Genomic DNA, 56,739 nt, shown 5'->3' with positions numbered 1-56,739 from the left:
CAGCGGCGCACCCTTGGCCAAGGCGCGCGCCAGCGCCACGCGCTGTTGCTGGCCGCCCGACAGCTCCGCCGGGTAGCGGTCGAGGAACATGCCGATGTGCAGCTTGTCGGCCAGCTCGCGCACGCGCGCATCGACGTTCTTTTCGCCGCGCAGCTTGAGTGGCGAGCCGATGTTCTCGGCGACTCTCAGCGACGGGTAGTTGATGAACTGCTGGTACACCATCGCCACGTTTCGCTCGCGCACCGGCACGCCCGTCACGTCCTTGCCGTCGACGAAGACCTTGCCTTCGGTCGGCGCATCGAGCCCGGCCATGAGCCGCATCAGACTGGTCTTGCCGGCCTGCGTGGCGCCCAGCAGCACGGTCACCGCGCCGCTCTTCGGCGCGATGCTCTGCGGGTAGAGCCAGGTCTGCGCGCCCACCTTCTTGGTGACGCGTTCGAGTGTCAGCTGCATGGAGCTTCCTCTTGCAGGCGTGCATGAGCCCGCATCCAGGCGTCGACTTCGTCGCGCTCCGCCTCCGTGAAGTGGAGGCCGAGCTTGGAGCGGCGCCATAGCACGTCGTCGCCGCTGCAGGCCCATTCCTCGTCGCGCAGATAGCGCAGCTCGCGCTCGTGGAGCCCGGGGGCAACGGCCTCGCCCATGTCGTCCATCGATAGCGCGTCGCCGATGACGTCCGCGACGCGGGCACCGTAGGCCCGTGCGAGCCGGCGCGCGAGGTTGAATTCGAGCCACGGGTATTTCGTGCGGACCGCTTCGACGAAGCGTTCGAAGTCGTCGTCGGGCCGCGAGGTGCGGCTGGTGCCGCCGATCCATGCAGAGAGATCGCCGCCGGCCATGAACGCGCCCTCGGTCCATGGAGTGCGGGTTTCGCCGAGCATTCGGCCGACCTCGTCGGCGGCGTCCTCGGCCAGCTTGCGGAAGGTGGTGATCTTGCCGCCCCACACCGACAGCAGCGGCGCGGCGGTGGTGTTGGATTCGAGCATGTAGTCGCGCGTCACGGCCGAGGGGTCGCCCGATGCGTCGTCGAGCAAGGGGCGCACGCCGGAATAGGTCCAGACCACGTCCGACGGCGTGATGGGCTTCCTGAAATAGCGGCTGGCCTGCGTGCAAAGGTAGTCGACCTCGTCATCGCCGATGCGCGCGGCGCCAGGGTCGTCGCCCTGCAGTTCGATGTCGGTGGTGCCGATCAGCGTGAAGTCATCCTGGTACGGAATCGCGAAGATGATCCGTTTATCGGGGTTCTGGAAGATGTAGGCATGGTCGTGGCCGAAGACGCGCGGCACGACGATGTGACTGCCCTTCACCAGCCGCAGATGACGCGTCGCCAGCGCCTCGCCCTGCGCCGAGTGCGCCACGCCGCGAAGGAAGGCTTCGGCCCACGGGCCCGCCGCGTTGACCACCGCGCGGGCGCGCACGGTGCGCTGGCCTTCGGGACCTTCGAGCACGGCGGTCCAGCCCTCGCCGTTGCGTTGCGCCCGGACGCATCGGGTGCGCGTGAGCACCTCCGCGCCGCGTGCGCGCGCATCGAGCGCGTTCAGCACCACGAGGCGCGCATCGTCGACCCAGCCGTCCGAGTACACGAAGCCGCGCTTGAATTCGGGCTTGAGCGCCGCACCGGCCTCGTGCCGTTTCAGGTCGACGGTGCGCGATCCCGGCAACACCTCGCGACGGGCCAGGTGGTCGTACATGAAGAGGCCGATGCGGATCATCCAGGCCGGCCGCATCGACGGGTCGTGCGGCATCACGAAGCGCAGCGGCCACATGATGTGCGGCGCGCTCTTGAGCAGCACCTCGCGCTCCTGCAGCGCCTTGCGGACCAGCGAGAACTCGTAGTACTCGAGGTAGCGAAGTCCGCCGTGGATCAGCTTGGTGGACGAGGACGAGGTGTGCGCCGCGAGGTCGTCCTTCTCGCACAGCACGACGCGCCATCCCCGGCCCGCCAGGTCCCGCGCGATGCCGCAGCCGTTGATGCCGCCGCCGACGATCAGCACGTCGCAGTCTGCGGCGGAGGCGGTCGATGACGGGGGCGATTCGCTCACGAGGGATGGGTCCGTTCGAATGTGACTTAATGCACGGTTTGAGGGCTCTTCGCTTTCGAATTTTTTCATTCTGGTTCCTTACGACGCGATTTTCTTCGGCGTTAACCCTTAAGTCCATTCGTTTCCTTTCGTTCTAAAGTCATTTGCCCCCTCGATCTGCCTGTCTCGTGAACTCCAATCCGCGCCAACTCAAGCTGCTCAACATCGTGCGTTCGCGCGGCTCCGTCACCGTCGAACAACTGGCCGAGATGCTCGGGGTCACCCTTCAAACGGTGCGCCGGGATGTGCAGCGCCTGGCCGATGAAGGGCATCTCACGCGCTTTCACGGCGGTGTGCGGGTGCCGAGTTCGACCACGGAGAACATCGGCTACCAGCAGCGCGAGACGCTGCACGCCGAAGGCAAGGCCCGCATTGCGCGCGCGGTGGCGGCGCGGGTGCCCAACGACTGTTCGCTGATCCTCAACATCGGAACCACGACCGAGGCCATTGCGAAGGCGTTGCTGCACCACACCGGCCTGCGCGTGATCACGAACAACCTGAACGTCGCCACCATCCTGAGCGACAACCCCAACTGCGAGGTGATCGTGGCGGGCGGCTCGGTGCGGCTGCGCGACCGTGCCATCGTCGGTGAGGCGACGGTCGATTTCATTCGCCAGTTCAAGGTCGACATCGCGTTGATCGGCGTGTCGAGCATCGAGGCCGACGGCACGCTGCGCGACTTCGACCTGCGGGAAGTGAAGGTAGCGCAAACCATCATCGCGCAGGCGCGCGAGGTGTGGCTGGCCGCCGACGCGAGCAAGTTCAACCGGCCTGCGATGATCGAGCTCGCGAAGCTCTCGCAGATCGATTGCCTCTTCACCGACGCGGAACCGCCGCCGCCCTTCCCCGAGCTGATCGAACGCGCCCAAGTCCGCTGCGAAATAGCGCGCGAACACTGAAGGACTCTTTGTCATGACCTACCTGCTCGCCCTCGACCAGGGCACGTCGAGCTCCCGCAGCATCGTCTTCGATCGCGAGGGCCGCATCGTCGCCATCGCCCAACAGGAACTCACGCAGATCTATCCGAGGCCCGGCTGGGTCGAGCACGACCCGATGGAGATCTGGACGGGCCAGCTCGCCACCGCGCGCGACGTGCTCGCCAAGGCCCAGCTGAAGGCAAGCGACATCCACGCGGTCGGCATTACCAATCAGCGTGAGACCACGGTGGTGTGGAACCGCAAGACCGGCCACCCGGTGCATCACGCCATCGTCTGGCAGGACCGCCGCGCCGAACCGCTGTGCGCCAGGCTGCGCGAAGACGGCATGACCGACACCATCCGCGAGAAGACCGGCCTCGTGATCGATGCCTATTTCTCCGGCACCAAGCTGCGCTGGCTGCTCGACAACGTGCCCGGTGTGCGCGCCCAGGCCGAGCGCGGAGAGCTGGCCTTCGGCACCATCGACAGCTGGCTCATCTGGCAGCTGACCGGCGGCAAGGTGCATGTCACGGACGTGAGCAATGCGTCGCGCACCATGCTCTTCAACGTGCACAGCAACCAGTGGGACGCGGACCTGCTGAAGGCCCTCGACATCCCCGCATCGCTGATGCCGGAGGTCAGGCCGTCGAGTGCGCACTTCGCCGATACCGACGCGGCCCTGCTGGAGCGCAGCCTGCCGATCGGCGGCGTCGCGGGCGACCAGCAGAGCGCCCTCTTCGGCCAGGCCTGCTTCGAGGGCGGCATGGCGAAGAACACGTACGGCACCGGCTGCTTCCTGCTGATGCACACGGGCAGCGCCTTCCAGCCCTCGCACAACGGCCTGCTCGTCACGAGCGCCGCGCAGACCAGCGCGCAGCCGCAGTACGCGATGGAAGGCAGCGTGTTCGTCGGCGGCGCGGTCGTGCAGTGGCTGCGCGATGGCCTCAAGGCCATTCCAGGCAGCGCGCAAGTGCAGGCATTGGCGGAGAGCGTGCCCGACGCGGGCGGCGTGATGATGGTGCCGGCCTTCACCGGGCTCGGCGCGCCCTATTGGGACGCCGATGCGCGAGGGATCATCACCGGGCTGACCAGGGGCACCACCGTCGCGCACATCGCGCGCGCTGCCCTGGAAAGCATCGCTTACCAGAGCGCCGCGCTGTTGCAGGCGATGAGCCGCGATGCGGTTGCGGCGGGCGGAACGCCGGTGGCGGAACTGCGGGTGGATGGCGGCGCGTGCGTGAACAACCTGCTGATGCAGTTCCAGGCAGATCTGCTCGGCATACCGGTTGTTCGACCGGAAGTGACGGAGACCACGGCGCTGGGCGCCGCCTATCTCGCGGGGCTGTCGACGGGCGTGTACAGCGACGTCGGGCAGTTGTCGAAGCTGTGGCGCATCGAAAGACGCTTCATGCCCACGATGGGCCGCGCTCAAGCCGAGGAATCGATGGCCCGCTGGGAGCGGGCCGTACGCCAAGCCACGACACGTTGAAGCAAAGTGCGCGAAGCCTGGGGGGTGGGCTCTAGTGCCCAGGCACCAGGAAGTCCTGGCTGATCCGCCACCCCAGCTCATTCACTCGATCCAGGAACTGCGTCAGATACGCATGCAGCCCGGTCGCGAGGATCTCGTCGACGCGCGCATATTGCAGGTCGGCAAGCAGCTTGCCCGCGCGCCGCTGCGTCTCCGCGCTCTGCTCGTTCTTCACCTTGTCGAGGTTGTTGACGACCTCCTGCAAGCTCGCGTGCAGCGAGCGCGGCATGTCGGCGCGCAGGATCAGCAGTTCGGCCACGCGCTCGGGCTTGATCACGTCGCGGTACACCTTGCGATAGACCTCGAAGGCCGAGACGCTGCGCAGGATCGCGCTCCAGTGATAGAAGTCGTACTCCTGGTCCTCCTCGGTGGCGGTGCCGAAGAACTCGCTGTTGAGTGCGTGGAACTTGACGTCGACCAGCCGCGCCGTGTTGTCGGCGCGTTCCAGGAAGGTGCCGAGGCGCGAAAAGTAGAAAGCCTCGTCCTGCAGCATGGTGCCCAGCGTCACGCCCCGCGAGAGGTGCGAGCGGAACTTGACCCACTCGAAGAACTGCGCCGGGTCGCGCTCGAAATCACCGGCACGCAGCATGCGGTTGACTTCGAGCCAGGTGGTGTTCTGCGTTTCCCAGGCTTCGGTGGTGAGCGCGCCGCGCACGGCGCGGGCGTTCTCTCGCGCGGCGCGCAGGCACGAGAGGATGGACGAGGGATTCGACTCGTCCTTGACCATGAACTCCATCACCTCGTCGGGCTTGAACCCGTCGTGCTTCTCGTTGTAGAGCGGCAGCAGCTCGCTGATGGAGAGCAGCCCCTGCCAGCCGTACTTGGCGACCTCGGCGGATTGCGGCAGCAGCGAGGTCTGGTAGTTGACGTCGAGCATGCGCGCGGTGTTCTCCGCGCGCTCGGTGTAGCGCGACATCCAGTAGAGGTGATCGGCGGTGCGTGACAACATATCTTGTGGCTCCCCTGATCAGGACGACGACTGGGTTTGCGATTGCGATTGCGGCGAGGCTTCGCGCGGCTTGGCGCCGCGGTCCGCCTCGAGAATCCAGGTGTCCTTGGTGCCGCCGCCCTGCGACGAGTTGACGACCAGCGAACCTTCCTTGAGCGCGACGCGCGTAAGGCCGCCCGGCACCATCTGCACCTCCTTGGCCGACAGCACGAAGGGCCGCAGGTCGATGTGGCGCGGCGCAATGCCCGCATCCACGAAGGTTGGCGAGGTCGAGAGGCTCAGCGTGGGCTGCGCGATGTAGCCGTCGGGCTTGGCGAGCACGGCCTTCTTGAAGTCCTCGATCTCGGCCTGGGTGGCCGCCGGGCCGATCAGCATGCCGTAGCCGCCGGCGCCGTGCACTTCCTTGACGACCAGGTCCTTCATGTTCGCGAGCGTGTAATCGAGCTCGTCCTTGTTGCGGCACATGTAAGTGGGCACGTTCTTGAGTATGGGCTTCTCGCCGAGATAGAACTCGATCATCTTCGGCACGTAGGGGTAGATCGACTTGTCGTCCGCGACGCCGGTGCCGACGGCATTGCAGATGACGACGTTGCCTTCGCGGTAGGCGCGCATCAGGCCGGCGGTGCCGAGCGTGGAGGTCGGGCGGAAGACTTCGGGGTCGAGGAAGTCGTCGTCGACGCGGCGGTAGATGACGTCCACGCGCTTCGGTCCGCGTGTGGTGCGCATGTAGACAAAGTCGTCCTTGACGAAGAGATCCTGCCCTTCGACCAGTTCCACCCCCATCTGCTGCGCGAGGAAGGCGTGCTCGAAGTAGGCGCTGTTGTACATGCCGGGAGTGAGCACCACCACGGTGGGCTCGGCGGTGGCCGGCGGCGCGGACGCGCGCAGGGTTTCGAGCAGCAGGTCGGGGTAGTGGGCAACGGGTGCGATGCGGTTCTGGCTGAACAGCTCGGGAAAGAGCCGCATCATCATCTTGCGGTTCTCCAGCATGTAGCTCACGCCGCTGGGCACGCGCAGGTTGTCTTCCAGGACGTAGTACTCGCCGTTGCCGCTGGCGTCCGGCGCCCGGACGATGTCGATGCCGGCGATGTGCGAGTAGATGTCGTTGGGCACCTTCACGCCGACCATTTCCGGCCGGTATTGGGCGTTTTTCAGGATCTGTTCGGCCGGAATGACGCCGGCCTTGATGATTTCCTGGCCGTGATAGACGTCATGGATGAAGCGGTTGAGCGCCGTCACGCGCTGCACCAGGCCTTTTTCCATCGAGGCCCACTCGTGCGCCGGGATGATCCGCGGCAGCAGGTCGAAGGGAATCAGGCGCTCGGTGCCGGAGCCGTCCTCGTCCTTCGCGCCATAGACGGCAAAGGTGATGCCGACCCGGCGGAAGATCATTTCCGCCTCCTCGCGCCGCGATCGCATCACCTCGCCGGGTTGCTTCGCAAGCCATTGGTCGTAGCGTTTGTAGTGGCTTCGGACCGCTGCGCCGTTGTAGGGCAGCTGCTCATACATCTCATCGAATTTGTGCATGGGACGACCAATCTCCTTGGGCATAGCTTAGCAAGTTCAAGGCCAAACACTGCCGGAAAGCTGCGGCATTTCATGGTGCCAGTAGCGGCGTGCCTGTTGCCGCAGGCACCCGACCGTGCCCGGGGCACTGCTGGACCAGGATGCCGCACCGCAATGCGGGGAGTCGGCCAGCGCGATGCCGCGCTCGACATAGCGCCCGACCACCTCCGGCGCCGGATGCCCGAATCGGTTGCGGTAGCCGGCCTGGACCAGCGCGACGCGCGGCCGGACGGCATCGAGCAGCAGATCACTCGACGAGGTCTTGCTCCCGTGATGAGGCACGAGAAGCAGGTCGGCGCGCAGATCGGACGTGCGAGCGACCAGCGCCGCCTCTTGCAGACGCTCGATGTCACCGGCCAGCATGGCCGTTGCCCGGCCATTGCCTATGCGAAGAACGCACGAGACCGCATTGGGTTTGGTGAAGGTCCGATAGTCGGACGCGGCCGGTTGAAGCACTTCGAAGACCACGCCGTCCCAGGTCCAGCGCTGGCCCGCCTCGCAGCGCCGGGCGGTTCGCAGCGCCTGAAGCGGATGCTCTGCCTCGATCGAACTCAGCAGTTCGGCCTTCGGCTGCATGGTAAGCACCGCGGGCGCCCCACCGGTGTGATCGCTGTCGCGATGACTCAGCACGAGCGTGTCGAGCCGGTCGCCGAGGGCGCGCAACAGGGGCACGAGCACGCGCTGGCCAGCATCGCTGTCCGGGCTGTAGCGCGGCCCGGCGTCGTAGAGCAGGCTGTGCGTAGCCGTACGCACCAGCACGGCATTGCCCTGCCCGATATCTGCCGCCAGAAGCTCGAACTCGCCCATGGCCGGGCGCGGCGCTTGCCAGAGCAACGCCGGCAGCACCAGAGGGAGACCCAGCAAACGCATCGACCAAGGCAGGCGCATGGCGAGCAGGATGCCGCCCGCCACGCCGGCAACTGCCATCCACAACGCAGGTGCTGGCATCGACAAGGTGGCGAATGGCAGGCGAGCGAGCCACTGCAGGAGCACTGACAGGATCTGCACGGCCCACGCGGCGATATCCCACAGCGGATGCAAGACGACGCCCAGCATGGCCAGCGGCGTCACAACCAGTGTGACCCATGGAATCGCGACCCCATTCGCCAACAAGCCCACGGCGGAGATCTGCTGGAACAGCAGCAGCGTCAGCGGCGTCAACGCCAGCGTGACGACCCATTGCTCGCGCCACACGCGCGCCAGACGGCTTGCGACGCCAGAGCGCTCGCCATGAGGTTCTCCGGCATCCGCGGCAAACAGGACCCCCACCGCCACGAAGCTCAGCCAGAAACCTGGCTGCATCAGGGCCCAAGGGTCGAAGGCCACCACGACCGCGCAGGTGCAGAGCCAGACATAGGGCCAAGGCCAACGCCGCCCCGTCATGCGCAGCAAGGCGACGGCAGCCAGCATCCACACCGTTCGCTGCGAGGGCACTCCCCAGCCGCTGAATGCGGCATAGAGCGTGGCGAGCAGCACGCCGCCGACCAGCCCCGCATGCTGCGCCGGCCAGCGCAGCATCCATCTGCCGCTGCGCCGCCACAGGACTTCGACCGCCAAGGCGGCAAGCCACGCGAACATGGTGATGTGAAGACCCGAGATGGCCATCAAGTGGGCGACGCCGGTCGCGCGGAAGACGTCCCAATCCGCACGGTCGATCGCGTTCTGGTCGCCGGTGACCAGCGCCGCGATCACCCCGGCCGACCGCGGATCCGCCACGCGCTCGAAGACGGCATCGCGCACGGTCTCCCGCAAGCGCTCGACCGGATGGCGCCAGGTGGCGGCGATGCGTTCGGGGCGCGGGTCCCGGGCGCCGGTTCGCACCTGGCCCGTGGCGTGCACGCCCTGCTCCCACAGGCGCAGTTCCTGGTCGAAGCCATGCGGGTTGAGATTGCCGTGGGGCGCCCTGAGCCGCACCGTCATGCGCCAGCGTTCGCCAGCGTGCACGCGGCCGGGCGGGTCGACCGCACCGGTTTGACCCCATGGCCCCGAGCCTTCCGCGTACCAGCCCAGCGAAATGCGCCGGGGCACATCCGGGGGCTCGGCCGATTCGACTTCGAGCTCGAAGCGCACCATCCCCTCGCCGCGCTGGGGCATCTGCGCGACCACCCCGATCACTTGCAGCTCCCGCCCTTCGAGCGTCGGCGGCAGCGCCCCGTCGGCATAGGACGTCGCCCGCCAGCCCGCCATCCCCACGCCGAACATCGCACCGAAGAGCAGCGCCATCGGCAAGACGCCTCGAACCGGGCGTCGCGACGAATGCAGCGCCAGCCAGCCACCCAGCGCACCGGCCAGCAGGCCTGCGTAGGCCGCCCAGTTCCACAGCGCCGGTTGCTGCAACTGAAGCGCAGCCCCAAGCACCGAGCCTGCCATCGAGGCGAAACCGACCAAGCCGCGCGCTTTCGCGCCCGGCATCACGAGACTACTCCCTGTCGCATGCGAATCACTCCCTGGAACCGCTCTGTGGCGCGCTAATTGCTTTCTGTGTCGGCTAGTATGCGTCTCACCCGAGGCACGCTCGACGCACTGAGAAACAATGTCAATCCACGCCGCCCTCCACCACGTCACTCACTACAAGTACGACCGTCCGGTGCAACTAGGGCCTCAGGTGATCCGCCTGCGTCCCGCACCGCATTGCCGAAGTAACGTGATCTCGTATTCGCTGCGCGTCGAACCCGAGCAGCACTTCATCAACTGGCAGCAGGATCCGTTCGCGAACTACCTGGCCCGGCTGGTGTTTCCCGAGAAGTCGCGCGAGTTCAAGGTCACGGTCGACCTCGTGGTCGAGATGGCGGTCTACAACCCCTTCGATTTCTTCCTGGAACCGCAGGCCGAGAACTTCCCCTTCAAGTACACCGAGGCGCAGGCGCAGGAACTCGCGCCCTACCTCGTGGCCGACGAAGCCACGCCGCTGGTGCAGGCCTATCTGGAGAAGGTCGATCGCAAGGAGCAGCGGACCATCGACTTCCTGGTCGGCATCAACCAGCAGGTGCAGAAGGACGTCAACTACCTGATCCGCATGGAACCCGGCGTGCAGACACCGGAAGAAACGCTCACCAACGGCTCCGGCTCCTGCCGCGATTCCGGCTGGCTGCTGGTGCAACTGCTGCGCCATTGCGGGCTGGCGGCGCGATTCGTGTCGGGCTACCTCATCCAACTCACGCCGGATGTGAAGGCGCTCGACGGCCCGAGCGGCACCACCGTGGACTTCACCGACCTGCACGCCTGGTGCGAGGTCTACCTCCCCGGCGCCGGCTGGATCGGGCTCGACGCCACCTCCGGCCTGCTGGCCGGCGAGGGCCACATCCCGCTGGCCTGTACGCCGACGCCGTCGAGCGCCGCACCGATCGAAGGCGTGGTGGACGATGCCGAAGTCGAGTTCGGCCATGAAATGAAGGTCACGCGCATTCATGAATCGCCGCGCGTCACCAAGCCCTACACCGAGGAGCAATGGGCCGAAGTGCTGGCGCTCGGCGATGCGGTCGACAAGCGCCTGAAGGCCGGCGACGTGCGCCTCACCATGGGTGGCGAGCCGACCTACGTGGCCACCAGCGACCGCGATGCGGCCGAATGGAACACCGATGCGCTCGGCCCGACCAAGCGCGGCTACGCGACCGAACTCGTGCACAAGCTGCGCGCCGAATACGGTGAGGGCGGCTTCCTGCACTTCGGGCAGGGCAAGTGGTATCCGGGCGAGCAGTTGCCGCGCTGGGCGCTGTCGATCTTCTGGCGCGCCGACGGCGAGACGCTCTGGCACAACCCCGCGCTTTTCGCGGACGAACGCCATCCGACCCACTACACCAGCGAAGACGCGCGCCGCTTCACCACCGTGCTCGCGCACCGCCTCGGACTGACCGAGCGCTACATCCAGCCCGGCTACGAGGACGTCTACTACTACCTTTGGCGCGAACGCCGGCTGCCGGTGAACGTCGACCCCTTCGAATCGAAGCTCGACGACGAAATGGAGCGGGTTCGCCTGCGCCGCGTGTTCACGCAGAAGCTCGACGCCGTGATCGGCTACATGCTGCCGATCGAGGCCTCGAACGCCGACACCGATGCGCCCGCACTCGCAGGGCCCGGCTGGAAGACCGGCCCCTGGTTCTTGCGCGACGACCGCATGTACCTGATCCCCGGCGATTCCCCGATGGGCTATCGCCTGCCGCTCGACTCGCAGCCATGGGCCAGCAAGGGAGACTATCCCTACCTCGTCGAGCGCGATCCGACCGCGCCGCGCGGTGCCTTGCCGACCGGTGCCGACTACCGTGCACGCTACGCCGGCCCGCCGACCGGACCGCATGCCGATCGAAGCGCAGTGCCCTATGCCTTCGGCACGCCGCCCGCGACGGCTGCGTCGGTGCGCCTGCAGACGCCAGGCGGCAATGCCGGTGACGCAACGGAGGCCAACCTCGATCCCACCACGCCCCGGATGCCACGTCGCGGCGAGTCGGCCCACTGGGTCACGCGCACCGCGCTGTGCGTCGAAGTGCGCGATCCGCGTCGCGCCAACGGCCCGGCCGCGGAAAAGGTCGGCAGCGCCTCGGGTGTGCTCTATGTCTTCATGCCGCCACTCGCCCGGCTGGAGGACTACCTGGATCTCGTCGCCGCGGTCGAAGCGACCGCTGAACAGCTCGGCGTGCAGATCGTCATGGAGGGCTACCCGCCCCCTCGCGATCCGCGCCTCAAGATGCTGCAGGTCACGCCCGATCCGGGCGTGATCGAAGTCAACATCCACCCGGCACACAACTGGCGCGAACTGGTCGATCACACCGAGTTCCTCTACAACGCCGCGTTCGAGACGCGCCTGTCGGCCGAGAAGTTCATGACCGACGGCCGCCACACCGGCACCGGGGGCGGCAACCACTTCGTGATGGGCGGCGCCGTGCCGACCGACAGCCCCTTCCTGCGCCGGCCGGAACTGCTCGCGAGCCTGCTGCTCTACTGGCACAACCATCCGTCGCTGAGCTACCTGTTCTCGGGCATGTTCATCGGCCCCACCAGCCAGGCGCCAAGAGTCGATGAAGCACGCAACGACCAGGTCTACGAACTGGAAATCGCGCTCAAGGAAATCGCCCGCAACCGCGAGATCTACGGCCAGAACATGCCCGCATGGCTCGTGGACCGCACGCTGCGAAACATCCTGGTCGACGTCACCGGCAACACGCATCGCAGCGAGTTCTGCATCGACAAGCTCTATTCGCCCGACTCCAGCACCGGCCGCCTCGGCCTGCTCGAACTGCGGGCCTTCGAGATGCCGCCGCATGCCCGCATGAGCATCGCCCAGCAACTGCTGCTGCGCGCCTTCATCGCCCGCTTCTGGGACGATCCGTACAAGGCGCCCGCCACGCGCTGGGGCACCGAGCTGCACGACCGCTTTCTGCTGCCGACCTTCGTGAAGATGGACTTCGACGACGTCATCAGCGAAATGCGGCAGGCCGGATTCGCCTTCGACCCGAACTGGTTCGCGCCGCATTTCGAATTCCGCTTCCCGCTGGTCGGGCAGGTGCAGGCGATGGGCATCGAGCTGTCGCTGCGCAACGCGCTGGAACCCTGGCACGTGATGGGCGAGGAAGGCTCGGCCGGCGGCACCGTGCGCTATGTCGACTCCTCCCTTGAACGGATCGAGGTGCGCGTCACCGGCCTGAACGAAAGCCGGCACGTCATCACGGTCAACGGCAAGGTGCTGCCACTGCAGCCCACCGGCACGGTCGGCGAGTTCGTGGCTGGTGTGCGCTACAAGGCCTGGAATCCGCCGTCGGCGCTGCATCCGAGCATCGGCGCGCATGCGCCGCTGACCTTCGATATCGTCGACACCTGGATGAAACGCTCGCTGGGCGGCTGCCAGTATTTCGTCGCGCACCCGGGCGGACGCAACTACGACACGTTCCCGGTGAATGCCTACGAGGCCGAGAGCCGGCGACACTCGCGCTTCTCGCGCATGGGGCACACGCCAGGGCTGATGAGCACGCCGCCGGCCACCATCGAGCTGGCCGGAAGCCGCGAGTTCCCCTTCACGCTCGACCTGCGCCGCTAGAGCCGGGAATACCGCGGAACCGGCTTCGCCGGGCCGCTGGTGTTGCCCCCGGTCGGGGGTTGGCCCAGCGACACGAAGTGCGCGAAGCCTGGGGGGTGAGTTTCCCCTGACAATCACCGCACCGTGGACCCAATGAACGAATCCCTCTTCGACGCGCAGGCGCTGGAAGCACCCGCAGCGCTCGCGTCGGCGCTCGCTCCCCCGGCTGCACCTGGCCATTTCGACGAATTGCGAGGCGCCGCCACGCCGGAGACCGCATCGCGCCTCGGAGTGCCGTCGCAACCCGCCCCGCTCTACGATGCAGCGTCCGTGCCGCCGGCGGCACCCTCCCCGGAACGAGACCTCGGCGGGCAGCGCGAGCATGCGCCGCTCTCGCCCTCGTGGGCGGGCTTCTTCGAACAGTTGGGCCCAGGCGGCTTCGACGACCTGCCGCGGCGCGCGATCAGCCTCGAACGCCAGATCCGCGACAACGGCGTCACCTACAACGTCTACGCCGATGCCGACGGCCCCCAGCGGCCGTGGTCGCTCGACCTGTTCCCGCTGATCGTCTCGCCCGCAAGCTGGGCGCAGGTCGAGGCCGGCGTGCAGCAGCGCGTGCGCGTGCTCGACCGCGTGATGGCCGACGTCTACGGCCCGCAGCAACTGCTGGCCGAAGGCCTGCTGCCGCCGGCGCTGGTGCAGGGTCACGCGGGTTACCTGCGCGCGATGCACGGCGTCCAACCGCCAGGCGACACCTGGCTGCACATCGCGGCCTTCGATCTGGCTCGCGGGCCCGATGGCAACTGGTGGGTGATCTCGCAACGCACGCAGGCGCCTTCGGGGCTGGGCTATCTGCTCGAAAACCGGCTCGCCATCGCACGGCAGTTTCCCCAAGCCTTCGAGAACCTGCACGTGCAGCGCCTCGCCGCGACCTACAACGCAATGATGGAAGGGCTGCAGAACATGTGCCCGGCCGGCCAGCCGCCCCACATCGCCCTGCTCACGCCCGGCCCCTACAACGAAACCTACTTCGAGCACGCGTACCTCGCGCGCTATCTCGGCGTCACGCTGGTCGAGGGCAACGACCTGACGGTACGCGACCAGCGCCTCTACCTCAAGACGTTGCAGGGCCTGCGACCGGTGCACGGCCTCATCAAGCGGCTGGACGACCAGTACCTCGACCCACTAGAACTGCGTCCCGATTCCACGCTCGGCGTGCCGGGCCTGCTGCAGGCCATTCGCGCGGGCAACGTGCTGGTGGCCAACATGCCCGGCTCGGCCTTCCTCGAATCGCCTGCCCTGCTCGGCTTTCTGCCCGCACTGGCGCGACGCCTGATCGGAGAGAAGCTGCGACTGCCGGCGCTGCCCACCTGGTGGTGCGGCGAACGTGCCGCCATGGAAGCGGTGCTGCCGCAATTGGCGGACTGCGCGATCAAGTCCACCTACCCCGGCGACGATTCGCACACCAGCTTCGACGCCGTGCTCGGCCGCCACATGGGCCGGCGCGAACTCGACGAGTGGGCCGGCCGCATCGTGCGCCAGGGCGACGAGCACACCGTGCAGAGCTACCTGCCGCTGTCGCAGATGCCGACCTGGACGCAGGACCTCGGACGTGGCCACATCGCGCCCCGGTCGGTGCTCTTGCGCGTGTTCGCGGTGAGCGACGGGCCGCGCTCGTGGCGCGTTCTCCCCGGCGGCCTCGCACGCCTGGTCGGACCCGATGCGCAGATCGCCTCGATGCAGCGCGGCGGTAGCAGCGCCGATGTCTGGGTACAGACGCTGGACGAGATCGATCGCACCTCGCTGCTGCACCCGCATGCGACGCCAGCGTCGCTGGCACGCCATCGCGCCCCCGTCACCAGTCGCGCCGCGGAGAACATGTTCTGGCTGGGCCGCTACACCGAGCGCGCCGAGAACGCCGTGCGCCTGGCTCGCCTCACCATCGACCTGCTGGGCGGCGAAGACCAATCCTCGCGTGCCCTGCTGGTCTGGCTGCATCAACTCGCGCTGCGCAACGCGCTGGTCTCGCCCGAAGTGCCGAGCCTGCCGAAGTCCCGTCGCGTGTTCGAGCGCGCGCTGATCGCGGAACTGGGCGACGTCGAGAAGGGCGGCAGCGTGGGCTACAGCCTGCGCTGCATCCGCCAGTCCGCCGCCGCGGTGCGCGAGCGGCTGTCGCAGGATCACTGGAACCAGATCGTGCGCGCCGAGACCGACTTCCTGCGCCGCAGCGCCGAACAGGCGAGCGAGAAAGGCGAAGGCGGCTACGCGACCGGCGCCGCGCTGCGCCTGCTCGAATCCGCGAGCACCGCGCTGGCGGCGATGACCGGCGCCCAGACCGACCGCATGACGCGCGACGACGCGTGGCGGCTGCTGTCCATCGGCCGGCACATCGAGCGCTTGGGATTTCTCTCCAGCGCCCTGGCCGCCGGCTTCGAGCACGGCTCGGTGCACGAGGTGAGTGGCTTCGAAGCGATGGTGGCGCTGTTCGACAGCACGATCACCTTCCATGCGCGCTACCAGCAGCGTCGCGACGTCGCGACGCTGGTCGACCTGCTGGTGCTCGACGGCGACAACCCGCGATCGCTGGCCTGGGTCACGCAGACGCTGCGCAAGCGCATCGCCCGGCTCGCGGGCAGCGCGCCTGGCAAGCTCACCGCCCTTTCCCACGAGTTGCCCGATCCGGACACCTGGACGCTGGAGCATTTGTGCGAAGCCGGTCCCGACGCGCAGTATCCTGCGCTGGTTCACCTGTTCACTGCCTGCGAGACAGCCGCATACCATGTGTCGGACGCGATCGGGACGCGCTATTTCACGCTCACGTCCGAATCCGTCCGGTCCGTTGGAGCCTGATCATGCTGCTTCACGTCACCCATTCCACGCGCTACGACTACACGCCGCCGGTCGAGACGGCGCAGCACCTGGCGCACCTGAAGCCGATGGATACGCTGTCTCAGCGTCTGGTGAGCCATGCGCTGAAGATCAGCCCCACACCCGCGCAGTGCAGCGAGGCGCCGGACGTCTACGGCAACGCGCGCGCCTTCTTCGCGCTCGAATCGACGCATGAGGAACTCGTCGTCACTGCAGAGAGCGTGGTCGACACCTCCCCGCCGGTGCTCTCGCCGGACGTGGCTCGCGAACTGCCGTGGGAAGAGGTGCGCGAGCGCTTCCGCTACGTCAAGGATTCGGCGTACGACCCGGCGTCGGACTTCGTCTTTCCCTCGCGCTACGTGCCGCGGCATGACGACTTCGCCGCGTACGCGCGCCCGAGCTTCGCGCCCGGCAGGCCGGCTTTCGACGTCGCGATGGATCTCACGCTGCGCATGTACCGCGACTTCGAGTACGACTCCGAGAGCACCGAGATCAGCACGCCGGCCATCGAGGCCCTGGCCCAGCGCAGGGGCGTCTGCCAGGACTTCGCGCACATCATGATCGCCTGTCTGCGCACGATGGGCCTGCCGGCACGCTACGTGAGCGGCTACCTGCTGACGCAACCGCCGCCCGGACGGCCTCGCCTGATCGGCGCCGACGCCTCGCACGCCTGGGTATCGGTGTACCTGCCCGGCGACGACGGTCCAGGCGCATGGGCCGACTTCGACCCGACCAACGGCCGTCAGCCGGGCGAGGACTACGTGACACTCGCCATCGGGCGGGACTATTCCGACGTGTCACCCATGCGCGGCGTGCTGCACGGCGGCGCCCGCCATACGCTGGATGTGAGCGTGACGGTGCGGCCGCTCGAAGAACTGCGCGAGGAAGCGGCGCGCATCGCGCAATCGCAATCGCAATCGCAAACCCAGAACGAGGAGCCCTCATGAGCGTCTACGACAAGCTTTCCAGCCTCGGCATCACCCTGCCGCCTGTCTCCGTACCGGTCGCGGCCTATGTGCCTTTCGTAAGGACTGGCAATCTGGTCTTTCTTTCGGGCCACATCGCCAAGAAGGACGGCAAGCCCTGGGTCGGCCAGTTCGGCGCCACGATGACAACGGACGAAGGCAAGCAGGCCGCACGCGCGATTGCCATCGATCTGCTGGGCACCCTGCATGCGGCGGTCGGTGACCTGAACAAGGTCAGGCGCATCGTCAAGCTCATGAGCCTGGTCAACTCGGTCGGCACCTTCACCGAGCAGCACCTCGTGACCAACGGCGCAAGCGAACTGTTCGCCGAGGTGTTCGGGAGCGAAAAAGGCGCCCACGCGCGCAGTGCCTTCGGCGTTGCGCAGAACCCGATGGGCGCCTGCGTCGAGATCGACCTCATCGCCGAAGTGGACTGAGGCCCGCCCTCGTTGGACGACACCGATCGCCACCTGCTGAGCCTGCTCCAGGCGAACGCCCGGGAGCCCGCCGCGCTGCTCGCGCGCAAGCTGGGGGTGGCGCGCACCACAGTCGTCGCCCGCATTGCCCGACTGGAACGCGATGGCGTGATTTCCGGCTATGGCGTGCGCCTCGGCCAGCGCCTCGAACAGGCCGCGGTGCGCGCCTATTGCGGCTTGAGCGTCGCGCCCAAGATGGGCAGTGCCGTCGTCCGGGCGCTGGAACGCCTGCCCGAAGTCGAGGAGTTGTCTGCCGTCAGCGGCCAGTACGACTACATGGTGTTCCTGCGCTGCGAGACCAACGAGCAACTCGACGCCCTGCTCGACCGGATCGGCCTGATCGAGGGCATCCAGCACACGCACACGTCGGTGGTGCTCAGCCGGAAGGTGGACCGACGCACCGCCGTCGCACCGCCGCCTGCCGCCTGAATCGGCGGGTCCCGACCGGCAGCCTTGCCGGCTCAGTCGAGGCGGATCTCTCCATCGAACTTGACCTTCAGATTCAGGGACGGAATCTCCAGCGTCATCGTCGCCGGCAGGTTCGCGTCGCCCTGGAGGGAGCCCGCCGCGATCGCCTTCGCCACGGCCTGCTCGATGTCGCGCTGCGAGCTGACACCCACCGTCTTGAGAAACTTCCTGATGCTGAGATTGAAGCTTTCTTCATTCATGGCGATCTCCGAAGACACGGGCTGCGGCGCAACCGGACAGGATTGATTTTCGACCCCGAAAGGTTCAAATTCAATGGCAGGAGTTCTGCCCCATGCCTGCCGTGCGCCACGCCGCTGTCGATGGCCTGTTCTACCCCGCCGCACCTGATGCGCTGCGGGAAGAGGTCGCAAATTGCCTGGACGGCGTCGTCGTCGAGGACCCGGCGCGACGCCGTCCGAAGCTGATCATCTCCCCTCATGCCGGCTACGAATACTGCGGCGCAGTGGCGGCGCACGCCTATGCCTTGCTCGCACGCAGGCGCGAGCCGGTCGTCCGCCGCGTCGTGCTGTTCGGGCCGGCCCACCGCGAATGGGTGTCCGGCCTTGCCGCGCCCGACGCGCAGAGCTTCGAGACGCCGCTGGGCCGGGTCCCGGTGGACCTCGCGGCGCTGGCAAGCCTGGGCGACCTGCCGCAAGTGGTTCGCAGCGACCGCGCGCACGAAAGGGAGCATTCGCTCGAAGTCCAGCTGCCCTTTCTGCAAAGCGTGCTCGGTCACTTCACGCTCGTGCCGCTGGTCGTCGGCAATGCCAGCGTGGAGGCAGTGGCACAGGTGTTGGAGCGGCTCTGGGGCGGCCCGGAGACGCTGATCGTGATCAGCTCCGACCTGTCGCACTACCTGCCTTACGAAAAGGCGCGGGCCATCGATCGCGCCACCGTGCAGCGCATCCTGGGATTCGATGCCGGACTCTCCCCGCACGAGGCTTGCGGATCGGCTGCCATCAATGGCGCGCTCCGGGCCGCGCGCCACCACGGCCTGGCGCCGCGCCTGCTCGACCTGCGCAACTCCGGAGACACCGCGGGCGACCGTGATCGCGTCGTCGGTTACGGGGCCATCGCATTCGAGGAGACCCCGTGACGCCCGGCCGCTGGTGGCACCAGCTCGACGACGGGCGCATCCAATGCGACCTGTGCCCGCGCGACTGCCGCCTGCACGAGGGCCAGCGCGGCATGTGCTTCGTGCGCCGGCGCGTCGGTGATGCGATGGCGCTGACGACTTACGGACGCAGCTCGGGCTTCTGCATCGACCCGATCGAGAAGAAGCCGCTCAACCACTTCTTCCCCGGCAGCAGTGTCCTGAGCTTCGGCACGGCGGGCTGCAACCTCGCCTGCAAGTTCTGCCAGAACTGGGACATCTCGAAGAGCCGCGAGCTGGACCGGCTGATGGACACGGCCTCGCCCGAACACATTGCCGAAGCAGCGCGCGAGAGCGGCGCTTCGAGCGTGGCCTTCACCTACAACGACCCCGTGATCTTTGCCGAATACGCCATGGATGCCGCCGACGCCTGCCACGCACTCGGGCTGTACAGCGTCGCCGTGACGGCGGGCTACATGCACGCCGCGCCCCGGCGAGAGTTCTACGCGCGGATGGACGCAGCCAACGTCGACCTCAAGGGATTCACGGAAGGGTTCTACTTCCAGCAGGCCGGCGCACACCTCGCGCCCGTGCTCGACACGCTGCAATACCTTCGCCACGAAACCGATTGCTGGTTCGAGATCACGACGCTGCTCATCCCCGGCCACAACGACAGCGATACCGAGATCGACGCGATGACGCGCTGGATCGCCGACCGCCTGGGGCCCCATGTGCCGCTGCACTTCAGCGCCTTCCATCCGGACTACCGGATGCTGGACGTGGCGCCGACGCCGCCGGCCACGCTGACGCGGGCGCGCGCCATCGCGCTAGGCAACGGCCTGCACCACGTCTACACGGGCAATGTGCATGACGTCGAAGGCGGGACCACCTTCTGCCCCGGCTGTCGCGCAGCGCTGGTGCGGCGCGACTGGTACGTCGTGCTCGATTGCGAACTCGATGCAAGCGCTACCTGCCCGCACTGCGGCACACCGATCGCGGGACGTTTCGGCGCCTTCACGCGCGGCTTCGGCCGGCGGCGGATTCCGGTGCGGCTCGCTGCGTAGTCCTCGGTTCAGCCGAACCGGATGCCCTGTGCCAATGGCAGCTCGGTCGAGAAGTTGATGGTGTTCGTCGTTCGCCGCATGTACTGCTTCCATGCATCGGACCCGCTCTCGCGGTCGCCGCCGGTTTCCTTCTCCCCGCCGAACGCACCGCCGATCTCCGCGCCGCTCGGACCGATATTGACGTTGGCCATGCCGCAATCCGAGCCGGCCGCCGAGATGAACCGCTCGACCTCGCGCAAGTCGTTCGAGAAGATGCACGACGACAAGCCTTGCGGAACGTCGTTGTGCATTGCAATCGCCTGATCGAGGTCGTCGTAGCCCAGCACATGGAGCAACGGGCCGAAGGTCTCGCGCCGCACCAGTTCCGTCTGCGCCGGCATGTCGGCGATGGCGGGGCGCACGTAGAAGGCTTCCGGGAAACGCTCGGCGAGCACGCGATCGCCGCCGGTCAGGATGCGGCCGCCCTGCGCCTCGACTTCGGCGATGGCGTGCCGCAAGGTGTCGAAGGCGGCCTCGTCGATCAGCGGGCCCACCAGGGTGCCCTCCTCCAGGGGATGGCCGATGCGCAGGCTCTCATAGGCCGCCAGCAGCTTCGCCAACAAGGCGTCCTTGACCGTGCGATGGACGATGAGCCGGCGCAGCGAAGTGCAACGCTGGCCCGCCGTGCCGACTGCGCTGAACAGGATCGCCCGCAAGGCCATGTCGAGATCGGCCGCCGGCGTGACGATCATCGCGTTGTTGCCGCCGAGTTCGAGAATGCGACGGCCGAATCGCGCGGCCACACGCGGGCCGACCTCTCGGCCCATGCGCGTCGAGCCAGTCGCGGACACCAGCGGAATGTCGGTGCTGTCGACCAGCGCCTGCGACTGGGCCGCGCCACCGATCACGATCTGCGCGAGCCCGTCCGGCGCGCGATCGCCGAAGCGCGCGATCGCGCGTTCCAGCGCCCTGAAGGTCGCGAGGCCGGACAGCGGCGCCTTCTCGGACGGCTTGAAGATGACGGGGTCGCCGCACACCAGCGCGATGGCCGCGTTCCACGCGAACACCGCGCTCGGAAAATTGAATGCCGTGATGACCGCCACCGGCCCCAGCGGGTGGTACTGCTCCATGATCCGGTGACCCGGACGCTCGGACACGATGGTCTTGCCGTAGAGCTGCCGCGACAGGCCGAGCGCGAACTCGCAGATGTCCACGCCCTCCTGCACCTCGCCCAGGCCCTCCTGGGCGATCTTGCCGACCTCCAGCGAGATGACCCTGCCGATATCGGCCTTGGATGTGCGCAGTTCCTCACCCCAGAGTCGCACCAGCTCGCCACGCGCTGGCGCCGGCACGTCGCGCCAGCGGCGGAAAGCGGCCTGCGAACGGGCGATCACGTCGGGCATAGACGCCACCGGCGTCTCGTGCAGACGGGCGAGTTCGGCGCCGTCGATGGCCGAGCGCACGCGCAAGGCGCCGCCCGAGCGTTCCGCCGCGGTGATGCTGCAGCGTTCGAAAACAGCTTGTACTTCGCTCATGCTTGTGGCTCCTTCCGGGTCCGGCGTCGTGCCTGAGGCGGCCAAGTATGTGCGAAGGTCTGGCTGCGAGACGGACTTGCGTGCCCGGAAGCTGCGCCCCCCTCACCCAGGTCCGCATAGCAACTGCCGACCCGTGTCGCGAGGAATGCCTCGAGCGCAACCTGTTCCTGCCCGACGAAGCCGCACGCGGGCAGCAGCCCATTGCGCAGCAGTTCGAACACACCCACCACGCCGGCGGCCGTCGCGAGTTCGATGGCAGTACGGTCCACGCCGCGCAGCCGCCCGCCATGGATGCGGGCCATGCGCGTCTCCTGCTCGAAACGGCCATGGCGCAGCCCCGATGCCGACGCGAAGACGATCACGACATCCTCCCGGCTGTGCGGCACCCCATGGTCGAGAACCTCCCTCAGCAGATCGCGACGCTCGATCAGCCGGAGGTCGTGCAGCAGCAGCGCCATGGCATCGCGGTGGCCGGGATAGCGCAGGGTCTTGTAGTCGAGGTTCTGCACACGGCCCGCGAGCGTCTCGCACAGCGTGCCGAGCCCGCCCGAGGTGTTGAAGGCTTCATAGCTTTCGCCGTCGAGCACCAGCGTCTCGAGGCCTTCGAGCGGTTGCACCGATACCGGATGGCCCTGCACGATGGCCGCGCACGGATGGCAGTACTCGTTGATGACGCCATCGATGCTCCACGTGAAGTTGTAGCGCAGACCGTTGGTCGCGTGGCGCGGCAGCGCGCCGACGCGCAGGTGCAGGTCGTACAGTTCGTCGAAGCGATCCGCCAGGTGGCCGCCCAGCATCCCGATCACGCCGGGCGCGAGCCCGCTCTGCGGCATCAGCACCGTGCGGGCGCCTTCTGCCATGGCGCGGATCGCGGTGGTGGCGGCGACATCCTCCGTCAGGTCGAGGTAGTGCACGCCGAGGGATCTGGCTGCCGCCGCGACGCCCGATGCGAGATAGAAAGGCAGCGCATTGATGACCACGTCATGGCCGACCAGTGCGGCGGCAAGCGCGGTGTCGTCCTCGACGTTGACGATGGTGCGCTGCACCAGGCGATCACCGGGCTCGTGCCGACGGTGCTCGCGGTCAGCGAGCGTGACGGGCAGCCGGTGGTACTCGGCCACCATGTCGGCGACCGTGCCGCCGACCTTGCCCGCGCCCAGAACGAGGACCTTGCGAATGTCGATCGGATTCATGGGGCACCTCCTTCGTACGCGACCATCGAGTTGAGGTCACTTTAGGAGGGCCTGCTGGCAGGGAGAAGCCGGCATTGCGTCGAAGGCACGCGCCGTTCGGGCGAAACGACGAGACAGACGCTCGAATGGTCAGCGTGCAAGCCGCACGAGAAAATCTTCAGCGTTGCAAAGCCGTTGCCATACGGCGCGTGCAGGCGTGAGACGCGAGTTCATCCAGAGCGGATCGCGCTGCGACGAGCTGGCCGGCTACTCGCGCGCCGCGAGCGATATCAGGCCGCGGCCGACGACCCGCGCACCACCAACTCGCCCGGGAGCAGCAATTGCCGCGCCGGGCCTTCGAGGCCGCGCAGGCGTTCGATGAGGCAGGTGGCCGCGGCGCGTCCGATGGCATCCGTCGGCTGCGCGACGGCAGTCAGGCCGGGGCCGATCAGCGGCGCCCACTCGGCGTCGTCGAAGCCGACGAAGCCGACGTCCGTCCCGAAGCTCAGGTCCAGGCGCGCCATGGCTGCGGCCACGCGCAGCGTGACCACCGCATTGCCCGCCAGCACGGCCACCCGGCGACCGCGCCTCGCGCGCTTGCGCAAGGCGCTCAATGCGGCGTCGAGGGCATCGCCATCGTCCCCCGTGCATTCGAAAACCTCGCCCGCCACCCGCGGCTCGTGCGCGGCCACGCAGGCGCCGAAAGCGGCCGTGCGCTCGCGCCGAGAGCTCACGCCCTTCAGCGGCTCGGTGATGTAGAGCAGCTCGCGATAACCGCCTTCGACGAGATGCCCGCAAGCCGTCTTCATCGCGGCGGTGTTGTCCAGCGAGACGAAGTCTGAGTGCATGCCGGCATGCATGCGGTCGACCAGCACGGCCGGCTTGCCGTGCAAGGCATCGGCATCGACAAGGCCACCGCGACCGAGCGTGTTGAGGATGAAGCCGTCGACCTGGTAGCCGGCGAGCGCATCGATGGCCTCGCGCTCACGGTCGACGTCGTTGCCGAGGTTGAACAACATGACCAGGTAGCCGGCCTCCTGGCAGGCCTTCTCGGCACCGCGTAGCACGGCAACCGAATAGGGGTTGGTGATGTCGGCCACGATCAGGCCGATCAGGCGCGAACGGCCATGGCTCAGTGCCTGCGCCATGGGGCTCGGCGTGTAGGCCAGTTGGGCCACCGCGGCTTCGACGCGCGCAGCGATGTCGGGGCTCAGCAGACGCTCGCGGTGATTGAGAAATCGCGAGACCGTGGCCTTCGACACGCCAGCAGCCTTGGCCACATCCGCAATGGTTGCGCGACCCGGGCGCTGCATGGGGCCTCTGGCGTTCAAGCGGAAGCCGTGTCGAAGACGGCCAACGGCTTCTCCCCGGCCAATGCGCGCAGCAGATTGGTGGTCGCCAGTTCGGCCATCGCATGGCGCGTCTCGTGCGTGGCCGAGCCGATGTGCGGCAGCGGCGTCACACGCGGATGCGTACGCAGCGGCGATGCCGCGGGAAGCGGCTCGGTCGCAAAGACGTCGAGGCCCGCCGCACGCAGCGTGCCCTGGTCGAGCGCTGCGAGCAGCGCGTCTTCCTGCACCGTGGCGCCGCGGCCGCCGTTGATGAAAATCGCGCCCGGCTTCATCGCGCCGAACACCTTCGCGTCGATCATCCCGCGCGTGCTGTCCGACAGCGGCAGCATCGCGACGACGATGTCGGAACGTGCGAGCAGTTCATCGAGCGGCGTGTGCGTTGCGCGCCCCTGCAGTTCCGGCGCCTGCGTCGCGAAATCGACCGGCCGCCGCGCGTGGTAGAGCACCGGCATGCCGAAGCCGAGCGCGGCGCGGCGAGCAATCGCCTGGCCAATGCGTCCGAAGCCCAGCAAGCCCACCGTCTTGCCATGGACGTCGAAGCCGAACAGCTCCTCGCCGACGTTCTGGGTCCACCGGCCCTCGCGAACGAGGGTCGCCAGTTCGACCACGCGGCGGCTGGTCGCCATGAGCAGTGCGAAGACGGTGTCCGCCACCGTCTCGTCGAGCACACCGGGCGTGTGGCACAGCGTGATGCCGCGCGCATGCAGCGCTGACAGCGCGTAGTTGTCGACGCCGACCGACACGCTGGAAACCACTTCGAGCTGCGGTGCGCGCGCGAGCAGCGCGTCGTCGATGGGGAAGCTCGAGCCGATCAGGCCATGGGCCGTGGTCAAGGCCGCATCGAAAGCGGGGCGCTGCGCGGCCACACGCGGATTCGCGACGATGACCTCATGCGCCGCCTGCAAGCGCGCCAGTTGGTCGTCCGGGAGTTCGCGGAATACGAGGATGTTCTTGCGCGTCATAGCCGGGCCTCCTCGAGCTGCGCCCGCGTCGGCAGGCCTTCCGTGTCGCCGAGCACCTGCACGGCGCGCGCGCCGATCCAGGCGCCGCGCCGCACGGCATCGGGCACCGACCTGCCTTCGAGCAACGCGCTCACCACGCCCGCCGCGAAGCCATCGCCGGCGCCCACGGTATCGACGATCTCCTTGACCGGGAAGCCTTCGACGCGCCCCGTGCCGGCGACATCACTGTCGTAGTAGGCGCCCTCGGCGCCGAGCTTCACGACCACCAGCTTCGCGCCGCGTTGCCGATAGAAATGCGCGATGCCTTCCGGTGTGCTCTCGCCAGTGAGGAGCAGGCCTTCTTCCATGCCCGGCAGCACCCAGTCAGCGCGGGCCGCGAGGTCGTTGATCGCATTGCGCATGACCTCGGTCGAAGCCCACAGCGTCGGCCGCAGGTTAGGGTCGAAGGAGATCGTGCGGCCGGCCTGGCGCATCACCTCCATGCTCTTGATCGCGGCTTGCAGGCTGGTGCTGGAGATGGCCGCGAACACGCCGGTCGCGTGCAGATGCCGTGCGGAGCGCAGCCAGGCTTCGTCGATATCGGCCGGGCCCATCTGGCTCGCAGCCGATCCCTTGCGGTGGTATTCGACCGGCGGATCGCTGCCATCCGTCACGCGGCCCTTGAACTGGAAGCCGGTGCGCTGCGTCGCATCGGTGGTCACATGGGAACAGTCGATGCCCTCGCCCTGCATGGTGGCGAGCAGCGCGCGGCCCATCGAGTCGGTGCCGAGCCGGCTGGCCCAGCCGACCTTCAGGCCCAGGCGCGACAGGCCGATCGCCACGTTCGTCTCGGCGCCGGCCGTTCGCTTGTGGAAGGCGGTTGCGTTCTCGATCGGGCCCGGCTGGTCGGCCACCAGCAACAGCATGGCTTCGCCGAACAGCGCGACATCGAAGGAAGTGTTTGTCATGATGTGCCTCGCAAAGAGCGGATGCGCGCGATCTGCTCGCGTGTGACGGCCAACAGGTCGTCGCCGATCAGGGGATATTCGATGGCATGCGGCACATCGGCCGGCAACGCGCGCAACACGGCGCGCCAGGGCGCCACCGAGTCGGCGAGCGGCACCGCCACCCACTTGGCCGGCAATCGCTGCGCGCCCTTGCAATGCACGTAGCGCACGCGGCGGCCCAGCGCCTGCGCGGCCTGCAACGGGCATTCGCCGACCCAGTGCCAGTTGCCCATGTCGAAGGTCATGCCCAGGTCGAGCCCCGCATGGTCGGCAGCGTCGAAGAAAGCCTGCAACGCGGGCAGCGTGCCGGCGGATACGGTCTGGTCGTTCTCGATCACCAGTTCGACGCGGGTTTCAGCGAGCTGCACCTTGAGGCCCCACAGCGAGCCGTGCGACGACGGACCGAAGTCGCCGATCGACATCTTCAGCCGCTTGGCGCCGAGCGTGCTCGCCGCCGCGATGCCGCGGCCGAGCGCAGCACTGTCGAGCCAGCCGCCTTCGGCCCAGAGACCTTCCGGGCTGGAATAGACGGAAGCGAGCCCGGCCAATGCAGGGAGCTCGGTCGCCGGATCGCGCAACAACTCGCCGCGCACTTCGACACTGTCGGCGCCGGCAGCCTTGGCAAGCTGCGAACACCACAACTGGCCGTGGCGCCCCGTTTCTGCGGCCCCGAACGATGAGAGAGAAATCAATACCTGCGTCATGTCGTTGGGGATAGATTCGTCAATGCGCTTGATGCGAGCTCAAGATTTGACCGAGGAACTGGCGCGTCTTCTCGTGCTTCGGGCTGCCGAAGAAGTCCGCAGGCGGACCCTGCTCCACGATCTTGCCGTCGGCCATGAAGATCACGCGGTCGGCCACGCTGCGCGCGAAGCCCATCTCGTGCGTGACGCACAGCATGGTCATGCCGTCCTCGGCGAGGCCGATCATGGTGTCCAGCACCTCCTTGACCATCTCCGGGTCGAGCGCCGAAGTCGGCTCGTCGAACAGCATGATCTTCGGCGACATGCACAACGCCCGCGCGATCGCCACGCGCTGCTGCTGGCCGCCTGAGAGCTGGCTCGGATACTTGTGCGCCTGCTCGGGAATGCGCACGCGCGTGAGGTACTTCATCGCCACCTCTTCCGCCTGCGCCTTGTTCATGCCGCGCGAGCGCATCGGCGCCAGCGTGCAGTTCTGCAGGATGGTGAGGTGCGGGAACAGGTTGAACTGCTGGAACACCATGCCAACCTCGGCGCGCACGGCATCGACGTTCTTGCCGCCGGCCGTGAGCTCGATGCCGTCGACCACGATGCGGCCCTTCTGCACCGTCTCGAGACGGTTGATGCAGCGGATCAGCGTCGACTTGCCCGAGCCCGACGGCCCACAGATCACGATGCGCTCGCCGGTGCGCACCGAGAGGTCGATGTCGGTCAGCACCTGGAAGGTGCCGTACCACTTGTTCACCGCCTCCATCTGGATGATGGATTCGGTGCCCGCGTGCGTCGTGACTGCGTCGGTCATGGGTGTTCCCTGAAGGCTCTTGCGCTTACTGCAGCTTCGGCAGGTCCGTCTGCAGCCACTTCTGGTAGAGCTTGTTCAGTTCGCCATTCGCGGTGTTCTTGACGATGAACTCATTCACGTTCTTGAGCAGGTCGTCCTGGCCCGGGCGCATCGCGATGCCCATGTTCTGCTGGACCAGCGTGAACTTGTTTTCGAAGGTGTTGGCCGGCACGCGCTTGGCGATCTGCGCGGCGACGGTGGTCGAGGCACCGATCGCATCGACCTGCCCCGACATCAGCGCCTGCATGGCAGATGCGTCGTCGTCGAAGCGGCGAATCTCGGTGCCTTCGGGTGCGGCCTTGGTCACGGCCACGTCCTGCGTGCTGGCGCGGGCCACGCCCACGCGCACGCCCTTCAGATCGGCAGCGCTCTTGATCGGCGCGCTGGTCTTGCCGTACAGCACGATGGTCGCGGCCGCATAGGGCTGCGAGAACTGCACCTGCTTCGCGCGCTCCGGCGTCACCGCCAGCGAAGCCACCAGCAGGTCGACCTTGTTGGTCAGCAGGAAGGGAATGCGGTTCGGGCCCGTGACCGGCACGATGTTGGCCTTCACGCCCCAGTCCTTGGCCAGCAGCTTGGCGACGTCGGCGTCGTAGCCGTCGGGCTGGTTTTTCGCATCGGTGGTGCCGTAGGGCGGGAAGTCGACCAGCATGCCGATGGTGATTTCACCCTTCTTCTTGATGTCGGCCACGCTCTGTGCGGATGCGAAGGGGGCGAACGCGGTCAGCGCGGCGCCGAGGCCCAGGGCTGCGATGGCAGCGCGACGGGTGGTGAAACGGATCATGTCGAGGTCTCCTGAAGTTGAGGACTGAAGTCGAAAAGGGGAAGGAATCAGCGCGCCAGGGCTCTGGCGCGCTTGCGCTCCATGCGCGCCGCCAGCAGCGACAGCGGCCAGCAGATGACGAAATAGAGCGCAGCCACCGTCGTGAAGACGTGCAGCGGCTGGAAGGTCGCGTTGTTGATGATCTGCCCGGCGCGGGTGATCTCGGTGAAGCCGATGATGGCCGCGAGAGAGGTGCCCTTGATGATCTGCACCACGTAGCCCACGGTCGGCGGCAGCGCGATCTTGAAGGCCTGCGGCAGCACCACGTCGCGCATGCGCGAGGCGTAGCTGAGATTGAGCGCCTGCGCAGCTTCCCATTGGCCGCGCGGGATGGCTTCGATGCAGCCGCGCCAGATCTCGCCGAGGAAGGCAGCGCTGTTGAGCACCAGCGCCACGCCCGCCGCGATCCACGGATTGATGTCGAGGCCGAACACCGGCGCGCCGAAGAAGATCAGGAACAGCTGCAGCAGCAGCGGCGTACCCTGGAAGATCTGGATGAAGCCAGTCGACAGCACGCGCGCCGTCTTGCTCTCGGAGGTGCGGGCAAGCGCAACGACCAGCCCCAGGATCGCGCCGCCGATGAAGGCGATGAGCGACAGTGCCAGCGTCCACTGGGCCGCTTCGAGGATGAACAGGAATTCGGGAAAGCCGAAGGTACGCATGGTGTTCAGCGCCGATCCGGATAGTTGAGCGTGCGCTTGTAGATCAGCTTGAACAGCGCCGAGAAAGTCAGCGCCAGTGCCAGATAGATGCACGCGACCACGATGTAGATCTCGAAGCTGCGGAAGGTCTGCGACTGCAGATTGGCCGCGACCGAGGTGAGGTCATCGGCGGAGATCACCGACACCACTGCCGAACTCAGCATCAGCAGGATGAACTGACTCGTGAGCGCCGGGTAGATGGCCTTGAGCGCGGGCTTGATGACCACGAAGCGGAAGATCTCCCAGGGCTTTAGGTTGAGCGCCCTGCCCGCTTCGATCTGGCCCTTGGGAATGGACTCGATGCCGGCGCGGACGATCTCCGCCGCGTAGGCGCCGAGGTTCACCACCATCGCCGTGAGCGCCGCCGTGTAGGGCGACCAGCGCAGCCCGATGGCCGGCAGCGCGAAGAAAAAGAAGAACAGCTGCACCAGGAAGGGCGTGTTGCGGATGACCTCGATGTACGCGTTGACGATGAAGCGCAGCCAGGCTGGCCCCGAGGTCTTGCCCCAGGCGCAAAAGATGGCCACCACCAGCCCCAGCAGCGTGGCAACGAGCGAGAGCTGGATCGTGATCCAGGTGCCCTTCAGCAGCAGCGGCCATGCGGCGAAGACGGCGTCGAACTGGAATTGGTAATTCACGGGTGACGATGACTCGGATGGGGATTCGGATTGGTGCGCCGCGCTTCGGAAGCACTTCATTGCGGGGCGATTCAGTATATGTGAAACCGGTTTCAGCACCACCCTAGGGATTCCCCTAGTCACCCGGCGTGCCTACACTGGAGCGATGCTGATCACCGACACGTCCGACGCAAAGACACAGCTTGCGGCCGCGGCGCCCGCGCCCGCGGTGCATCACCTGCGCCAGACCTTGCTGTGGCCGCTGCGCCTGATGCCGACGGCCCATCCGCGGCACGCGCATCGCGGCCCCTGGCAAGTGCTGCGCGACCTCGGAGATGCATCGCCGTGGCGCGAGGAGATCGATGAATACACCGGCAGCAGCGACCGCTTTCACGAGCGCCACTACAACGAGTTCGTCAGCTTCCTTCCCTACGTGCAGCGCTTCCTCTACGGCGATGGCCGCAAGGATCGGCAGGCCGGCACCGATTTCGGAAGCGATTCACCCATGCGCGTATTCCGGCGCAGCGACGTCGCGGCGGTGCGTGTGGTGGCGCGGCCCGGCGATGCACCCATCACGCTGCAGATGGTCCATGTCGACCTGTACTTCTTCTTTGATGTCGACGTGGTGCTGCTCAACGTCGAGGTGGGCGCCGACGACCTGAGCCTGCCGCAGGCGCAGGAGATCCTCTACCGCTTCGGCCGTGCGTATCCTGGCGGCTGGGACGCGCACGGCCAGGCGCTGCATTGCATGAGCAGCGTCGAGTGGCTGGCGGCCGACGGCAGCGTGTTGTCGAGTTCCGACGCGCAGCAGCGCGAGGCCTTCATGTCGCATGTGGCCGAGCACCGCGCGCCGCGCATTGCGGCCCACTGGGCGTGGCTGATGCGCCCGCTCGTGAGCGACCATTCGGACGAGCCGGGCGCACTGCGCTTCCGCCAAATCGAGTACTACCGCATGCCCGTGATGGCCTACCTCGCACTCGACGATCCTCGCGGCCTGTCGCGGGCGGACTTCGTGCGGCTGGCCCTGGTCAGCGGTGCTGCGGACCCAGTCGTCTCCGGCGCGGGACCCCTGCCCTTCGCCGAGGACAGCATGGTCGACTTCGAGCAGCGCTACTGCTACGACCGCTTCTGGGTCAACGCGGGTGCAGCGCCCAACACGCGCTACCTGTGCAACGGCCGTGCGCTGATCGTCATCGGCGACGCACACGCCGAGTTCTTCTGCTGCCGCGACCGCGGCGTGCTGGCGCAGTTCCGGCACCAGCACTTCCTGCTCTTTCTCATCGCGCACTTCCAGAAGGCTGCGCTGCTGATGTATTCGGATCGCCTCGTCGAAGCACTGCGCAGCCTCGACATTCACGACGTCGCGAGCGTCAAGCGCTTCAAGCGCGCAATCCGGGCCAGCTTCGAAGGCTTCCTTCGCTTCACGCACCGCTACTGGTTCCACGAGATTTCCGAACAGGCGCAGGTGCGCGCGCTGTCGCACCTGTGCACCACGCACCTCGGCCTCGATCCGCTCTACGAGGAGGTCAAGGAGCGCATCGCCGACATGAACACATACCTCGATGCCGACAGCCTCCGCCGGCAGGCCAACACGGTGGTACGTCTGACAGTGGTCACGCTGTTCGGCCTGATCGGCACCATCACGACCGGCTTCCTCGGCATGAATCTGCTTGCCGAAGCCGATTCGCCCTTGTGGAAAAAGCTGCTCTGGTTCGGCGCGATCCTCGCGTTCACGACCTGGCTCACGGTCTACACCATGGTCAAGTCGAAGCGGCTGTCGGACTTCATCGATGCGCTGTCCGATGAGCGTCACACGCTGCGTACCAAGCTGGGCGTGCTGGCGAGAGTCTGGCGGCCCGGGTCGGACTAGGGCCGTTCTCTAGGGCCTCGGCAGCCACACTTCGATCGCCCCGGGATCCGACTTGATCGCGCGCGGCAGCATCTTGATGGCCCAGGGCTGCCCGGTCGGCGTGGGGGCGGTCTGGACCAGGGCCTGCGCACAGGCCCGCGATGATTCTTCGCGGATGACCACGGTCGGAGCCGGATGGCCCACGGGTGGCGCCCGGCCCTGGCGACGCGAGGTACTGAGCACGTCCTCGATCGGCGGCACGGAGGCACCCAGTTCGCGCCACGGCCCGCGCCATGAGCGCGCCTTGTCGCGGAACGCGGTGCCGTAGGTCTGGATGTAGACGACGGCGCCTTCGCAGACGTCGGGCGGGATCGGCGCCGGCGTGCCCGCCGAACCGGCTGAACCGGCCGAGGGGGCATAGGGCGGCGGCGCGGCCGCCACCCGAGTCTCGCCGCGCCACCCCGTCACGAGGTCGCGCGCCCGCACCGCAATGGCAAAGGGCTCGGGCAGGATGCCGCTGCAGTTCTGCTTCGACCCCGTCTGCCCTGTGTAATCGCGTGCCCAATAGCGCGGCGCGCACGGCTGGGCCGGTGGAGGCTGCAGGCAGTCGATACCGTTGCCCGGGTCGAGAAGGCGGGCGCAGGCCGGTGCACGCTGCTCCGGGGCTTCGTTCGCACAGGCCTGCTTGGCGTCGTCGACGATGCGCACCGACAGGCGGAAGTTCGCCATGAAGTTGTCGCTGCCCTCGCGGCACAGCAAATCGCCGGTGCGCAGCAGCTCGGCCGCCAAAAGGGCTGGCGCGTCGCCGCCACCCGTCCCGTTGCCCAGGTGCGCCCAGCGTTCGGTGAGATCCTTGAAGGCGCTGTTCTCCGAACGCTCCGCCTCCGCGCGCTGTGCGCGCCAGCTGTCGATGCCCTGCCAGGCCGCCACACCGAAGGTCGCCGCAGTGCCGATGCCGATCGACGCCGTGACTGCGCCGGCCTTCAGCACCCGCGCCTGGAGGCGGCTCATGGAGCCCACCGCGGCTGCGGCGGCGCTGTCCTTGTCACCGGGCTTCGCCGCTTGCGCGATCGCGTTCGGTTGGCCGTCGTCGGGCACGAACAGGCCCGGCGCGCCCAACGCGACGTGCTCCAGCATCTCTTCCTCGAGCCGATCGCCGATCTCGGCGCCGAGGCGGAAGTAACTCTCCCATTGCGCTTCGTCGAAGAATTGGTCGGTGGTCGGCTGCTGCGGAAACAGCGGATTGGCCGCCTTGAAGTTCACGAGATCCACAGGCAACGCGGCCGAGACATTCGGCTTGACCAACACGATCTGGCCCGTGGCGCCGCTCGCGTAGCGCACATGCGCCAGCGCAAGGCACGCCTGGCTGCTCGGCGATGCGAGGTCGTTGAGCGAGCCGAAGGAAGCGAGGTGCGTCCAATCGGCACCCGGCCGCGGCTTCATGAAAGTGATCTCCGCGTTGAGGTCGATGCGCGCGCGGCGGATGAGGATTTCCAAGTCGCAGAAGCGATAGTCCGGATCGGCGCCGCAGTCGGCAATGACGATCAACGCCGCCTCCTGCCGCAGCAGTGCGTACGCACCGGTGTTCTCGAAATGGCCGCCGTCGCTCAGGTACCAGTTCGCGGAACTGCTGCCCGGAAACGCACCGAAGCACTCGAGCAGCATGAAGCGTGTCTTCATCAACAGCGGGCTCGCGTGCACGACGGCGCCCCGCTGAACGATGCCGGCGTCCGAACTGTTCCACCAATAGCCGAGCCGCAGACCCGCAAAGACGGACAGCGCCGAGATGCCGCGCTTGGTCAGCCGGCCGAGGCCGGGCGCAAAGGCCGCACCCGAGATCGCGGTCCAGGCGCCGAGCGTGAGCGCACCGTCGCCATGGGCCTGCGCCCATGGCGCGCCGGCTGCCTGCATCCAGCCGCACGGCCCGATCGTGAGCGGCAGGCTCTTGCGGTCGCGATTGAACAGCTTGTCCTTGGTGCCGTGCGTCTGGTTGATGCAGACGTTCGCAAAGTGGACCAGCCCGCCATGGGACTGCGGCGTGTAGTGGAGCTGCGAGATGTCGTCGTGCGAATCGACCTCGCCGACTGGCACCTGCGGCGGCTCCAGGCCCGAGACCTTGTCCGTCGGGCTCGCGCCGAGCCGGCGCGCATTGGCCGCGCCAAGATAGCCCCGCACGATGCGCGCCTTGTAGAACATGTGCAGCGACGAGACATTGAGAAATGCGAAATTGCGCCCCGTCACCAGTGCATAGGTGCCGATGATCACGGCGATGGTGCCCAGCCACGCCCAGCCGCGCATGAAGTCCAGCCCCGCGGGCGTGAAGACGGGCAGCAGCGCGACCGAATACACCACGCTCACCCACCATGCCGCGAGACAGAATGCCAGCACCAGGCCCAGCAGGCTCGCGAGCGACATCACCAGGGTCTTGCCGATGCCGGGTATCTCCTGCCTGTGAGCGAGCAGCATCGGCAGCACGCCCCGCAGCGCTGCCGCAACAACCAGCAGGACCGCACCGTAGGAGATGGACTGCCGCGGCGTCTCTGCCGCCAGCCACCATGCGCTGCGATCGAGCAGGCCGAGCATCACGATCAAGAGCGCCGTGTTGAGCACCGACGCCAGCCAATCCGTCAACTCGTTGCGCAGTTCGGCCGCCGATCGCACCCGGCTTCGGTACAACACCCACAGCAAGGCGACGACCCAGCACAGCGCAAAGACCTCGAAGGCCGGAGCCAGCCAGGGCGGCCCGCTGTAGCGCTGCAGCAGTGGCGGACCGATCCAGCAGGCGCCAAGGCCGAGCGCCACCCACATGGCCACTTGAAGCAGCATCGAAGAGGTCGACGGCTTGTCGCGCACCGACCAGTAGGCGCACGCCAGGACGATCGACGCGATGAAAGGCCCGACGAGCGTGAACCACAAGGTCGGCCACTGTGTCGCCCATTCGACCAGCAGGCGCACGTACTGCACGCTGGTCAGCGCGCTCACGCTGTTCGGGTTGTCGGGCGAAATGCTGTTGAGGTCCACCGCCCTGAACACCGCGTCCCACAGCAGCAGGTTAGTCGCTGCGAGCACGATGCCGATCAGGCTGGCAGCGATCGCGAGTTCGATGTGCGTGCCGAGCAGGTTGCGCAGGTAGAGCGCGGCTGCGAAGAGCGTGTCGCGCATGCCGCCCGGAATGAGATAGCGGCCATTGCCGCGAAGCCACCAGCCGAAGCGCGCGCGATCGACGTCGCCCAGTGCGCGCTCGATCTCGCGCACGTCATCGGCCGACTTCGCGTTGGTGCAGAGCCGACCCAGCATCGCGCCGATGTAGCCACCGCCGGAGACTGTCGACATCAGGTCGAACTTGAGCAACTGCCGGTGCGCCGCCAGCGACTTGAGCAGGCCCAGGCAGAAGGTGGCGCTGCGGATGCCGCCGCCCGACAGCGCCAGGCCCCAGGCCCGACGGCCGTCATCAGCGCCATGAAGTGCATGGCGACGCTCGGCAACCAGCTTCTGGATGGTTTCGTCCATGCGGGTCCTCGTCGTTCGGCCCCAATATTTCATGCTTGCCGCAACGCATCAATGGAGCGAACGGTCTATGCCGGACCGCAGTGCCGCATTGGTTAAGCTCGCGCGGCATCGATCCGATATCGCCTCCGGGAGCCACATCCTCATGACGACAAACGCCGCACCCGTAACGCCGGCATCCACTTCGCAGCCTTCACATCCAGGGCTGCGCCAGTGGTGCGGGGGACTCATGGTGGCGGCGTGCGCCCTGCTCACCAGTTGCGCGAGCCACGGGGCCTGCGAGACGCCCTACGCCGCATCGCCGCAGTTCCGGGACTGCGGATTTCGCAATCCACCCAATCCGGACGCCCTCCCCTCGGCGAGCCAGTGGAAGATCTGGTCGCGATTCATCGCGGGCACCAAGACCGACACGGTACCGACCGACCCGATCCCGGTGCACCCGATCACCACTGCGCAGCTGGAAGCGCTGGATCCGCAGGCCAATCACGTGATCCGGCTGGGGCACTCCTCCCACCTGCTCAAGCTGCGCGGCAAGTTCTGGTTGATCGACCCGGTCTTCAGCGAGCGCGCGTCGCCGTTCCAGTGGATCGGTCCGAAACGTTTCCACCAGCCGCCGCTCACGCTCGAGCAGTTGCCGGCGATCGAGGGGTTGATCCTCTCGCACGACCACTACGACCATCTCGACATCGCGACCATCGAATACCTCGCGCAGCGCGTGAACCGCTACTTCGTGCCGCTGGCCGTGGGCGCGCGGCTGGTGGAACTGGGCGTGCCGGCCGATCGCATCGCCGAGTTCGACTGGTGGCAAGCCGGGCAGCACGACGGCGTGCAGCTCACCGCCACGCCGGCCCAGCATTTCTCGGGACGCACACTCAACGACCGCGACAAGACGCTGTGGGCGTCGTGGGTCATCCAGAGCGGCAACCAGCGCATCTTCTACAGCGGCGACTCCGGCTACTTCAAGGGCTTCAGCCAGATCGGCGAACGCTTCGGCGGCTTCGACCTGGCGATGATCGAAAACGGCGCCTACGACGCCTACTGGCCCGCGGTGCACATGACGCCCGAGCAAAGCGTGCAGGCCTTCCAGGACCTGCGAGGCAAGGTGCTCTTCTCGGTGCACAACAGCACCTTCGATCTCGCTTTCCACACATGGCACGACCCGCTGGACCGCATCGCGGACCTGTCGGAGAGCCAGAAGATCGAACTCGCCACGCCGGCCATCGGCGAGGTGCTGACCGTCGGCCAGCCGCGCACGAACGTGCGCTGGTGGCAAGGGTTGAAGTAGCCCGGCCGCTGCGCGCCGCGCGGGTCAGCGCCGTCGCTGCCGCTCGCGCGCGCGCCGCACCTGACGGCTCTGCCCGGCCTCGGCGATGGCGCGCGCCTGATCGGCCTTCTTCTGCCGCCGTTTGTTGGAGAGCCAGCGGCCCAGCACGAAGCTGGCAAGACCGCTGACCACGGCGATGACAAGACCCAGGATTCCGATATCCATCTGCGTTCCCGTTGGCCGCGTTACTGAACGCGCACGATGCTCGTCGGCTTGAAGCCGAGATCGGCCGCCTTGCCCTTGCGCGCGCGGCCGGCACGCGCGTTGTTGAGCGTGCGGATTTCCAGCGTCTCTTCGCGTTCCTTGCCGCCGCGGCCGATGCCTTCGATCTTCACGCTGCGCGTGTAGGCGGCCGCGCCGGCGAGCGTGTCCTTGGCTTCGAGGTCGATGAGCGTGAGCCCGCGTCCGCCCTTCGGCAGCGACTTGAGTTCACTGATCTCGAACGTGAGGATGCGACCGCCCGTCGACGCACAAGCCACGTGCGTGGCCATCGGCAGCGGCTCGGCACCACCAGCGCCGCCCACCAGCGACGGCCGGCACATCTGCTCGCCCTCGCCCACGTCGAGAAAGGCCTTGCCGCCGCGCTGGCGCGAGATCATGTTCTCGACTGCCGCGATGAAGCCATAGCCGCCGGTGTTCGACAACAGCAGGTTGGCGCCGAGCGCGCCCGCGAAGTAGTGCGCCACATGCGTGCCGCTTTCCAGCTCGATCAGTGTGGTGACAGGCTGTCCATCGCCGCGACCGCCAGGCAACGACGCCACCGGCACGCTGTAGACGCGCACGCCCTTGTCCTTGGCAGTGCCGAACACGAGCAGCGTGTCGACCGTGCGGCACTCGAAGGCACCATACAGCGCGTCGCCCGACTTGAAGCTGTATTCAGGCGGCGCAGTGCCCGCAGCGCGCTCGCTGGCCCAGCCCTTCTGCGTGCGGACCCAGCCCTTCTGCGACACGATGACCGTGACCGGCTCGTCGACCACCCGCACTTCGGCGACGGCGCGCTTCTCGGCCTGGATCAGCGTGCGGCGAGGGTCTTCGAAGCTCTTCGCATCGGCCTCGATTTCCTTCACCAGCAGCCGGCGCAGCGCGGCCGGGCTGCCGAGAATGTCCTCGAGCTTCTTCTGCTCTTCGCGCAAGCCCTTGAGCTCCTGCTCGATCTTGATGGCTTCCAGCCGTGCGAGTTGGCGCAGGCGGATTTCCAGGATGTCTTCGGCCTGCCGGTCGCTGAGGTTGAAGCGTGCAATCAGCGCTGCCTTCGGATCCTCGGCGGCGCGGATGATGGCGATCACCTCGTCGATGTTCAGCAGCACTAGCTGCCGGCCTTCGAGGATGTGGATGCGGTCTTCCACCTTGGCGAGCCGATGGCGCGAACGCTTCTCGACGGTGATCTCGCGGAAGGCGATCCACTCGTTGAGCATCTGCCGCAGCGACTTCTGCGTGGGCTTGCCGTCGATGCCGACCATCGTCAGGTTGATGGACGACGATGTCTCCAGCGACGTCTGCGACAGCAGCGTGGTGATGAGCTCGTCCTGGCTGATGCGCGACGTCTTCGGCTCGAACACCAGCCGCACCGCCGCGTCCTTGCTCGACTCGTCCCGCACCACGTCGAGCACGGAGAGCACAGCAGCCTTCAGCTGCGTCTGCTCGGCCGTAAGCGCCTTCTTGCCAGTGCGGATCTTGGGGTTGGTGAGTTCCTCGATTTCCTCCAGCACCTTCTGCGTGCTGACACTTGGAGGCAGTTCGTTGACCACGAGTTGCCACTGGCCGCGCGCCAGTTCCTCGATCTTCCATCGCGCACGCACCTTGAGCGAGCCGCGTCCGGTGCGGTAAGCCTCGGCGATGTCGGCGGCGCTGCTGATGATCTGCGCGCCGCCCGGATAGTCGGGTCCCGGCACGAAGGCGAACAGTTCTTCTTCGGACAGCTTGCCGTTGCTCTTGATGAGCGCCACGCAGGCATCGGCGATCTCGCGCAGGTTGTGGCTGGGAATCTCGGTGGCCAGGCCGACCGCGATGCCGCTCGCGCCGTTGAGCAGCGCGAAAGGCAGGCGCGCGGGCAGCAGCCGCGGCTCCTCGGTCGAGCCGTCGTAGTTGGGGATGAAGTCGACCGTGCCTTCGTCGATCTCGTCGAGCAGCAGGCTCGTGATGCGGGCGAGGCGCGCTTCGGTGTAGCGCATGGCCGCTGCGCCGTCGCCGTCGCGGCTGCCGAAGTTGCCCTGGCCGTCCACCAGCGGATAGCGTTGCGAGAAATCCTGCGCCATGCGCACCAGCGCGTCGTAGGCGGCCTGGTCGCTGTGCGGATGGAAGCGGCCGAGCACGTCGCCGACCACGCGCGCGCTCTTGACGGGCTTGGCGCCCACGGTGCCGTTGGCACCGCCGTAGCCGAGGCCCATGCGGGACATCGAATAGAGAATGCGCCGCTGCACCGGCTTCTGGCCATCGCTGACGTCAGGCAGCGCGCGGCCCTTGACGACGCTCAGCGCGTACTCGAGGTAGGCGGTCTGCGCGTAGTCGGCCAGCGTCAGCGCGCCGTCTTCTTCGGGGCTCTGGAGATCGAGCGAAGGTTGGGAGTCCATGGAAAAAAGTGAGAGGAGAAATGAATCGCGGGTCAGCGCACCCTTGCGCGCTCAACCCAGTGTGAATGCCTCATGCACGGCCGACTGCACGGCGCCGCCCAGCACGGCACCGCCACCGGCGACATAGATCCAGTCGCCGATCACGGCCGCGCCCACGGCATGGCGCGGCGTGGGCATCGGCGCGTGGCGTTGCCAGGTGTCGGTCGACGGATCGTAGCTTTCCATCTGGCCGAAGACCTTGGCTTGGCGCGGCACGCCGCTCACCAGGATGCCGCCTTCGCCGCCCATTGCGTAGAAGCGCCCGCGGTAGACCACCAGGCCATGGCCCGAGCGTGCCGTGGGCAGCGGCGAACGCAATTCCCAGGTGTCTCGCGCCGGCAGGTAGGCGTGATGCAGGTCGGTGTTGTATTCGAAGGTGTTGAAGCGCCCGCCGATCACGTGGATCTGGCCGTTGTGCGAGACGCAGCCCACGTGGTCGCGTGCGCCCGGCAGCGCCTTGCGCGCTGACCAGCGGTCGGTCTTCGGGTCGTAGACCTCATGCCAGCCCACGCTGGCGCGCTCGCTCGCAGGCTCTGAAGCACCGCCGATCAGATGGATCGCGCCATCCATCACCACTGCAGCGGCCGCACCGCGCGGGCGCGGCAAGGGCGCGATCGCCACCCAGCGGTCGGCGGCGATCTCGTAGGCGTAGGCGTTCGTGTCCGACCTGCGGTTCTGTTCGACGAAGCCGCCGAACGCATAGACCCGGCCTGCGTCAGCGGCGACGGCGACGTGGTTCGCGCCGCGCGGCAGCGGAGCACCGGAGAGCCAGCGGTCGGCCGCAGGGTCGTAGATGTGGTGGTAGTCGCGGTTGACCGCACCTTCGCCGTAGCCGCCGACCACATGCATTCGGCCGGCTGCGGCGGTTGCCCAGGCCATCTCGCTGCGCGGAATCGGCAAGGCCGCGCGCGGCACCCAACGCCCCGGCGCACCGGCAGGTGCCGGGCTTTCGGTGAAGCGCTGCGCCTCCTGCTCGGGCGTCATGTGGTGGGGCACGCCACCTTGCAGACGTGCGTAGGGCTCTTCCGCGGAAGGCGCCACGGGCAGGCGGGGCGACGCTCCTTGCGCACGCACGCTGCCGACCAAGGCGGCTGACGCAGTGGCGAGCACAAGGTTTCGACGTTGCATGGCGATTTCCTTCATCGGATCGAGAGGCACCGGTGCGCTCAAGGCACCGCGGGCGGCGCCTCGGGGATGGGCGGCATCGCCGGCAACTCCCCGGAGGCGGGCGGCATATTGCCACGACCGAGGGCTCCGCCCTGGGGAACCGTCATTTCCATGCGAATGCGCGAGGGCCCCTTTCCCTTGCCACGACCCAGCCCCGCCGACGGCTTGAGGTATGCATAGAGCTGCAGCACCGTCTGCACGTAGTTCTGCGTCTCGGGGTAGTTCGGAATCTTGTTGCCTGCGCGCTGGACGGCACCCTCGCCCGCGTTGTAGGCCGCAAGTGCCAGCTCGATCTGGCCCGGGAACATGGCGATCAGGTCGCGCAGGTAGCGCGATCCGGTGGCGATGTTGATGCGCGGGTCGAACAGCTTCTTCTCGATCGTCGCACGCTGGTCGGCCGAGATCCCATAGCGCTGTGCCGTCGCGGGCATCAGTTGCATGAGCCCGAGCGCGCCCTTGGGCGACACCGCCTGTGCATCGAAGCCCGATTCCGTCGCGATCAGCGCCTGCAGAAGCTCGTAGTCGATGTCGTGCTTGCGCGATGCATCGCGCAGCGCGGATTTCGCAATCTTGTAGCTGGGCGACGCCTCGAACAGCGCCAGCAAGGTCTGCGAAGCTCGCGGGACCTTGCCGTCGATCGTGCCCTTGCGCGCCCGGCCCAAGGGGCCGATGCCGCTCGCGGTGTCGAAGCTCTGTCCGCCGCGGAAAAAAAGCTGATACCGCTCGTCGAGCTTCTCGGATGCAAAGTGCGCCACGCCCTTCTGGTCGATGTAGCCGTAGATGTCGGCGGCGCGGGCGAGCGGCTGCCATGCCAGCAGCGCCAACAGCAGGGCCGGCAGCAACCCGCCGCGAGCCAGAGCACGTGAGAAATTCATCGCCGGAGGAAGGTCAGCGCCCGTGATGCGTCGGCAATCAGCCCGCACTGCGCCAGCGCGCAGGGTTCCCGCAAGATATCAACAGTCTGTCTTGAACCGTCATGGAGTGCATTGTCGTCGAAGTGCCCCACGGCACGTCCCTGGGAACAGGACGACACCCGCACCCATCCAATGGGCAGAAGACACCGACATGCACAACATCGAACCCCGCGATTCCGCAGCGACATCCAGCCTTCCGGCGGACGCCGAGTTGGCGATGCGCGCCGCACGAGGCGACACGCTCGCCTTCCAGCACATCATGCGCCGGCACAACCGGCTGCTGTTTCGCACCGGACGCAGCATCCTGCAGAACGACGAAGAGACGCAGGACGCGCTACAGGAAGCCTACCTGCGCGCATGGCGTTCGCTCGGCAGCTTCAGGGCCGAGGCCAGGCTCTCCACATGGCTGGTGCGGATCGTCGTGAACGAAGCGCTCGGACGATTGCGCGGGCGCCGCAGCGCGCAAGTCATTCCGCTCGACACCGCCAGCGACACCGCCGAAGCGCAAGGGGAGACATGGATGCACGCAGACCCGGACGAACAGCCCGAATGCCAGGCGATGCGTGGCGAGTTCCGCAGCCTGATCGAAACCCGGATCGATGCCCTTCCGGAGGCCTTTCGCACCGTGTTCGTCTTGCGCGCGGTGGAGGACATGAGCATCGAAGAAGTAGCTGCAGCGCTCGAGATACCCGAAGCCACGGTGCGAAGCCGCTTCTTCCGGGCGCGCGGCCTCTTGCGCGAGGCGCTATCGCGCGAGGTCGACCTGGCGATCGGCGATGCCTTCTCGTTCGCTGGCCAGCGCTGCGACGACATCGTCGCCCACGTGATGTCGGCGATCACCAGCGATGCACCATGCCCTCTACCAGGTTCCTGAATCCAAAACCACACGGAGACCGTCATGTCATTCTTTCTGATGCCCACACCCGTCGCCGCACGCCGCCTCTTCCTGGGCCGATCGGGCCTCGTGCTCTCCGGCGCCGCGATCGCACTGCTCGCGGGCAGGGATGCCCTGGCTGCCAAGGCGGGAGGTGACACCGCAGGGGACGTGCAGATCCTCAACACCGCGCTCGGCGCGGAGTTCGAGGCCATCGCGGCCTACCAGGTCGGTGCGGAAAGCAAGCTGCTCGAGAAGCCCGTGCTCGACCTCGCGGTGACCTTCCAGGGCCATCACAAGGCGCATGCGGCCGTACTGTCCGCGACCGTCGCAAAGCTGGGCGGCAAGCCCGTGCTCGCAAAGAGCAAGTACGACTTTCCGCTCGAGCAGTTGAAGTCGCAGGCTGATGTGCTCCGGTTCGCGGCCAAGCTGGAGCAAGGCGCCGTCAGCGCCTACCTGGGTGCCGTGCCGCTGTTCGACGACCGCGACCTCTCCAAGGCCGCAGCGAGCATCCTCGGCGACGAAGCCATGCACTGGGCCGTGCTGCGGCAGGCGCTCGGCGAGGTGCCGGTGGTTCCGTCGGCCTTCGTGTCGTGATTGATAGGCAGGCTCAGACGTCCACTTCGACGTCGTCCGCGCGCAATTCCATCAGCTCGCGCCGCGCGGCGGCCTCGCCCTTGCCCATGAGCTTGGTGATCTCGCCCTGCGTGCCCTGCACGTCGAATCGCCCCAGGCGCACCTGCAGCAGGCGTCGCGTGTCGGGGTTGAGCGTGGTCTCCCACAACTGCTCGGCGCTCATTTCGCCCAGGCCCTTGAAGCGGCTGATGCTCCAGGCGCCTTCACGCACGCCGTCCTTGCGCAGCTTGTCGAGAATGGCGGTGAGTTCGCCCTCGTCCAGCGCATAGACCTTCGAGGCCGGCTTCTTGCCACGCGCCGGTGCGTCGACACGGAACAGTGGCGGCTTGGCAACGTACACGTGCCCTGTCTCGATCAGCTTCGGGAAGTGACGGAAGAACAGCGTGAGCAGCAGCACCTGAATGTGCGAGCCGTCCACATCGGCGTCGCTCAGGATGCAGACCTTGCCGTAACGCAAGCCCGACATGTCGGGCGTGTCGTCGGGCCCGTGCGGATCGACACCCACCGCGACGGAGATGTCGTGGATTTCGGTGTTGGCGAAGAGCCGGTCGCGCTCCACCTCCCAGGTGTTGAGCACCTTGCCGCGCAAGGGCAGGATGGCCTGGCTTTCCTTGTCGCGGCCCATCTTCGCGCTGCCGCCGGCGGAGTCGCCCTCGACCAGGAAGACTTCGTTGTGCGCGATGTCCTTGCTCTCGCAGTCGGTCAGTTTGCCGGGCAGCACGGCCACGCCGGAGCCCTTGCGCTTCTCGACCTTCTGGCCGGCCTTTTGGCGCGTCTGCGCGGCCTTGATCGCGAGTTCGGCGAGCTTCCTGCCGTAGTCGACGTGCTGGTTGAGCCAAAGCTCCAGCGCCGGCCGCACGAAACTGGACACCAGCCGCACGGCATCGCGCGAGTTGAGCCGCTCCTTGATCTGCCCCTGGAATTGCGGGTCGAGCACCTTGGCCGAGAGCACGTACGAAGCGCGCGCAAAGACGTCTTCGGGCAGCAGCTTCACGCCCTTGGGCAACAGCGAATGCAGCTCGATGAAGCTCTTGACGGCATTGAACAGACCATCGCGCAGCCCGCTTTCATGCGTGCCGCCTGCGCTGGTGGGGATCAGGTTGACGTAGCTCTCGCGCACCGGCTGGCCGTCTTCGGTGAAGGCCACACACCATTCGGCGCCCTCTCCCTCTGCGAAGTTGTCGGCGTTCTTGTCGGCATGGCCCGCACCTTCGAAGAGCGGAATCACCGGATCGCCGTTGAGCGTCTGCATCAGGTAGTCACGCAGGCCACCCTTGTAGAGCCAGCTCTGGGTTTCCTTGGTCTTCTCGACCACCAGCGTCACCGTGACGCCGGGCATCAGCACCGCCTTGCTGCGCAGCAGGTGCGTGAGTTCGTTGATAGGCAGCGCCGGGGATTCGAAGTACTTGGCGTCCGGCCAGGCTCGCACCGTGGTGCCCTGCCGGCGGTCACGCGGGCCGTCGCCATTGGATGCTGCCGCGCTTTCCTGCGGCCGGAGCTTGAGCGGCTCGACCACGTCGCCGGCCGAGAACGCAATCTGCGCCACCGAGCCTTCGCGGTAGGAAGTCACTTCTAGGCGCGTCGACAGCGCATTGGTCACCGAGACGCCAACGCCGTGCAGCCCGCCGGAGAAGCTGTAGGCACCGCCCGAGCCCTTGTCGAACTTGCCACCCGCGTGCAGGCGGGTGAACACCAGCTCGACCACCGGGGCCTTTTCCTCCGGGTGCAATCCGAACGGAATGCCGCGGCCGTCGTCCTCCACGCTGACAGAGCCGTCCGCGTGGAGCGTGACCTTGATCTTCTTGCCGTACCCCGCCAGCGCCTCGTCGGCGGCGTTGTCCAGTACTTCCTGAATGATGTGCAGCGGGTTGTCGGTGCGGGTGTACATCCCCGGCCGCTGCTTGACGGGCTCGAGGCCCTTGAGGACGCGAATCGACGCCTCGCCGTAACTACCTGGTTCCTTGCTTGCCATGGCGCGGGATTCTAGGCGCTGGTCTTGCAGCCACCCGAGGCGTATTCGAGGCGAAGCATTCGTCTATCGCATCAAAGCCGCTCGAAAATTTCAACAATCGGCGCCAGGTGCCCTGCCGCCGCGAGGCTTCGCTTTTGGGTACATTGCCCGGGATGACTTCCTCCTCCAGCCAGCCTCTCAGCCTCAAGCAGGTCCTCATTTGCGGCGCCATGATCGTCACGCTGTCGATGGGCATCCGCCACGGCTTCGGGCTCTGGCTCCAGCCGATCACGCAGGAGCAGGGCTGGTCGCGGCAAGCTTTTTCACTGGCGATCGCGATCCAGAATCTGTCCTGGGGCGTGATCGGCGTTTTCGCGGGAATGCTGGCCGACAAGCTGGGCGCGTTCCGCGTGCTGCTGGCGGGCGCTGTGCTGTATGCGCTCGGGCTGGCGGGCATGGCGTTTTCGCCCACGCCACTGATGTTCGCGCTGACGGCGGGCGTCCTGATCGGCGCCGCACAGGCCGGCACAACCTACGCCGTGATCTACGGCGTCATCGGTCGCCAGATCCCGGCCGCAAAGCGCTCCTGGGCCATGGGCGTGGCGGCGGCGGCCGGCTCCTTCGGCCAATTCCTGATGGTGCCGGTGGAGGGCCAGTTGATCGCCCGCCTCGGCTGGCAGACGGCCCTGCTGGTGCTGGCAGCGATGGTGCTCATCATCGTGCCGCTGGCCTTCGGACTTCGGGAGCCGCGGCACGGCGCGACCTCCAGCGTGCGCCGCAGCCAGACGATCTCGCAGGCCATGCAAGAGGCCTTTAAATATCCGAGCTTCGTGCTGCTGACGGCCGGCTATTTCGTCTGCGGCTTCCAGGTGGTGTTCATCGGCGTGCACATGCCGAGCTACCTGCGCGACAAAGGACTGTCGCCGGAGGTCGCAAGCTACGCGCTCGCGCTGATCGGGCTCTTCAACGTCTTCGGCACCTATACCGCGGGCTCCCTGGGCGCGCGGCTCGCCAAGCGCAAGCTGCTGGCGACGATCTACATCAGCCGGGCCGTGGCGATCGCCCTGTTCCTGATCGTGCCGATCTCGCCGCTGACCGTGTACGTTTTTGCCAGTGTGATGGGCTTCCTGTGGCTGTCGACCGTGCCGCTCACCAGCGGCATCGTCGCCCAGATCTTCGGCGTCGCCCATCTGTCGATGCTGGGCGGCATCGTGTTCCTGAGCCATCAGGTCGGTTCGTTCCTGGGTGTCTGGCTCGGCGGCTATCTCTACGACCGGACCGGCAGTTACGACCTGGTCTGGTACATCGCGATTGCGCTGGGCGTTTGCGCGGCGCTCATCAACCTGCCGGTGAAGGAAGGCGCGATCGTGCGTCCGACGCCGCAACCGGCCTGAGCTCCACCATGTCCGACCTAACGCGCCATCGCCTCATGCAAGCTGGCTGGCTGGGGGCGGCCGCCCTGGCGTTGGCAGCGGTGTTCGCGCTCTACACGCGACCGGCGTTCCTCGTGACGCTGATAGACCAGCTCTGGGCCTGTTTTTGAACCATTCGACACTCGAGCCCTCGCCCTGGATCGTGCGCTGGTCGCACCTGCTCACGCCCGGCGCCTCGGTGCTGGACGTGGCTTGCGGCTCGGGTCGCCACATGCGCTGGTTCGCCGAACGCGGCCATCCGACGATCGGCGTCGACCGGTCGTCGGAAGCGGTCGCTGCCGCGGCGCCTTTCGGCCAAACGGTGCTGGCCGACATCGAATCCGGGCCATGGCCGTTCGCCGGGCAGGGTTTCGGTGCAGTGATCGTTACCAACTACCTATGGCGGCCGCGGATGGCCGAGATCGTGGCGGCGGTCGCGGCTGGGGGCGTGCTGCTCTATGAAACCTTCGCGGCGGGCAACGAAACCGTCGGCAAGCCGTCGCGGCCCGATTTCCTCCTGCAGCCGGGAGAACTCCTCGCTGCCTGCGCGGGCCTGCGCGTCGTCGCGTACGAAGACGGGTTTCTCGCGGCGCCGGATCGCTACGTCCAGCGCGTCGCGGCGGTCCGGCCTGCGGACTCCTGCGCCTCGACGCCGTCGCGCCATCCGCTGCAGCCTCGCTAGAGACCTCTCTGCGGTCCTCCCCGGGCCACCCCGGACAGAACCGCGCGTCCGGGGGCCGAGTTAGTAGAATGTCTGCTTTTCGTCCACCGACAAAGAGATTTCCCTTGGAGCAACTGACAGGCAGCATCGTCGCGCTCGTCACGCCGATGCACGACGACGGCAGTGTCGACTATCCCGCCCTGCGCCGGCTGATCGACTGGCACATCGACGAAGGCACCGATTGTCTCGGCGTGGTCGGCACCACCGGCGAATCGCCGACGGTCGACGTCGAGGAGCACTGCGAGATCATTCGCGTCTCGGTCGAACAGGCCCGCGGCCGCGTTCCCGTGATGGCCGGCTGCGGCGCCAATTCCACCAAGGAAGCCATCGAACTCGCGAAGTTCGCCAAGGGCGTGGGCGCCGATTGCCAGCTCCAGGTGGTGCCCTACTACAACAAGCCGACGCAGGAAGGCCAGTACCAGCACTTCAAGGCGATCGCCGAAGCAGTGGGCGACCTCCCCACCGTGCTGTACAACGTGCCCGGCCGAACCGTCGCCGATATGGCGCACGACACCGTGCTTCGCCTTGCCCAGGTGCCCGGCATCATCGGCATCAAGGAAGCGACCGGCAACATCGAGCGCGCGCAGTGGCTCATCCGCGACCTGCCCAAGAGCTTTGCCGTGTATTCCGGCGACGACCCGACCGCGGTCGCGCTGATGCTGTGCGGCGGCCAGGGCAATATCAGCGTCACGGCCAACGTTGCACCGCGGAAGATGCACGAGTTGTGCATGGCCGCCATCGCCGGCGACGTCAAGCGCGCGATGCAGATCCAGTTCGAGCTGATGCCCTTGCATCGCCATCTCTTCGTCGAACCCAATCCGATTCCCGTCAAGTGGGCCATGGCACGGCTGGGGCTGTGCGGTGGTGCGCTACGCCTGCCGCTCACCCCGCTCGCCGACTCCGGCCGGCCGGTGGTCGAGTCCGCGCTGCGCGCCAGCGGCCTGCTCAAGGACTGATCCATCTTTACCTTGCCGTTGGCGAACGCCGGCAACCTTTTGCCCTGGCTGCGCTCTGAAACTGCGGGCGCCGCGGCCGCCCATCGATTGAGTTAGATATTCCAAGAAGGAAGACGACGTTGAACACCATTTCGCGATTCGCACTGCTGGCCCTTGTGGCCAGCCTCGCCGCCTGTTCGGTGCTCGAGACCGACAAGATCGACTACAAGAGCGCCGGCAAGGCCCCCACCCTCGAAGTGCCACCCGACCTGACGCAGCTGTCGCGCGACAACCGCTATGCGGTACCGGGCGGTGCGGTCACGGCCAACACGTACCAGGCCGGCCTGGCCAATGCGCCCGGGCTTCCGACCGCGCTCACCAACATTGGCGACGTGCGCATGGAGCGCTCGGGCTCGCAGCGCTGGCTGGTCATCAACCGGCCCGCAGACCAACTCTGGGATCCCGTCAAGGACTTCTGGCAGGAGAGCGGCTTCCTGATCACCACCGAGCAGCGCAACCTCGGCATCATGGAAACCGACTGGGCCGAAAACCGCGCCAAGCTTCCGCAGGACATCATCCGCGGGACTCTGGGCAAGCTGGTCGAGTCGATGTATTCGACCGGCGAGTTGGACCGCTTCCGCACGCGCATGGAGCGCACGCCCAACGGCACGGAGATCTTCATCAGCCACCGGGGCATGCAAGAGGTCTACAGCAGTTCGCGTCAGGACCAGACGGTCTGGCAGCCCCGCCCCAGCGACCCCGAACTCGAGACCGAATTCCTCCGCCGCCTGATGGTGAAGCTCGGCGTCTCGCAAGAGCAATCCAAGGTGATCGCCGCGGCTGGCGCACCCGTGCAGACCGCTCGCGTCGCCAACGTCGGCGGCCAGCCGGTGGTGCAGATCAGCGAAGGCTTCGAGCGTGCATGGCGCCGTGTCGGCCTGGCACTGGACCGCACCGGCTTCACCGTCGAAGACCGTGACCGCGCGGCGGGTACCTACTTCGTTCGCTACGTGCCGCCGAACCCCAACAAGAGTGACCCTGGCTTCTTCGGCAAGCTGTTCACGTTCGGCTCGGGCAAGACCGAGGCGCCGCTCAAGTTCCGCATCCTGGTCAAGGGCCAGGGCGATGCGAGCAGCACGGTGTCGGTGCTCGACGGCAACGGCGCGCCGGACACTTCTGCGAACGCGCAGCGGATCGTCCAAGTCATCGCCGACGATTTGAAGTAAGGCCTTTCCGGTGCTGCGCTTCCGCAGTCTGGGCAGCGGCAGCACCGGCAACGCCACGCTGGTCGAAGCGACCAGCGGCGGGCGGACTTCGAGGCTGCTGATCGACTGCGGCTTCACACTGCGTCACCTCGACGCCCGCCTCGCCCGGGCGGGCCTCGTGGCCTCGGACATCGACGCCATCTTCATCACGCACGAGCACGGCGATCACATCGGTTGTGCGCACGCACTTTCGCGACGCGCGCGCATTCCGGTGTGGATGAGCGAAGGTACGTGGCTGGCAACTGGCGGGCGCGATTTCGAGGGACGCGTGCATCTCGCACGAGACGGTCTCGACATCCAGGTCGGCGATCTCCTGCTTCAACCGTTCACGGTCCCTCACGATGCGCGCGAGCCGCTGCAATTGCGCTGCACCGACGGCGATCGCAGCCTCGGGGTTCTGACCGATCTCGGGCACGCCACGCCGCATGTGCTGGGCCGCCTGATGGGGCTCGATGCCCTGCTGCTCGAGTTCAATCACGACGGCGACATGCTCGCGGGTTCGGCGTACCCTCCTTTTCTCAAGCAGCGCGTGGGCGGCAACTACGGCCATCTCTCCAACGCGGCGGCTGCGGCGATCGCGAAGGCGGTGCTGCACTCCGGCTTGCGCCACGTGCTGGGCGCGCATTTGAGCGAGCAGAACAACCGGCCAGAGATCGTGCGCCGCGTGATGGCCGAAGCGCTGGGTTCAAATCAGGACGAAATGCTCACCGCCACTGCCGCAGACGGCTCGCCATGGCTCGACCTCTGAGCGCATGAAAAAGGCCGCCTGAAGGCGGCCCGTATTGGTGGTACCCGAAGCTCAAGGCTTGGCCGGAGGTGTCTCTGCCTGCTTCTTGGCCGCTTCGGTCGCGGCATTGGCCGCGTCGAGTGCAGACTGTGCGCCCGGGGAAGGCGTTGCGGAAGCAGGCGCTGCCGGCGCGGGTGCTGGCGCCGCAGGCGGGGTGACTACGACGGGCGCGGGTGCGACCACGGCCGGCGGCTCTTCCTTCTTGCCGCATGCGGTCAGCGCGGCAGCGGCAATCAGCGAAGCAATCAATACAGACTTCTTCATTACAGGGCTCCTTTGGATGAAGGTCTCAAAGAAAAAATTCTAGACCTGCACCCTCCGCAGAATATGTATTGCGGTGCGATTCGCGGCATTGGCTTACAAGCCCAGGGTCGATGCCGGAAAGGCCGGCCGCGCATGCCGCAGGCATTCATCGAGGCGCTCCCGCAACGCGCGCCGGCCCTCGGGCTCGCTTCCACAGACTCCGCGACCATGATCGACGTCGATGCGATGCAGGAACCATGACGGTGTCCAGATCGCGCTCGGCACCTCCGGCAGGCCGGGTCCGTCGCAGGCGCGGCATTCGACAATGTGGCTCCACATGCGCCGCCAGTGAACAAAGCGTGCATGTTCGCGCTCGAAGACACCGAATCGCTGCGCCAGCAACACGAAGCGGCGCCCCGCCGCCGACCAGGCCTGAAGCGCATCGACGATGGCACGTTCGCCCAACGGCCAGTCGTCGAATTCAGGGTCGCTCAGGACGATTTCTCGCCAGTTCTGCCGCGCAGCGGCCGAAAGCGCCGTCTGCAGATGCGCGCGAAACGCATGGCGTCCATCGAATGGGCCGTCGGGCAATGCGGCAGCGGGAAAGTCATTCGGCATGTACCCACCCCGCTTCACACCAATCGCTCAGGAGCGCCAGCGCGTCATCGCTCGCGCGCGCAAGATCGCGTGGCCCGAGCCCTCGCTGATCCGCGAGACGTCGCATGAGCTTGGCATCGCGACCAGAGGCACGAAAGCTCTCGCCGTTGATGTAGAGATGGCGCTCGTCGTAGAGCATGCGCGTGCGGCGGTCAAGGGCGACGGCGTTCAGTTGGGATGGCGCTTCACCCTGGTCGAACCAGACCGTCGGCTTGGGCTCGGTCATCGATTCGCCGAGCGCACGGTCGATGATGTCGCCGTCGCGCATGGCGGACAGTACGGCCTCGCGGGCAAAGGCCTGCAAGGCAGACGGCATCGCCGCCGGTGTGTCGAGCGCGGGCTGCGCCGGATCGCGATAGTGCACGGCGGCTTGTGCTGCCGCGTCCTCCACGGCTTCGGCCTGGGCCTCTGCGATACGTGCGAGCAGGTCCGCGCCGAGCGGCGCAGCGGCCGGGGAGCGAAGGCCGATCGAATAGGTCATGCAGTCATCGCCCTCTGCCACTCCATCGTGCGCGTAGCGCGGCGGCAGATAGAGCATGTCCCCGGCTTCGAGCACAAAGCTTTGCTCGGGCTCGAACTGCGCGAGGATCTTGAGCGGGACATGGGGCTGGAGGCGCAGATCGCGCTGCTTGCCGATCGACCAGCGTCGTCGCCCCTGCGCCTGCAGCAGGAACACGTCGTAACTGTCGAAATGCGCGCCGACGCCACCGGCGTCGCTGGCGTAGCTGATCATCACGTCGTCGAGCCGGGCATCGGGAACAAATCGGAACTGCTGCAACAATTCGTGCACGCCTTGGTGATGCAGGTCGACACCCTGAACCAGCAGCGTCCAGCCGGGTTGCTTGAGAGACGGCAGCGCTCGGCGCGCGAACGGGCCGTGCTTGAGCGTCCAGCCCGACTTGCCATGCCGGATGAGGCGAGATTCGACCTCTTCACGCGCCGCCAAGTCGAACAGTTCTGGTCGCGCAATCGGTGGCACCATCGCGGGCACGGCCTGGCGAACCAGCAGTGGCTTCTTTTGCCAGTGGCGGCGCATGAACTGTTGCGCGCTCAGTCCACCGAGCAAGGTCAAGGGTTGATCAATCTCCATGGGAGAATTCTGCAATGGAAATCTCTGAACAATGCGTGGTCGGCCTGACCTGGACGCTGAAAGACACGCTGGGCGAAGTCCTGGACGTGCTCGACGATCCCGTGGAATTTCTGGTCGGCGGCGACGATCTCTTCGAGGCCATCGAGGCCGCCCTCATGGGCCATGGCCCCGGCGCCCGGGTGCAACTTCAACTCGAACCCGAGCAGGCTTTCGGCGACTTCAACGACCAGTTGCTCTTTCTCGAGCCCCGCACCCTCTTCCCCGAAGGCACGGAGGAAGGCATGACTTTCGACGGCGCCGCGTTGCCGCAAGGCGTGAACCCGGATATGCCCAAGGATGTGCTCTACACGGTGAGTGAAATCTATCCGGATCATCTGGTGCTGGACGGCAACCACCCGCTGGCTGGCATCGCGATCCGGCTGGACATGACCGTGAAGTCGGTGCGCGAGGCGACTGAAGAAGAGATCGGGCGCGGCACGGCAGGCACGGGCTTTTTCAAGGTGCCGCCCACGGCGCCCGGCAACGACCTGCTGCACTGAATCCCTCCAAGCTCGCATGAAAAAGCCGGGCATTGCCCGGCTTTTTCACCGTTGCTGCGTCGCGATCAGAAGCGCGAGATCTGTCCGTTGTCTATGCGGACGCGATCGCCAATGCGCAGGTCGCCGGGGGTCGGCACGTCGAATGCGCGATAGCCGCCGTTGTCCGTCTGGATGGAGACGCGGAAGCTTTCATAGGCGCGCGGGCCGCTGCGATTGGCCTCGACGCTGTTGCCCAGCAAGGCACCGCCGACTACGCCCAGCGCGGTGGCCGCCGTGCGGCCGTTGCCGCTGCCGATCTGGTTGCCCAGCACACCGCCGAGCAAGCCGCCGGCGATTGCACCGCCGCCCGTCGTGGGGGTGCCCGCGGTCTGGCTGCGGATGACCTCGATGTTGGCCACGCGACCGTATTCGACGTAGGGCCCCTGCGCGACCGGCTGCACCGGCTGGTATGGATAGTGGGTCGTCTGATAGACCGGTGCTGGCGCCACGCAGGCGGTCAACGTGGCGAGGGCCAGAAGCGAAGCGGTGACGGAAAGCGAACGAATGGAGATTTTCATGATGTAGTTCCTCGAAACGGCACGGCCCATGCGCGCCCTGCATGTGGATCAACGCAGCGCAGGCGCGCGCGATGACCTTGAACACATGTTGAAACCTTCGACGCGCAACCGCGTCTGTGGTTCCATTCTTTACGCGTGGGCACGCCTTGTGCGCCGATGAAGGACCGGGCCTACAGCGGCGCCTTCACCAAGGCCTTTCAGTGCTTGCCGGTCGAACCGTAGCCGCCCTCGCCGCGCTCGCTGGGCGGGAACTCGGCCACGACATTGAATTGCGCCTGAACGACCGGAACGATCACCAGTTGGGCCAGCCGCTCCATTGGCTGCAGCACGAAAGGCGTGTCGCTGCGGTTCCACGCGCTGACCTTGAGCTCGCCCTGGTAGTCGCTGTCGATCAGGCCGACCAGGTTGCCGAGAACGATGCCGTGCTTATGGCCCAGCCCCGAGCGCGGCAGGATCATGGCCGCAAAGCCGGGATCGGCCAGATGGATCGCGATGCCCGTTCCCACCAGTTGCCATGCATTCGGTTCCAGCGTGATGGGCGCATCGAGACAGGCCCTCAGGTCCAGTCCGGCACTGCCGGGGGTTGCATAGGCCGGCAGTTGGTCCTGCATGCGGGGATCGAGGATTCGAACGTCGACTTTCACTGATTGCGCCTTTGGTATTGCGATGGCTGTTGATTCATGGGTGGAGCCCGGCCGGCAAACGGGCCGCGATCTCCGCGACCAGCTCGCGCGCCAGCGTGAGCTTGGGGGCGCGCGGCAGCTCCCGCACGCCCTTGGCATCGACCAGCAACAGGCTGTTGTGGTCCTGCCCGAAGGTCAGAGGCCCGATGTTGCCGACCAGGAGCGGAATGCCCTTGCGCTCGCGCTTGGCCTTGGCATGTTCCGCGAGGTTTTCGCTTTCGGCTGCGAAGCCCACGCAGAACAACTGACCGCCCTTGGCACGCGGGCCCTGGGCGACGGTCAGCAGGATGTCCTCGTTTTCGACGAACTGCAGCGCCGGCGGCTTGCCGGTGCCGTCCTTCTTGATCTTCTGCTCGCTGTGCGCGGCCGGGCGCCAGTCGGCAACGGCAGCCGTCGCGATGAAGATCGAGGCGCTCTGAACCGAATGCAGCGTCGCTTCGAGCATCTGCTGCGCCGACAGCACGTCGACGCGGCGCACGCCTCGCGGCGTCGGCAGGTGCACGGGTCCGGCCACCAGCGTGACTTCGGCGCCGGCATCGCGTGCGGCGCGTGCAACGGCAAAGCCCATCTTGCCGGACGAGTGGTTGGTGATGCCGCGGATCGGATCGAGCGCCTCGAAGGTCGGCCCCGCCGTCACGACCACGTGCTGGCCCGCCAGCACCTTGGGCTGGAACTGGGCAATGACTTCGTCCAGCAGTTGATCGGCTTCGAGCATGCGGCCGTCGCCCGTCTCGCCGCAGGCCTGCCAGCCATTGCCCACGCCCAGTACCCGGGCGCCATCGGCATCGACCTGCCGCAGGTTGCGCTGCGTCGCTGGATGGCTCCACATCTCGCGGTTCATGGCCGGCGCGATGAGCAAGGGCACCCGGTCCACCGGCCGGGCCAGGCACATCAGGCTCAGGAGTTCGTCGGAGCGCCCCTGCACGAGCCGCGCGATGAAATCGGCGCTGGCAGGCGCAAGCACGATCGCATCGGCTTCACGGCTCAGGTTGATGTGGGGCATGTTGTTGACCTCGCGCACGTCCCATTGCGAGGTGTAGACCGGACGCCCGGACAGCGCCTGCATCGTCACCGGCGTGATGAACTGCATGGCCGCCTCGGTCATCACGACCTGTACGGTAGCGCCGGCCTTGACCAACAGCCGGCAGAACTCCGCCGACTTGTAGCAGGCGATGCCCCCCGTGAGCCCCAAAACAATGTGTTTGCCGCCAAGTTCTTGCATGGCCGGCAGTGTAAAGGGGCAAGTGCCCCCACCTATAATCCCTATTTCCCACTTCCCGGACCTGCACGTTCGGAACTGGCATGACCAAATTCGTCTTCGTCACCGGTGGTGTGGTGTCTTCCCTGGGCAAGGGAATCGCCTCCGCCTCGCTCGCCGCGATCCTCGAGTCGCGCGGCCTCAAAGTCACCCTCATCAAGCTGGACCCGTACATCAACGTCGACCCCGGCACGATGTCACCGTTCCAGCACGGCGAAGTCTTCGTCACCGACGACGGCGCCGAAACCGACCTCGATCTCGGCCACTACGAGCGCTTCATCACGACGCGCATGCGGCGCGCCAACAACTTCACGACCGGCCAGATATACAAGTCCGTGCTCGAGAAGGAGCGCCGTGGCGACTACCTCGGCAAGACGGTGCAGGTGATCCCGCACATCACCAACGAGATCCAGGAATACGTCAAGCGCGGCGCCGGCATCGGCACGTCGCACGAAGTCGACGTGGCGATCGTCGAGATCGGCGGCACGGTCGGCGACATCGAGTCGCTGCCCTTCCTCGAAGCCGTGCGCCAGATGAGCTTGCGCATGGGCCCCAACAATTCGGCCTTCGTGCATCTGAGCTACGTGCCGTGGATCGCCGCGGCCGGAGAACTCAAGACCAAGCCGACACAGCACACGGCGCAGAAGCTGCGCGAGATCGGCATCCAGGCCGACGCCCTGCTGTGCCGCGCCGACCGGCCCATCCCCGACGACGAGCGCGCCAAGATCTCGCTCTTCTCCAACGTGCCCGAGTGGGGCGTGATCTCGATGTGGGACGTCGACACCATCTACAAGGTGCCGCGCATGCTGCACGAACAGGGCCTCGACGGCCTGATCTGCGACAAGCTGCGCATCAACACGCCGCCGGCCAAGCTCACTCGCTGGGACGACCTGGTCTACGAGGTCGAACATCCGCAGAAGGAAGTGAGCATCGCGATGGTCGGCAAGTACGTCGACCTGTCCGACAGCTACAAGTCGCTGAACGAGGCACTGCGGCACGCCGGCATGAAGAACCACGCCCGCGTGAAGATCGAGTACATCGACTCCGAAACCATCACGCGCGAAGACGTCGCCCGGCTGGGCAAGTACGACGCGATCCTCGTTCCGGGCGGCTTCGGCCAGCGCGGCGTCGAAGGCAAGATCTCGGCGGCACGTTTCGCCCGCGAAACGAAGGTGCCGTACCTCGGAATCTGCCTCGGCATGCAAGTCGCAACCATCGAGTACGCCCGCAATGTGGCCGGCCTGAAGAATGCCAACAGCACCGAGTTCGACCCACAGACGCCCTGCCCCGTGATCGCGCTGATCACCGAGTGGAAGGACAGCGATGGCACGGTCAAGGTCCGCGACGAGAAGTCCGACCTCGGCGGCACGATGCGCCTCGGTGCGCAAAGCTCGGACGTGGCGCCAGGCACCCTGGCCCACAGCATCTACGGCGACGTCGTGACCGAACGGCACCGCCATCGCTACGAGGCCAACGTCAACTACCTCGACGAACTGCGCCGCGCGGGCCTGGTGATTTCGGCGCTCACCCAGCGCGAGCACCTGACGGAAATCGTCGAACTGCCGCAGAACGTACACCCGTGGTTCATGGGTGTGCAGTTCCACCCTGAATTCAAGTCGACGCCCTGGAGCGGCCATCCGTTGTTCAACGCGTTCATCAAGGCGGCGCTCGAGCATCAGAATGCGGACACGGACAAGAAGGCTTTGAAGGTGGTGGCATGAAGTTGTGCGGATTCGATATCGGGCTGGACAAGCCCTTCTTCCTGATCGCGGGTCCTTGCGTGGTCGAGTCCGAGCAGTTGCAGATGGACACGGCCGGCACGCTGAAGGAAATCACCTCCTCGCTCGGCATCCCCTTCATCTTCAAGAGCAGCTTCGACAAGGCCAACCGCTCGTCGGGCACCAGCTTTCGCGGCCCCGGCCGTGACAAGGGCCTGGACATCCTTGCCAAGGTCAAGCGCGAGTTGGGCCTGCCGGTGCTTACCGATGTGCACACCGAGGACGACATCACGGCAGCCGCCCAGGTGGTCGACGTGCTGCAAACGCCGGCTTTCCTCTGCCGGCAGACCGATTTCATCCGCGCGGTGGCGCAGTCGGGCAAGCCGGTCAACATC

Annotated in this window: 50 protein-coding genes (2 of these 50 running past the window's edge); 22 read left to right on the top strand and 28 right to left on the bottom strand. The window is 66.9% G+C overall.

Annotated features, from left to right (window positions below):
• Both QTI24_RS09865 and glpD read right to left on the bottom strand, forming a co-directional pair.
• Positions 1–453 carry the 5' portion of an ABC transporter ATP-binding protein gene (locus QTI24_RS09865; protein ID WP_286600047.1) on the bottom strand. 624 nt of this gene lie to the left of the window's left edge, so the window shows 453 of its 1,077 coding nt (coding positions 1–453); it begins with the start codon at positions 451–453; its stop codon lies off the left edge, out of view.
• Positions 444–2,108, bottom strand: a complete 1,665-nt coding sequence (glpD, locus tag QTI24_RS09860) for a glycerol-3-phosphate dehydrogenase (RefSeq protein WP_286600046.1) — start codon at positions 2,106–2,108, stop codon at positions 444–446. The genes QTI24_RS09865 and glpD overlap by 10 nt, the downstream gene beginning before the upstream one ends.
• A gap of 98 nt (positions 2,109–2,206) precedes the next feature.
• Between glpD and QTI24_RS09855 the strand changes: the two genes are divergently transcribed.
• Together QTI24_RS09855 and glpK are read left to right on the top strand one after the other, a co-directional pair.
• Positions 2,207–2,977: a DeoR/GlpR family DNA-binding transcription regulator gene (locus QTI24_RS09855; RefSeq protein ID WP_286600045.1), complete on the top strand. Its 771-nt coding sequence runs from the start codon at positions 2,207–2,209 to the stop codon at positions 2,975–2,977.
• 13 nt (positions 2,978–2,990) lie between these two features.
• The gene (glpK, locus tag QTI24_RS09850) at positions 2,991–4,484 is read left to right on the top strand and encodes a glycerol kinase GlpK (RefSeq protein ID WP_286600043.1); all 1,494 of its coding nucleotides are present in this window, start codon (positions 2,991–2,993) and stop codon (positions 4,482–4,484) included.
• Between the two features lie 31 nt (positions 4,485–4,515).
• On the opposite strand, the gene QTI24_RS09845 is transcribed toward glpK, so the two are convergent.
• From QTI24_RS09845 to QTI24_RS09835, 3 genes are read right to left on the bottom strand one after another with little or no spacing between them, the layout of a single operon-like run.
• Complete coding sequence (locus QTI24_RS09845) at positions 4,516–5,472, bottom strand: alpha-E domain-containing protein (protein ID WP_286600042.1); 957 nt, start codon at positions 5,470–5,472, stop codon at positions 4,516–4,518.
• 18 nt (positions 5,473–5,490) lie between these two features.
• Complete coding sequence (locus QTI24_RS09840; protein WP_286600041.1) at positions 5,491–6,999, bottom strand: circularly permuted type 2 ATP-grasp protein; 1,509 nt, start codon at positions 6,997–6,999, stop codon at positions 5,491–5,493.
• 36 nt (positions 7,000–7,035) lie between these two features.
• Entirely contained in the window at positions 7,036–9,450 is a 2,415-nt protein-coding gene (locus tag QTI24_RS09835; protein WP_286600040.1) for a DNA internalization-related competence protein ComEC/Rec2, read from the bottom strand.
• 121 nt (positions 9,451–9,571) lie between these two features.
• Here QTI24_RS09835 and QTI24_RS09830 point away from each other — a divergent pair, with 121 nt between their 5' ends.
• The 5 genes from QTI24_RS09830 (at position 9,572) to QTI24_RS09810 (ending at position 17,783) form a co-directional block, all read left to right on the top strand.
• Positions 9,572–13,066, top strand: coding sequence for a transglutaminase family protein (locus tag QTI24_RS09830; RefSeq protein WP_286600039.1), 3,495 nt, complete (start codon positions 9,572–9,574; stop codon positions 13,064–13,066).
• Positions 13,067–13,198: 132 nt separating this feature from the next.
• Positions 13,199–15,895, top strand: a complete 2,697-nt coding sequence (locus tag QTI24_RS09825) for a circularly permuted type 2 ATP-grasp protein (RefSeq protein ID WP_286600038.1) — start codon at positions 13,199–13,201, stop codon at positions 15,893–15,895.
• 2 nt (positions 15,896–15,897) lie between these two features.
• Positions 15,898–16,860, top strand: coding sequence for a transglutaminase family protein (locus tag QTI24_RS09820; protein WP_286600036.1), 963 nt, complete (start codon positions 15,898–15,900; stop codon positions 16,858–16,860).
• Positions 16,857–17,315, top strand: a complete 459-nt coding sequence (locus QTI24_RS09815; protein ID WP_286600034.1) for a RidA family protein — start codon at positions 16,857–16,859, stop codon at positions 17,313–17,315. The genes QTI24_RS09820 and QTI24_RS09815 overlap by 4 nt, the downstream gene beginning before the upstream one ends.
• 12 nt (positions 17,316–17,327) lie before the next feature.
• A complete protein-coding gene (locus QTI24_RS09810) occupies positions 17,328–17,783 on the top strand; it encodes an Lrp/AsnC family transcriptional regulator (protein WP_286600033.1) in 456 nt (151 codons plus the stop codon).
• A gap of 32 nt (positions 17,784–17,815) precedes the next feature.
• On the opposite strand, the gene QTI24_RS09805 is transcribed toward QTI24_RS09810, so the two are convergent.
• Positions 17,816–18,022, bottom strand: coding sequence for a DUF6494 family protein (locus QTI24_RS09805; RefSeq protein ID WP_286600032.1), 207 nt, complete (start codon positions 18,020–18,022; stop codon positions 17,816–17,818).
• Between the two features lie 92 nt (positions 18,023–18,114).
• Between QTI24_RS09805 and amrB the strand changes: the two genes are divergently transcribed.
• Both amrB and amrS read left to right on the top strand, forming a co-directional pair.
• Entirely contained in the window at positions 18,115–18,918 is an 804-nt protein-coding gene (gene amrB, locus QTI24_RS09800) for an AmmeMemoRadiSam system protein B (protein ID WP_286600031.1), read from the top strand.
• Positions 18,915–19,979, top strand: a complete 1,065-nt coding sequence (gene amrS / locus QTI24_RS09795; protein WP_286600030.1) for an AmmeMemoRadiSam system radical SAM enzyme — start codon at positions 18,915–18,917, stop codon at positions 19,977–19,979. The genes amrB and amrS overlap by 4 nt, the downstream gene beginning before the upstream one ends.
• Positions 19,980–19,987: 8 nt before the next feature.
• On the opposite strand, the gene amaB is transcribed toward amrS, so the two are convergent.
• The 10 genes from amaB to QTI24_RS09745 form a co-directional block, all read right to left on the bottom strand.
• Positions 19,988–21,493, bottom strand: a complete 1,506-nt coding sequence (gene amaB, locus QTI24_RS09790; protein ID WP_286600028.1) for an L-piperidine-6-carboxylate dehydrogenase — start codon at positions 21,491–21,493, stop codon at positions 19,988–19,990.
• The gene (locus tag QTI24_RS09785) at positions 21,490–22,686 is read right to left on the bottom strand and encodes a saccharopine dehydrogenase family protein (RefSeq protein WP_286600026.1); all 1,197 of its coding nucleotides are present in this window, start codon (positions 22,684–22,686) and stop codon (positions 21,490–21,492) included. The genes amaB and QTI24_RS09785 overlap by 4 nt, the downstream gene beginning before the upstream one ends.
• 269 nt (positions 22,687–22,955) lie before the next feature.
• Positions 22,956–23,978 carry a LacI family DNA-binding transcriptional regulator gene (locus tag QTI24_RS09780; RefSeq protein WP_286600025.1) on the bottom strand — a complete coding sequence of 341 codons (1,023 nt, stop codon included), beginning with the start codon at positions 23,976–23,978 and terminating at the stop codon, positions 22,956–22,958.
• 14 nt (positions 23,979–23,992) lie between these two features.
• On the bottom strand, positions 23,993–24,979 hold the full coding sequence (locus tag QTI24_RS09775; protein WP_286600023.1) for a 2-hydroxyacid dehydrogenase: 987 nt from the start codon (positions 24,977–24,979) through the stop codon (positions 23,993–23,995).
• Positions 24,976–25,926: a sugar kinase gene (locus tag QTI24_RS09770; RefSeq protein ID WP_286600022.1), complete on the bottom strand. Its 951-nt coding sequence runs from the start codon at positions 25,924–25,926 to the stop codon at positions 24,976–24,978. Before QTI24_RS09770 ends, QTI24_RS09775 begins: the two co-directional genes overlap by 4 nt.
• A complete protein-coding gene (locus tag QTI24_RS09765; RefSeq protein WP_286600020.1) occupies positions 25,923–26,669 on the bottom strand; it encodes a sugar phosphate isomerase/epimerase family protein in 747 nt (248 codons plus the stop codon). Before QTI24_RS09765 ends, QTI24_RS09770 begins: the two co-directional genes overlap by 4 nt.
• 19 nt (positions 26,670–26,688) lie before the next feature.
• Positions 26,689–27,468: an amino acid ABC transporter ATP-binding protein gene (locus QTI24_RS09760; protein ID WP_286600018.1), complete on the bottom strand. Its 780-nt coding sequence runs from the start codon at positions 27,466–27,468 to the stop codon at positions 26,689–26,691.
• Between the two features lie 25 nt (positions 27,469–27,493).
• Positions 27,494–28,291 carry a transporter substrate-binding domain-containing protein gene (locus QTI24_RS09755; RefSeq protein WP_286600017.1) on the bottom strand — a complete coding sequence of 266 codons (798 nt, stop codon included), beginning with the start codon at positions 28,289–28,291 and terminating at the stop codon, positions 27,494–27,496.
• 47 nt (positions 28,292–28,338) lie between these two features.
• Positions 28,339–28,992 carry an amino acid ABC transporter permease gene (locus QTI24_RS09750; protein WP_286600015.1) on the bottom strand — a complete coding sequence of 218 codons (654 nt, stop codon included), beginning with the start codon at positions 28,990–28,992 and terminating at the stop codon, positions 28,339–28,341.
• Positions 28,993–28,997: 5 nt separating this feature from the next.
• Positions 28,998–29,669: an amino acid ABC transporter permease gene (locus QTI24_RS09745; RefSeq protein ID WP_286600014.1), complete on the bottom strand. Its 672-nt coding sequence runs from the start codon at positions 29,667–29,669 to the stop codon at positions 28,998–29,000.
• Between the two features lie 145 nt (positions 29,670–29,814).
• Here QTI24_RS09745 and QTI24_RS09740 point away from each other — a divergent pair, with 145 nt between their 5' ends.
• Positions 29,815–31,518, top strand: a complete 1,704-nt coding sequence (locus QTI24_RS09740) for a magnesium transporter CorA family protein (RefSeq protein ID WP_286600012.1) — start codon at positions 29,815–29,817, stop codon at positions 31,516–31,518.
• A gap of 9 nt (positions 31,519–31,527) precedes the next feature.
• Here the strand turns inward: QTI24_RS09740 and QTI24_RS09735 are convergent, their stop codons facing one another.
• The gene (locus QTI24_RS09735; protein WP_286600011.1) at positions 31,528–35,007 is read right to left on the bottom strand and encodes a patatin-like phospholipase family protein; all 3,480 of its coding nucleotides are present in this window, start codon (positions 35,005–35,007) and stop codon (positions 31,528–31,530) included.
• Positions 35,008–35,233: 226 nt separating this feature from the next.
• On the opposite strand from QTI24_RS09735, the gene QTI24_RS09730 reads away from it, so the two are divergent.
• Complete coding sequence (locus QTI24_RS09730) at positions 35,234–36,289, top strand: MBL fold metallo-hydrolase (RefSeq protein WP_503011239.1); 1,056 nt, start codon at positions 35,234–35,236, stop codon at positions 36,287–36,289.
• Between the two features lie 24 nt (positions 36,290–36,313).
• On the opposite strand, the gene QTI24_RS09725 is transcribed toward QTI24_RS09730, so the two are convergent.
• Genes QTI24_RS09725 through QTI24_RS09710 form a run of 4 tightly spaced genes read right to left on the bottom strand, consistent with a single transcriptional unit; the run spans position 36,314 to position 40,979 of the window.
• Complete coding sequence (locus QTI24_RS09725) at positions 36,314–36,493, bottom strand: hypothetical protein (protein ID WP_286600008.1); 180 nt, start codon at positions 36,491–36,493, stop codon at positions 36,314–36,316.
• 20 nt (positions 36,494–36,513) lie between these two features.
• Entirely contained in the window at positions 36,514–38,898 is a 2,385-nt protein-coding gene (gene parC, locus QTI24_RS09720; protein ID WP_286600006.1) for a DNA topoisomerase IV subunit A, read from the bottom strand.
• A 51-nt stretch (positions 38,899–38,949) separates the two neighbouring features.
• Positions 38,950–40,065 (bottom strand): Kelch repeat-containing protein, encoded by a 1,116-nt coding sequence (locus QTI24_RS09715; RefSeq protein ID WP_286600005.1) that lies wholly within the window; start codon positions 40,063–40,065, stop codon positions 38,950–38,952.
• Between the two features lie 38 nt (positions 40,066–40,103).
• The gene (locus QTI24_RS09710; protein ID WP_286600004.1) at positions 40,104–40,979 is read right to left on the bottom strand and encodes a lytic transglycosylase domain-containing protein; all 876 of its coding nucleotides are present in this window, start codon (positions 40,977–40,979) and stop codon (positions 40,104–40,106) included.
• A 190-nt stretch (positions 40,980–41,169) separates the two neighbouring features.
• Here QTI24_RS09710 and QTI24_RS09705 point away from each other — a divergent pair, with 190 nt between their 5' ends.
• Both QTI24_RS09705 and QTI24_RS09700 read left to right on the top strand, forming a co-directional pair.
• Positions 41,170–41,892, top strand: coding sequence for an RNA polymerase sigma factor (locus tag QTI24_RS09705; protein ID WP_286600003.1), 723 nt, complete (start codon positions 41,170–41,172; stop codon positions 41,890–41,892).
• Positions 41,893–41,916: 24 nt separating this feature from the next.
• Positions 41,917–42,489, top strand: coding sequence for a ferritin-like domain-containing protein (locus QTI24_RS09700; RefSeq protein ID WP_286600001.1), 573 nt, complete (start codon positions 41,917–41,919; stop codon positions 42,487–42,489).
• Positions 42,490–42,502: 13 nt separating this feature from the next.
• Here QTI24_RS09700 and QTI24_RS09695 read toward each other — a convergent pair whose 3' ends face one another.
• Complete coding sequence (locus QTI24_RS09695; RefSeq protein WP_286600000.1) at positions 42,503–44,500, bottom strand: DNA topoisomerase IV subunit B; 1,998 nt, start codon at positions 44,498–44,500, stop codon at positions 42,503–42,505.
• Positions 44,501–44,652: 152 nt separating this feature from the next.
• On the opposite strand from QTI24_RS09695, the gene QTI24_RS09690 reads away from it, so the two are divergent.
• From QTI24_RS09690 to QTI24_RS09665, 6 genes are all read left to right on the top strand, one after another.
• A complete protein-coding gene (locus QTI24_RS09690; protein ID WP_286599998.1) occupies positions 44,653–45,873 on the top strand; it encodes an MFS transporter in 1,221 nt (406 codons plus the stop codon).
• Positions 45,874–45,881: 8 nt separating this feature from the next.
• A complete protein-coding gene (locus tag QTI24_RS09685; RefSeq protein ID WP_286599997.1) occupies positions 45,882–46,022 on the top strand; it encodes a hypothetical protein in 141 nt (46 codons plus the stop codon).
• A complete protein-coding gene (locus QTI24_RS09680) occupies positions 46,019–46,573 on the top strand; it encodes a class I SAM-dependent methyltransferase (RefSeq protein WP_286599995.1) in 555 nt (184 codons plus the stop codon). Before QTI24_RS09685 ends, QTI24_RS09680 begins: the two co-directional genes overlap by 4 nt.
• Positions 46,574–46,641: 68 nt before the next feature.
• On the top strand, positions 46,642–47,568 hold the full coding sequence (gene dapA, locus QTI24_RS09675; protein WP_503011232.1) for a 4-hydroxy-tetrahydrodipicolinate synthase: 927 nt from the start codon (positions 46,642–46,644) through the stop codon (positions 47,566–47,568).
• A gap of 119 nt (positions 47,569–47,687) precedes the next feature.
• On the top strand, positions 47,688–48,773 hold the full coding sequence (gene bamC, locus QTI24_RS09670) for an NlpB/DapX family lipoprotein (RefSeq protein WP_286599993.1): 1,086 nt from the start codon (positions 47,688–47,690) through the stop codon (positions 48,771–48,773).
• A gap of 10 nt (positions 48,774–48,783) precedes the next feature.
• Complete coding sequence (locus QTI24_RS09665) at positions 48,784–49,560, top strand: MBL fold metallo-hydrolase (protein WP_286599991.1); 777 nt, start codon at positions 48,784–48,786, stop codon at positions 49,558–49,560.
• Between the two features lie 51 nt (positions 49,561–49,611).
• On the opposite strand, the gene QTI24_RS09660 is transcribed toward QTI24_RS09665, so the two are convergent.
• The 3 genes from QTI24_RS09660 to QTI24_RS09650 form a co-directional block, all read right to left on the bottom strand.
• Positions 49,612–49,863 carry a hypothetical protein gene (locus QTI24_RS09660; protein WP_286599990.1) on the bottom strand — a complete coding sequence of 84 codons (252 nt, stop codon included), beginning with the start codon at positions 49,861–49,863 and terminating at the stop codon, positions 49,612–49,614.
• A gap of 93 nt (positions 49,864–49,956) precedes the next feature.
• A complete protein-coding gene (locus QTI24_RS09655; RefSeq protein WP_286599988.1) occupies positions 49,957–50,460 on the bottom strand; it encodes a thioredoxin domain-containing protein in 504 nt (167 codons plus the stop codon).
• The gene (locus QTI24_RS09650; protein ID WP_286599986.1) at positions 50,450–51,589 is read right to left on the bottom strand and encodes a cupin domain-containing protein; all 1,140 of its coding nucleotides are present in this window, start codon (positions 51,587–51,589) and stop codon (positions 50,450–50,452) included. Before QTI24_RS09650 ends, QTI24_RS09655 begins: the two co-directional genes overlap by 11 nt.
• 14 nt (positions 51,590–51,603) lie before the next feature.
• On the opposite strand from QTI24_RS09650, the gene QTI24_RS09645 reads away from it, so the two are divergent.
• Positions 51,604–52,128, top strand: a complete 525-nt coding sequence (locus QTI24_RS09645; protein ID WP_286599985.1) for an FKBP-type peptidyl-prolyl cis-trans isomerase — start codon at positions 51,604–51,606, stop codon at positions 52,126–52,128.
• A 65-nt stretch (positions 52,129–52,193) separates the two neighbouring features.
• On the opposite strand, the gene QTI24_RS09640 is transcribed toward QTI24_RS09645, so the two are convergent.
• The 3 genes from QTI24_RS09640 to coaBC all read right to left on the bottom strand — a co-directional run bounded on the left by QTI24_RS09640 (position 52,194) and on the right by coaBC (position 54,590).
• Positions 52,194–52,685 carry an outer membrane lipoprotein gene (locus QTI24_RS09640; protein WP_286599984.1) on the bottom strand — a complete coding sequence of 164 codons (492 nt, stop codon included), beginning with the start codon at positions 52,683–52,685 and terminating at the stop codon, positions 52,194–52,196.
• Positions 52,686–52,882: 197 nt separating this feature from the next.
• The gene (dut, locus tag QTI24_RS09635) at positions 52,883–53,329 is read right to left on the bottom strand and encodes a dUTP diphosphatase (protein WP_286599982.1); all 447 of its coding nucleotides are present in this window, start codon (positions 53,327–53,329) and stop codon (positions 52,883–52,885) included.
• 34 nt (positions 53,330–53,363) lie between these two features.
• Positions 53,364–54,590 (bottom strand): bifunctional phosphopantothenoylcysteine decarboxylase/phosphopantothenate--cysteine ligase CoaBC, encoded by a 1,227-nt coding sequence (gene coaBC / locus QTI24_RS09630; RefSeq protein WP_286599981.1) that lies wholly within the window; start codon positions 54,588–54,590, stop codon positions 53,364–53,366.
• Between the two features lie 80 nt (positions 54,591–54,670).
• Here coaBC and pyrG point away from each other — a divergent pair, with 80 nt between their 5' ends.
• The gene (gene pyrG / locus QTI24_RS09625; protein WP_286599979.1) at positions 54,671–56,347 is read left to right on the top strand and encodes a CTP synthase; all 1,677 of its coding nucleotides are present in this window, start codon (positions 54,671–54,673) and stop codon (positions 56,345–56,347) included.
• A protein-coding gene (gene kdsA / locus QTI24_RS09620; protein ID WP_286599978.1) for a 3-deoxy-8-phosphooctulonate synthase crosses the window boundary here: on the top strand, positions 56,344–56,739 show its 5' portion. The gene runs 462 nt beyond the window's last position; only the first 396 of its 858 coding nucleotides appear in the window; the start codon lies at positions 56,344–56,346; its stop codon lies beyond the right edge, outside the window. The genes pyrG and kdsA overlap by 4 nt, the downstream gene beginning before the upstream one ends.

The sequence above is a fragment of the Variovorax sp. J22P240 genome, from assembly GCF_030316855.1.
GTDB lineage: Bacteria > Pseudomonadota > Gammaproteobacteria > Burkholderiales > Burkholderiaceae_C > Variovorax.
This window is presented reverse-complemented; position numbering and strand designations above follow the sequence as displayed.

What these genes read in the sequence shown, in the direction of transcription:
- glpD (WP_286600046.1), bottom strand. Translation starts at nt 2,108, where the DNA reads ATGAAAAAATTCGAAAGCGAAGAGCCCTCAAACCGTGCATTAAGTCAC.
- glpK (WP_286600043.1), top strand. Translation starts at nt 2,991, where the DNA reads ATGACCTACCTGCTCGCCCTCGACCAGGGCACGTCGAGCTCCCGCAGC.
- QTI24_RS09845 (WP_286600042.1), bottom strand. Translation starts at nt 5,472, where the DNA reads ATGTTGTCACGCACCGCCGATCACCTCTACTGGATGTCGCGCTACACC.
- QTI24_RS09840 (WP_286600041.1), bottom strand. Translation starts at nt 6,999, where the DNA reads ATGCACAAATTCGATGAGATGTATGAGCAGCTGCCCTACAACGGCGCA.
- QTI24_RS09835 (WP_286600040.1), bottom strand. Translation starts at nt 9,450, where the DNA reads ATGCCGGGCGCGAAAGCGCGCGGCTTGGTCGGTTTCGCCTCGATGGCA.
- QTI24_RS09830 (WP_286600039.1), top strand. Translation starts at nt 9,572, where the DNA reads ATGTCAATCCACGCCGCCCTCCACCACGTCACTCACTACAAGTACGAC.
- QTI24_RS09825 (WP_286600038.1), top strand. Translation starts at nt 13,199, where the DNA reads ATGAACGAATCCCTCTTCGACGCGCAGGCGCTGGAAGCACCCGCAGCG.
- QTI24_RS09820 (WP_286600036.1), top strand. Translation starts at nt 15,898, where the DNA reads ATGCTGCTTCACGTCACCCATTCCACGCGCTACGACTACACGCCGCCG.
- QTI24_RS09815 (WP_286600034.1), top strand. Translation starts at nt 16,857, where the DNA reads ATGAGCGTCTACGACAAGCTTTCCAGCCTCGGCATCACCCTGCCGCCT.
- QTI24_RS09805 (WP_286600032.1), bottom strand. Translation starts at nt 18,022, where the DNA reads ATGAATGAAGAAAGCTTCAATCTCAGCATCAGGAAGTTTCTCAAGACG.
- amrB (WP_286600031.1), top strand. Translation starts at nt 18,115, where the DNA reads ATGCCTGCCGTGCGCCACGCCGCTGTCGATGGCCTGTTCTACCCCGCC.
- amaB (WP_286600028.1), bottom strand. Translation starts at nt 21,493, where the DNA reads ATGAGCGAAGTACAAGCTGTTTTCGAACGCTGCAGCATCACCGCGGCG.
- QTI24_RS09785 (WP_286600026.1), bottom strand. Translation starts at nt 22,686, where the DNA reads ATGAATCCGATCGACATTCGCAAGGTCCTCGTTCTGGGCGCGGGCAAG.
- QTI24_RS09780 (WP_286600025.1), bottom strand. Translation starts at nt 23,978, where the DNA reads ATGCAGCGCCCGGGTCGCGCAACCATTGCGGATGTGGCCAAGGCTGCT.
- QTI24_RS09775 (WP_286600023.1), bottom strand. Translation starts at nt 24,979, where the DNA reads ATGACGCGCAAGAACATCCTCGTATTCCGCGAACTCCCGGACGACCAA.
- QTI24_RS09770 (WP_286600022.1), bottom strand. Translation starts at nt 25,926, where the DNA reads ATGACAAACACTTCCTTCGATGTCGCGCTGTTCGGCGAAGCCATGCTG.
- QTI24_RS09765 (WP_286600020.1), bottom strand. Translation starts at nt 26,669, where the DNA reads ATGACGCAGGTATTGATTTCTCTCTCATCGTTCGGGGCCGCAGAAACG.
- QTI24_RS09760 (WP_286600018.1), bottom strand. Translation starts at nt 27,468, where the DNA reads ATGACCGACGCAGTCACGACGCACGCGGGCACCGAATCCATCATCCAG.
- QTI24_RS09755 (WP_286600017.1), bottom strand. Translation starts at nt 28,291, where the DNA reads ATGATCCGTTTCACCACCCGTCGCGCTGCCATCGCAGCCCTGGGCCTC.
- QTI24_RS09750 (WP_286600015.1), bottom strand. Translation starts at nt 28,992, where the DNA reads ATGCGTACCTTCGGCTTTCCCGAATTCCTGTTCATCCTCGAAGCGGCC.
- QTI24_RS09740 (WP_286600012.1), top strand. Translation starts at nt 29,815, where the DNA reads ATGCTGATCACCGACACGTCCGACGCAAAGACACAGCTTGCGGCCGCG.
- QTI24_RS09735 (WP_286600011.1), bottom strand. Translation starts at nt 35,007, where the DNA reads ATGGACGAAACCATCCAGAAGCTGGTTGCCGAGCGTCGCCATGCACTT.
- QTI24_RS09730 (WP_503011239.1), top strand. Translation starts at nt 35,234, where the DNA reads ATGGTGGCGGCGTGCGCCCTGCTCACCAGTTGCGCGAGCCACGGGGCC.
- QTI24_RS09725 (WP_286600008.1), bottom strand. Translation starts at nt 36,493, where the DNA reads ATGGATATCGGAATCCTGGGTCTTGTCATCGCCGTGGTCAGCGGTCTT.
- parC (WP_286600006.1), bottom strand. Translation starts at nt 38,898, where the DNA reads ATGGACTCCCAACCTTCGCTCGATCTCCAGAGCCCCGAAGAAGACGGC.
- QTI24_RS09715 (WP_286600005.1), bottom strand. Translation starts at nt 40,065, where the DNA reads ATGCAACGTCGAAACCTTGTGCTCGCCACTGCGTCAGCCGCCTTGGTC.
- QTI24_RS09710 (WP_286600004.1), bottom strand. Translation starts at nt 40,979, where the DNA reads ATGAATTTCTCACGTGCTCTGGCTCGCGGCGGGTTGCTGCCGGCCCTG.
- QTI24_RS09705 (WP_286600003.1), top strand. Translation starts at nt 41,170, where the DNA reads ATGCACAACATCGAACCCCGCGATTCCGCAGCGACATCCAGCCTTCCG.
- QTI24_RS09700 (WP_286600001.1), top strand. Translation starts at nt 41,917, where the DNA reads ATGTCATTCTTTCTGATGCCCACACCCGTCGCCGCACGCCGCCTCTTC.
- QTI24_RS09695 (WP_286600000.1), bottom strand. Translation starts at nt 44,500, where the DNA reads ATGGCAAGCAAGGAACCAGGTAGTTACGGCGAGGCGTCGATTCGCGTC.
- QTI24_RS09690 (WP_286599998.1), top strand. Translation starts at nt 44,653, where the DNA reads ATGACTTCCTCCTCCAGCCAGCCTCTCAGCCTCAAGCAGGTCCTCATT.
- QTI24_RS09685 (WP_286599997.1), top strand. Translation starts at nt 45,882, where the DNA reads ATGTCCGACCTAACGCGCCATCGCCTCATGCAAGCTGGCTGGCTGGGG.
- dapA (WP_503011232.1), top strand. Translation starts at nt 46,642, where the DNA reads ATGTCTGCTTTTCGTCCACCGACAAAGAGATTTCCCTTGGAGCAACTG.
- QTI24_RS09660 (WP_286599990.1), bottom strand. Translation starts at nt 49,863, where the DNA reads ATGAAGAAGTCTGTATTGATTGCTTCGCTGATTGCCGCTGCCGCGCTG.
- QTI24_RS09655 (WP_286599988.1), bottom strand. Translation starts at nt 50,460, where the DNA reads ATGCCGAATGACTTTCCCGCTGCCGCATTGCCCGACGGCCCATTCGAT.
- QTI24_RS09650 (WP_286599986.1), bottom strand. Translation starts at nt 51,589, where the DNA reads ATGGAGATTGATCAACCCTTGACCTTGCTCGGTGGACTGAGCGCGCAA.
- QTI24_RS09645 (WP_286599985.1), top strand. Translation starts at nt 51,604, where the DNA reads ATGGAAATCTCTGAACAATGCGTGGTCGGCCTGACCTGGACGCTGAAA.
- QTI24_RS09640 (WP_286599984.1), bottom strand. Translation starts at nt 52,685, where the DNA reads ATGAAAATCTCCATTCGTTCGCTTTCCGTCACCGCTTCGCTTCTGGCC.
- coaBC (WP_286599981.1), bottom strand. Translation starts at nt 54,590, where the DNA reads ATGCAAGAACTTGGCGGCAAACACATTGTTTTGGGGCTCACGGGGGGC.
- pyrG (WP_286599979.1), top strand. Translation starts at nt 54,671, where the DNA reads ATGACCAAATTCGTCTTCGTCACCGGTGGTGTGGTGTCTTCCCTGGGC.